Below are 41,874 nucleotides of genomic sequence, written 5' to 3'. Positions count from 1 at the left end.
AAAATTGCACAAAAGTTCAATGAAAAATAATAAGAGGTGTATGATATTTGGTAGAGAAGATTAAAAAAGAATGGTTTTCAAATGTTAAGAGTGATATATTGGCAGGAATCGTTGTGGCATTAGCATTGATTCCTGAAGCGATAGCATTTTCAATAATTGCAGGAGTAGATCCAATGGTTGGTCTATATGCATCATTTTGTATCGCAGTCGTAATTGCATTCGTGGGTGGTCGTCCCGGAATGATATCAGCTGCAACTGGCGCCATGGCATTGGTAATGATTCCGCTGATAAAAGAACATGGAGTAAATTATTTGTTTGCAGCGACCATTTTGACAGGGATCATACAGGTGGTTTTTGGTATGTTTAAAGTATCAAGTATAATGAAGTTTATTCCAAGAGCCGTCATGATCGGTTTTGTAAATGCACTGGCAATATTGATCTTCATGGCACAGGTGCCGCACTTTATTGGGATTTCCGCTTTGACATATGCTTTTGTAGCCATCACACTGGCGATAGTTTATATTTTACCCAGATTTATAAAAGCGATCCCGGCACCACTGATAGCTATTGTTCTGCTAACGGCCGTATCCATATATATGAGGCTTGATTTGGGAAAAGTCGGAGACTTGGGATCTATCACAAAAGCACTGCCCATATTCTCGATGCCCGTGGTTCCATTTACATTCGAGACCATTAGAATAATTTTTCCATATTCCATTGCTCTAGCGATAGTAGGTCTTTTGGAATCCCTGCTGACATCATCCATTGTAGACGATATGACGGAAACGGAAAGCAACAAAGACAAAGAGGCCAAAGGCCAGGGCATTGCAAATATCGTTACAGGTTTTTTTGGGGGCATGGCAGGATGTGCAATGATAGGGCAATCTGTGATCAATGTTAAATCGGGGGGAAGAGGAAGGTTATCAACTCTTGTCGCAGGAATGTTTTTGATGTTCTTGATCATCGTGTTGGGTGATCTCGTAGTTCAAATTCCCATGCCCGTCCTTGTAGGGATCATGATCATGGTATCCATTGGAACGTTTGACTGGTCATCATTTTCATATTTGCAAAAGGCTCCAAAAAGCGATGCGATAGTAATGTTTGCGACTGTACTGATAGTGGTGGTTACCCATGACTTATCCAAAGGTGTTATGGCGGGAGTAGTCTTGAGCGCATTATTTTTTGTTGCAAAAATTTCGAAGATAGAGATAATGAAACAAAATACAAACAAAAACACCCTGTTCAGCATCAACGGTCCGCTGTTTTTTGCATCAGTTGAAGGGTTTGTCGGGTCATTCGACTTCAGCGTCAAGGATACCCATATCATCATCGACTTTTCAAATGCACATATTTGGGATGATTCCGCTGTTGCGGCAATTGACAAGGTTGTACTTAAACATTATGCTAACAATAACAAAGTGACTATCCAAGGTCTTAACACCAGCAGTAAAAAGTTGATAGACAGGTTGGCTGTTTATAATAATCCAAATGCAAAATTATCTTCGCACTAATATAGTATGGGGGATGAGCAAATGTACAGAAAAATCTTGGTGGCTGTAGATGGTTCTGAAAATTCAACTAGAGCTACACTGGAAGCCATAGACATTGCATCGCTGATCGACGGCAGTTCTATAGAGATCCTTTTAGTGATCAATTTTGAACAATCGAAAAATGAAGTTGTGCATTCTCACGGGAAAGAAGAGCTGGAAGTGATCCGACACAAGAAAATTTCGCACATCGAAGAGATCTTGAAAAATAGTCATGTATCATACGAAATCAAGATACTCCATGGGGACCCGGGTGAAATAATTGTGGACCAGGCTGATAAAGGAAAATTCGACCTGGTAGTCGTCGGCAGTCGCGGTCTCAACTTATTGCAGGAAGTGGTATTGGGCAGTGTAAGTCACAAAGTGTCAAAAAAAGTGCACTGCCCGGTACTGATCGTAAAATAAATTACCATCCGATTTTTGGATTCTGTACCATCAGTTGATTTTTAGCATCAAATATTTTTGGTTGATATAACCAATATGCAGTGCTATAATTGAATAGAAAATTGTAAAAAAGAATTTGAACAATACTTCTCCGAGTTGAAGTCCTAAGGAAATGTCTAGGGACGTAGACCGTCAGGGTTTAGTTGGAAACGGCTGGGCCTCCCCATTTGGAAAGGAGATCGATGGTTTTGTTTTTTATGTAAACCTTTCCTGATGGGAAGGTTTTTTTGTTTATCCGCACTTATACTTTTGGGTGCAATAATATATTATAAGGAGATGGATTTATGAAAACAATCAAAAAAATCTTGGCACTTTTATTGGTATGCCTTCTGATGGCGGGAGGTACAGTTGTAGCTTCAGGAGATGGTAGCGGTGGAGGACAGGAAGATCCCTTGGAGTTGGTAACCACCAGTGTTGAAAATGGTGCGGAATCTGTCGCATTGGACACGTCGATAAGATTGGAGTTTAACAAGAATGTTACTTTTGATACGGTTCGCGAATCGAATATCCAGGCATTCTCAGTTAAGGATCAAGACGGCAATGCAGTTGAGATTGAAGTCGTGCTTGCCGAATCGGTTAACAAAGATGAAAGAAATTTTGCAAATATTGAATTTGCAGAGGAATTAAGAGCCGGAATGTCCTACACTTTGATAGTGGATACCGCATTGGAGAGTAAATCCGGTGATAAAATGGCCGAACCTTTGGAAATAACCTTTACGACACAATCAGATTCTGACGATCAATCGGGAGTAGGTGATCAAGAACCAGAAAACCAGGATTCGCAAGAAGACAACCCTTCATTGATCATATTTTTTGTGGGTATTGGAGCGGTAGTTGCCTTTGCCGGATTTAAACTTTACAAGCGACAAAATAATTGACACTGACGCTATGGAGGGATGATACTCTCCATAGCTGTTTTTGGGGGTAAATATATGAGCCGGACAATAGCAAAGAAGTGGTTGGTAAGATCTATAATTCTGCTTCTTCCCATAAGTGCCATGTTTTTGACTTTGTTTGTAGGGAGATATCATATCGGTTTTTTTGACGTACTCTCAATTATCGCTCCATGGAATAGCGGCGACCAATATTCATCGGATCAACTCTGGACTATCATTTTCCAGTTGCGATTGCCAAGAGCGATTGCAGGAGCAATGATCGGAGCTTCATTGGCTGTAAGCGGAGCTGCGTATCAAGGTGTATTTCGAAACCCCTTGGTCAATTCAGGTATTTTGGGTGTGTCAAGCGGTGCAAGTTTTGGCGCATCTTTGGCTATAGTGGTTTTTGGTGGAGGGTATCTCAATTATCTGTTGTCGTTCGTATTCGGCGTGGCTGCAGTACTTCTTGCATATTTGGCAGGAAGAATTTACGGATCTGCACCTACTATTACATTGGTACTGGGTGGTGTGGTCGTATCGAGCTTTTTCAGTGCTTTTACATCCATGTTGAAATATGTTGCCGATCCATACTCTGAACTGCCTGCACTTACATTTTGGACCATGGGAAGCCTCTCATCTATTGGGTACAAGCATTTTTGGGCTTTTATTCCAATAATTGCTGGAGTTGGGATCATATACCTTTCTCGTTGGAAGATAAATATTTTATCCATGGGTGACAAGGAAGCCGCCACGCTGGGTCTGGATGCAAAGTGGTACAAGGTTCTGATAATTGGTGGAGCTACCTTGTCTACAAGCTCGGCTGTATGCATAAGTGGGACAATAGGATGGATCGGATTGATCGTTCCACATATTTGCAGAATGATAGTCGGCAATGACAATACAAAGCTCATTCCATGGAGCATGTCCTTGGGAGCTACATTTTTGATATTAATAGATACTTTGTCCCGATCTATAAGCACATCTGAAATCCCCATAGGAATACTCACTGCGATTTTGGGGACGCCATTTTTTGTTTATCTGCTGAAGAAGACTAAAGGAGGGGGATGGAAATGAACGGGATATTAAGTGTTTGTGACCTTTCTTTTTCGTACCCTGAAAAAGATGTAGTCAAAAATGTCACATTTGATATGGGACAAGGCGATGTGGTATGTTTGATGGGGCCCAACGGTTGCGGGAAAACTACTCTGCTTGACAACATCATGTCTATTCATCAAGCTTCAAAAGGTGAAATATTTTTGATGGAAAAACCGCTGTCAAAATACAATAGGAGAGATGTTGCAAAACACATGGCCTATGTGCCGCAGATTCACCAGGTTGTTTTTCCATATACGGTAGAACAGATCGTTATGATGGGAAGAACGGCTCATGTCGGCCAGCTTGGTGAACCGGGAATAAAGGATATGGAAAATTGCCGAAAAGCAATGGAGATGGTGGGGATCTCAGATTTTGCAAAGAAGCCCTACAACCAGTTGTCCGGCGGTGAAATCAAGCTGGTGCTTTTGGCACGAGCCTTGAGTCAACAGGCAAGGTTACTGGTGATGGATGAACCCACTGCCAATTTGGATTTCAAAAATGAGCTGGTATTTCTTGAAACCATTGTAAAACTTAACATGATGGACAAGCTGTCTATTCTTATTGCCACCCATTCACCGGTTCATGCATTCTACTTTCAGGAAAAAGGATTGAACGTGGAAGTCATAATGATGAGCGAAGGAGCAGTATACTCCAAAGGTAGTCCGGAACATGTGATAACAGAAGAAAATATTTCAAATGTTTACGGAGTAAGATCAAGAATCTTTAAAGAAATGTGTACGGATGGGTCATCAATTCGGAGCATGGCATTACTGGGCACATTGTAACATGACCATTTGAAAGGGGAGGTTTGATTGAACAAGATTTTTAAGATAAGTACACTGGCGCTAATAGCGGCAACGTTGTTTGTTGGTTGCGCACCTGGGAATGAAGGGCGTGAAAACCCAAAGCAGGACGTTGTGGTTGTTGTTGACAGCGTTGAGCGTGAGGTGGAGATACCGGCGGAACTTGATGCCATAGCCACCTTGGATCCGTTTGCAGGCCAGTGTGTAATAATGTATGGATACGGGGACATGATGCCTGCTACAATAAGTGGTGTGAAAAGGGACGTGCTGCTTCAAGAGATGTCTCCGACTTTGATAGATGCAGCTGTTGTTAAGGATAGCGGGGCCATGAATGCAGAAGCGGTCATGGCGCTTGACATAGATTTGATATTTGTCAAAAGTGACATGTATTTTAACGATGCGGAAAAAGACAAGTTGGAAAAAACAAACATTCCATATGTGGTTATAGATTATACAACCATGGAAGAGCAAATGGAGGCTTTTTTACTTATAGGCACTGCACTCGGAGAAGTGGATGAGGCGCAAGAGATGATAGATTGGTATAATGACGCAATCAGTTGGGCTGAGAGCACAGCGGCTAAAGTTCCGCAGGAAGAAAGACCGGCACTTTACCATTCGGTGAACGAATCTTTGAGGACCGATGTAGAAGGAAGTCTCGAAGCTGAATGGATCGGTGTGACAGGAGTAAAAAACGTTTCATTGGAAGATAATCTTTTTCTAAACGAAGGCAAAACGTATACCAATCTTGAGCAGATATATTCATGGGATCCGGACATGATCATATGCAATGAAAGCGGTATAGATGACTTCATACTCTCTGACCCGAAATGGCAGGGATTGCGCGCGGTAAAAGATGGTCGAGTTTATCAGATACCAATCGGGGTTTCGCGGTGGGGACATCCCAGCAGCACGGAGACATCTCTGGGAATATTGTGGCTCACAGATCTTATATATAAAGAAAACATTGGAGATTTTGATTTAAAAGAAAAAGTTGGAAGCTATTACAGAAGATTTTATGATTATGAAATGACTGATGAGATCTATGAAAAAATCCTGTCTGGAGACGGTATTCGAGCTCCGGCACCAAATTAGGGAGGCTTACATATGAATGCTTTGATTTGTATAGATGATACGGATAACCTGGATAGCATAGGCACTGGAGAACTGCTGGAAAAGCTTTGCTTTGAGTTAAAAATCAAGAGCCTGGCCAGTGCAGGTTTTGTATCCCGACACCAATTATATGTTCATGAGGACATTCCATACACTTCACATAATAGCTCCATGTGCGCGAAGCTGGAAACTTCATGGGAATCGTGGGATCAGGTAGTTGGATTTTGTGAAAATTATCTTGAGAGGAATGCTGCCAAGGGTTCTGATCCGGGTTTGTGTTTTGTGCAGACTGACATGATTTCAGATTCGGCTAAACAAGAATTGATTTCATTTGGCAAAAGCGCCAAGGAAACAGTTCTTCATAAGAAAGCCGCCTATGACTTGGCTTCGATATATGGCAAAGAGATCCATCTGTCGGAGCATGGAGGTACCGGAGGAGGAGTTATAGGTGCATTGGCTGGATGTGGACTCAGGTTGTATGGAAGTGACGGCAGATTGAAGGGAAAAATCAAACCAGAAGACTCTCAAGGGATATGGCCAGCTGGAGAAATATGCGAAAAGTACGGATTTAGCCGTTTGATCACAGATGATTATTCAGACATAGATCCAAAAGATCCAGTTGCATTGATTCCCGAGATAAAGCCGATTTTATGGGAACATGAACCTGTAGTGATGGTAGAAGCGTGGAATGACTCGAGAGCGCCTTGGAAAATCATTTCAAAGAACGATCTGAATCGAAAGAGGATAGGAAGATGACGAAGTGGATATTCAAGGATGGCAGGAAAATATACAACGGAGGGCAAAATGATTACCATGCAGTTTCGGAATTGGCGATAAGTTGTGGTCGTTTCTCTGAAGATTACGAAGAGGAACGAATGGCCGAAGAAGATATAAGTTGTTATAACTGCAGATTTAGAAGGTGGATAGCCGACAGCTTCGAATGTATGAAAAATAATAGTTAAAAGTGGATGCCAAAGGATATTAGACTTTGGCATCCACTTTATTGGGGTCTGATTATTTTAAGGAATGTATCAACCACGAAAGAATCAAACTGAGAACCAGAATTTTTTGACAATTCATCCAAGGCTGCCTCCACAGTTTTTGTGGCTTGGTAAGATCGTTTTGCAGTCATGGCTTCAAAGGCATCGGCAACTGATATGATTCTTGAAAACAATGGGATTTCTTCACCTTTCAGACCTTCGGGATAACCGCTTCCGTCCCATCTCTCATGATGGTACAGAACTACTTCGGCAAGGGTTGCGTACTCGTCGACAGATTTTAGAATTTGGTATCCTATTTCCGGATGCCTTTTTATTATTTCGAATTCTTCTTCTGTCAGCCTTTCAGATTTATTTAAAAGTTCGGGAGGCACCATGATCTTCCCAATATCGTGGAGTACACCGGCAGTCTTTATATCTGCAACCTCGTCAGCTCTAAAATCCATTGCTATGGCGATAGCCTCGCAGTATTGGGATACCCTTTCAGTATGGATCTGCTCTTGGTCGTATTTAAAGTTGATGTTTCTAAGCACTGTTTCAATGGTTCTGCTTCGCATGGTTTTTCCGAATTTCATTTTGTCTTTATACATGTTGTTGTCGGCCAGCAGCATGATGTTTTCGAACTTTTCATCTTCTACATTTTTGGTTGCAAAACCTGTGGCCAATGATACGATAAGGGAATCAAGCTTCGCACACGAGGCTTCTGCATTTATGCGTCTTTTCAAATAAGTTGCTCCGGTCTCATTTACTCCGGGCAGTATCACGCAAAATTCATCTCCGCCCATCCTTCCGATAACTGCGCTATCGTCAAAGGTCCTTTTAAGAATATTTGAAACCAGCTTCAATAAATTATCCCCCATTTGATGCCCGTATGCATCGTTGGTCAATTTAAGTCCGTTTACATCCACGACCATGTAGGTCAGTGGAAAGTTTTCTTTTTTGTCCAATTGGGGAATAATATTTTCAATATATCTTCTGTTAAAAAGTCCCGTTAAATGGTCGTGAAAACTCAAAAACTCTATTTCTTTGATTTTTTCCCGCTTGTCGGTGAAATCTCTAAACACAATTACGACACCTGTTATATTTCCGTCCTTGTCTTTTATGGGGGCGGCACTGTCTTCGATGGGGATCTCCTTTTTGTCTTTAGATATCAAAATGGTATGATTGGCCATTTCGATTATGTTTCCCGTTTCCAGAACCTTTTGGGCGGGATTTTCACAAATTTTCCGGGTATTTTCATTTATGATATCAAGAACCAAATCCAGGGGTTTTCCGTATGCCTGGTTTTGAGACCACCCCGTAAGTTTTTCGGCTATGGGGTTCATCACTTTGATATTGCCGTTCTTGTCAGTTGATATGACTCCGTCACCAACGGATAGCAAAGTCGTTTTGAAGAGTTCCTTTTCTTCCAGTATGAGTTGTTCCATTTCCTTTTGTTCGTTTATTATTTCAGTATACACAACTATGCCGCCGGTTTTTCCACTTTTGTCATACCAGGGCCTGCACTCCCACCTGGTCCAGTCAACGGATCCGTCCTCCCTTACGTAGGGATCTTCTTCGGCACTTATAACTTCACCTTTTAAAGCCCTTTGGTGTACCTCCCTCCACTTATGAGGCAAGTCCGGAAATACATCGTAATGATGTCTGCCTATGACATCTTTTTCAGATACTCTGTACCGGTCCAGATATGTCTGGCTGACGTATAGATAATTCAAGTCTTTATCGTGAACGGCCACTGCGCTTCGATTGTGTTCGATGATGTATCTCATCAGATCGTGGGAATGCTCTAAAGCTTCACCGTACTGTTTTTTTTCAGTAATATCGATATGAGTACCCAACATCCACAAGGGTTTTCCGTCTTCTGTCCAGGTGACTACCTTGCCCCTGTCATCTATCCATATGTGGCTACCGTCCTTATGCAAAATTCTATATTCTACCTGATAATAAGAAGATTTTTTATTTAATGTATCGTTGATGGATTTCATTGCAATTTCAAGATCCTGGGGATGAACTAAATTTACCCAGGTGTCAAGATTGGTGGGTTCAAGTTCATTTTTGGAGTATCCCGCTATTTCAGCCCACCTTTCGTTGATGAACAATTGTCCAGTCTGTACATTCCACTCCCATGTCCCGGCATTAGTTCCGCTTATGATGTTTTCCAGTTTCAAATGTTCGCTTTTGATCCTGTTTCTTGATTCCATCAATTCGGTAACGTCTACATGTGTCCCCACAACTATTTTTGCGCTTTCAAGGTCTAGAAATTTACCTCTGGCTCTGATCCAGGACCAAGTGCCGCTAATTTTTTTAAGTCGAAAGTAGGCATCATAAGAAACTATCTGGTCATTTATCAAGAAGTTTTCAAAAGTACGCACAGCTTCGATTCGATCTTCGGGATGCAACAAATCTGTCCAGACAAGACTTAAGTTGTCATCTGTAAGGGGAAAATCATTTGGATCATATCCGAGCATGGTGAAATATTCGGGACTGCACCACTGATAATTGCGGTCAACGTGGTACTCCCATACTCCGATATTCGATATGGAGACAATGGATTCGTATTTTTCCCTGTTTAAATCCAAAGACGGTCTATCATTATTTTTTATCATACGTTCATTCTCTTTCAATACTATTCCTCCAACAGGCGCAAAATTGAACCGCAAAATAAATATTGTCGATTATATACCCCGAAATTTAACATCTAAAGAATGATTTGGTTTAGATGTTTTAATCTGACTTGACATAATAATAACATAAATCAGGGGTTATTTACCTTACTAAAATTGTAAACTTTAAATAAAATATAGCCCAATAGATATCGATCCAGCACTATTAGTACACTTTTGCAACTGTGGAAATGAAGTAAAGGGATGTTTAAGAAAGCTGTTAATTGAAAAAACGTATGGTTAAAAATTGATAAAAGCAAATAGTTTTATAAAACATCTTGACAATTCGGGGGTTTCAGAGTTAAAATAAACACATGAAACCGGTTACGGTACCGGTTGCATATAAATTATAAAAAATAAGCATGAGGTACATAAATCTATGAAATCCAGAATCAACATAACACAAATAGCAAAAATGGCTGGCGTATCAAAAACAACAGTATCTAGAGTATTGAATAATAAACCTGATGTGAAAGCTGAAAGCAGGGAAAAAATCGAGCGAATCATTAAGAAGTATAATTATTACCCTAATGCCTATGCAAAAGCAGTATCAAATAAAAAAAGCAATACAATATGCGCGGTGATTCCTCACGATGCCAGTTACGTATTTTCTAATCCTTATTACTCGGAAATACTTAGAGGCGTATCTCAAATGACAAATGCCAACAATTATCAATTGCTATTGTCTTTTTCTGATGATGGAAAATATGTAGATATTGCCAAAGAACAAAGAGCTGATGGAATAATCTTGATTAGTCCCAGTTGTGAGGATTATGATCAAATAGATGAATTGGTTGATATGGCCATGCCCTTGGTATCTGCTTCAAAAGTACTTAATAGCCAATTCGTTTGTCACATATGCGTTAATGATTCAAAAGGAGCATATTTGGCAACAGAGCATCTCTTGAATCTTGGGCATAAAAAAATTGGATTTATCAATGGACCATATAACTTGGCTAGTAGCCGAGACCGATATGAAGGTTATGCGAGTGCTTTAAAGCAAAAGGGTATTTCTGTCGATGAAACGTTTACTCAAGAGGGCAGAAATTCATTGGAAAGTGGATACGAATCTATGCAAAAACTATTAAAGAATGTAAACTTGACTGCTGTTGTTGTATCTAGTGATTTGATGGCTATTGGTGCCATCAAGGCGGTCAATGAGGCGGGTAAGAAAGTTCCAGATGATATTTCTATCGTTGGGTTTGATGACATTCCTTTTGCACCATATGTCAATCCGCCATTGACAACTATAAATCAAGATGCTTATTTTAAAGGAATGGCTGTAGCAGAAAAGTTGATTCAAATAATAAATAACGAAAATGTTGAATATAGAACAACTATGGATGTTGAATTGAAAATCCGTGAGTCTACAACTAGGTGTAAAGCATAATTTTTTTCCAGCCATTTTCGGAACCGGTTCCATAAATTGCGATTACTGGTTTTGAACTAAAAACAATCCAGCAAAATGAATTAAGGAAAGGAGCAATTGAATGAACGCAAAAGAAAGGGTTTTAACCGCGTACAGACATGAAGAAGCTGATCGCGTGCCAGTAGGAGAAATGCATATTATGTCTACTGTAGCAAGTGAAATTTTGGGGAGAGAAGCAATTACCGGGGAAGGAGGTTGGACAAAAAAGACTGCAATGCAATTGATCAATTCCGGAAATCGAGACGAATATGTTCAAAGGTTATGTCAAGATACTCTGGATGTATTTGTAAACAGCGGAATGGATTTGATTTGTACAGAATTGGATCCACCAAAGGAAAGTGAAGTTGAATATAGGGATATAACCGAAACTAGCTGGACAGAAGTAAACAAAGAGACTGGTTCTTGGGCTAAATTTGTATACAAAGAAGAAACTGACACAGTGCATGAAGTAGACTCATTAGAAAAACAAGGTGAGGAATATGATGCAATTGAGCGTCATGTCGATCATATGGGAAAAAAGGGGTTTAAAATAGATGACAGCTGCTTTGAATCTACTAAGTTCATGGTGGACAAGGTAGGCAATGAGATGTTTCTTATGGCAAAGGTTCCTGATTTAATTCCTTCTTACAGAAGTTTCTATACAAAGTTTATGGAAATCATGTACACAGAGCCGGAATTGGCACATCGATTATGTGATACATATTTGAAGTACTCGATGGAAGTAGTAAAAAAATACGTCGAAATTGGCATGGACTGTGTAATGATAGCAACAGACTGGGCTGGTAGCATAGGACCATTGTTTGCTCCCAATATCATAAGAGAGTACTTGATTCCACAAATTAACGCTATAGGAGATTACTGTCATGAGAACGGAGTCCTAGTGCTAAAACACACAGATGGGAATATTATGCAGTTTGCTGACGACTTCTTTGATATGAACATCGACGGGTACCAGAGTGTAGATCCTGGTGCTGGGATGGACATAGGTTATATTAAAGAGAAATACGGAGATAAGGTTTTGCTTATGGGGAATGTTGACTGTGCTAGAACATTGCCTTATGGAACGACGGAAGAGGTAATTAAAGCAACTAAAGATTGTATAAGTGCCGCATCAAGAGGTGGTGGTCATATCCTATCTAGTTCAAATACTATCGGATATCCAACTAAGGCAAAAAACTTTTTGACAATGGTTGAAACGGTGTACAAATACGGAAAGTATCCCTTGGAGATTTGATTTGTTCATCAAACTCATGTTGGTAGCGAAGTCAAGGCTTCGAATCCAAATATATTAAAGGAGGAAAAAAAGTGGAAAAGGTAAGAAGGTTATTGAGTATTTTGTTGGTAGTAGCAATGTTGTTTTCTCTTGTAGCATGCGGTAATAGTGGAGATAACGGTGATGGAACCGACGGTGAAAATGGTGACAATGGCAACGAAGTAGAACCGGTTGTTTTGAAGTTCAACTCCGTAAAAGCTGCAACCGACCCTGAGAATGATAGATGGGAAGACTTTTTTGATCGAATTTCTACAGAGTCTAGTGGAACAGTGGAGACAGAAATGTATTATAGCGAGTCATTAGGAAAAACAGTGGATATGATTGAAGCAATATCTCAAGGGGCGCCTATTCTTCAAGATTGTGACACAACTCACTTGTCAGATTATGTTCCAGATTTCTCGATCTTCATGCATCCTTATTTGTTTGAAAGTCCAGAGCAAATCAAGCAACTGTGGAAATCGGAAGTTGGACAAAGAATGGTATCAGATTTAGAAGAAGAAGGTTTGCATCTTGTAACCCTGGTTTATTTTGGTACTAGACATTTGATTTCGAATTCTGAAGTAGTGACTCGTGACGATACAAAAGATTTGCTGATCAGATGCGCACCTACAAAGATGTGGAACCAGGTAGCTTTAACACTAGGGGGAAATCCTACAAACACTGCTTGGAGTGAAGTATATAATGCCCTTAGTCAAGGTGTTGCTGACGCTGCCGAATCTCCATTGTCACTGCTTTATACTGCTAAGCTTTATGAGCCATGCAAAAATATTTCCTTAACAGGTCATCTTATTGCAAGTACAGCGATAGTAATGTCTCAAGATGTTTACGAATCATTAGATCCTGCAGCTCAAGCCGCTATCGACAAATTAGGTGCTGAAGAGCCAGATGTAGCAATCCAAGCCGTACAGAGTCTAGAAGGCGACTACAGGGCAAAATTAGAAGCTGAAGGAGTAAAGTTTAACGAAGTTGAAAGAGATGCTTTTGTTGAGTCTTCTAAAAAAGTAAGCAGTGAGTTTCCAGAATGGACTCCAGGCTTGTATGACAGCGTTATGGAAGCATTGAATTAATTAATAATGACGATTTACAGGAGTTTTAAACTCCTGTAAATCGGTTTATAAAACATTGGATTCTCAAACCGGTTTTGATAAGGAGAATTAAAATGAAGAGATTTTTTGAAAATTTTGAATTTGTGGTTGCGAGCATTGCTTTTGTTTTTATGATATTGTTCGTGTCTTTAAACGTTTTTACCCGTTACATCATTGGTTATTCCATGTCTTTTTCCGAGGAAGTTGCATACTTATCCTTTACTTATGTTGTGTTCTTTGGAATATGTATGCTTTTTAAATACCAAGCATTAGTTGCTATCGACGTACTTGTAGAAAGATTTCCGGAGAAAGTTCAGAAGTTTGTTGAAGTTTTTATTTATGCTTTTTTAACTGTGGTCAATGCTATTTTGATTTATTATAGTGTGATTTTAACAGTGCAGGCATGGGGGCGACCGACGGCTTCTTTGAGAATACCGTATTCATTTGTTGATGCTCCAGCAGTTTATGCTTTTACGGTCATGTTCGTATATTCGGTGCGTTTTTTGATCGAAGCTATTAGAAATCTGCGTTCTGATAATATATCAGTTGAGTAGTCTACAGCGACTTAAGTCGAGAAAGGAGTCATCGTGGAATTTGAAGTATATATTCCGATTATAGTCTTGTTCATCTTGTTATTTTTGAAAGTGCCTGTAGCTTTTTCCATGATCGGAGCTACTCTGGTTTATTTTCTTTATGTAGGTACTACTATGCCGACTGCAATGATCGTCCAAAGATTGATTGCTTCGTGTGAGTCATTTACATACCTTGCGATACCTTTTTTTGCAAGTGCGGGAGTTGTATTTAATTATTCAGGTATTACATCTCGATTAATGAATCTGGCCAATTTGATTGTGGGTAGATACACAGGCGGATTGGCTCAGGTAAATGTAGTTTTGAGTGCGATGATGGGTGGTTTATCCGGCTCAGCAAATGCAGATGCTGCGATGCAGTCCAAGATGTTAGTGCCGGAAATGGAAAGACTAGGATATAGTCGCGCTTTTTCATCAGTTGTTACTGCCGCATCTTCATGCATTACTCCAATAATCCCGCCTGGGATCATTTTGATCCTTTATGCCACTGCGTCAAATGTTTCTATCGCAAAAATGTTTATGGCTGGATATATTCCAGGTGCAATTGTAATGGGTTCTTTGATGTTGGTAGTTTATTTGATTTCGAAAAATAGAGGCTATAAGCCTGCAACAGTGGAAAAAGTATCACTTGGAAAATTTGCAAAAAGTTTTGTAGAATCCCTTTGGGCATTGTTTTTGCCATTCGGCATAATCATGGGTTTACGTTTCGGAGTATTCACTCCTACCGAGGCCGGCGCAATAAGCGTACTATATTCTATTTTTGTAGGTGCATTTATTTACAAAGAGCTGAAGTGGAAGGATGCTAAAAATATTTTATTGGAAAGCATTGAGGCTACAGCCGGAGTTATGTTTATTATCGCAGCAGCTAATGCATTTGGAATTTATCTTTCCTGGGAAAGAATCCCAATCTTGGTTTCAGAAGCTTTGATTGCTAATATATCGAGTCCAGTCGTACTCCTTTTGGTGATAAATGTATTGCTATTGATCGTAGGTATGTTTTTTGAGGGTGGAGCGGCTATGATTCTTTTGGCTCCATTACTTGTTCCTGCAGTTCAGGCACTGGGAATTGATTTGGTGCACTTTGGAATAGTTATGTGTCTGAATCTTACTATCGCAGGATTTACACCACCGTTTGGATCAATGATGTATGTGACTTTATCTATTACAGGTGTCCGTGCAACGGACTATATGAGAGAGTCTTTACCTTTTATATTTGTTCTAGTGATATCGTTGCTTTTAGTTACTTTGGTACCTCAAATTACGCTCTTTATACCTAATTGGTTGATGGGATGAAAAATAACTAATAATGGAGGAATATATGAAAGCTTTTTATATAGTGGAACCATTCAAACTGGAAATGCGAGAAATAGATAAACCAAAGTTGAAAAGTTCAGAGGATGTTTTAGTCCAGGTGATGCGCGGGGGGATATGTGGTTCGGATATGCACAATTACCATGGAGTTTCCAGCGGAATTGCTTACCCATTGATTGCAGGTCATGAAATGGCAGGTAAAGTGGTGGAAGTTGGAGAAAATGCTAAAGATTTTGCCCCAGGAGATCATGTAATAATGAATCCGGTTATAGCTTGTGGAGAATGTTACCCATGCTCTATCGGAAGGGAAAATGTATGTGAGAATCTAAAAGCTAGAGGTGCTCACCATGACGGATGTTTTTCAGAATTTATAGTGATAAACAGAAATAGGCTGCACAAAATTTCTAAAGAAATTTCTTGGGATATTGCTGCTTTGGTTGAGCCGTTTACAATTGCAGGTCACTCCACTTCACTTGCAAATGTACATGAAGGAGATGTAGTTTATATAGCTGGAGCGGGGCCCATTGGAATTTGTATCGCCATGGTTTGCAAAATGCTTGGGGCCACAGTCATTATATCTGACTTAGTACAGGAAAGATTAGATTTAGCCAAGATCCAGGGGGCAGATTTTATAGTCAATTCCAACATGAATTCTGTAGAACAAGTATTAATGGACAACGACTTGCATGGTATTACTGTCGCAATAGATGCAGCAGGGGTACCTGAGATTTTCGTTTCGTTCTTTGATTTGGTATTGCCCGCTGGGCGGATCGTTTCTTTAGGATTTTCCGATAAACCGGTTCCTTTCAAGCAAGTCCAAATTACAAAAAAGGAATTGTCGATATTCGGTTCGAGACTCAGTGCGAATCAGTTCCCGAGGGTCATTGAATGGTTTGAAAAAGGCTTGATCGATCCACGACCATTAATAAGCAATATATTTGATTTTGACGATGCAGCTAAAGCAATCGAAGAGGTTGATAAGAATCCTTCGACAAACTGCAAAGTACTGTTGAAGTTTAAAGATTAGTTTTTCATCAATTATATGATATATGAAAGGATCGGATTATGTATTTGAATTTTGAAGGCATGTCGGCAGTTGTCACCGGGGCAGGCGGGGTACTGTGCAGTGAGATGGCAAAAGGATTGGGTGAAAACGGATTTACTGTAGCTCTTTTAGATATAGATTTGGATGCTGCGGAAAGTGTTGCCAAGGGAATCAATGAAAGTGGTGGTAAAGCACAAGCTTTTTACTGTGACGTTCTTGATAAAGAAAGTGTAAAAAAATCAGCATCACTGGTTGAAGAAGCCATTGGACCTATAAGGGTGTTGGTCAATGGAGCAGGCGGGAATAATGAGAGAGGGAATACAACAGAACATATGACTCCTAAAGATTTAGAAAACCCTGACCTCAATGATAAAAATTTGTTCAAGTTGGATCCGGATGGGTTTAGATTTGTTTTGGATTTAAATTTAATGGGAGCTTTTATTCCGACGCAAGCATTTTTACCACAATTATCCAAACATGAAGATGCTTCAGTCATAAACATAGCTTCAATGGCATCTTATCGACCGATGACTCAAGTGCCAGCATACTCGGCAGCAAAAGCAGCTGTGAGTAATTTGACGCAGTTTTTGGCGGTTCACCTAGCACCTGTTAATATTCGAGTTAATGCAATAGCTCCAGGATATTTCTTGACTAAACAAAGCGAGAAGCTTTTGACGAATCCGGATGGAACCCTGACTAGTCGCTCACAAAGAGTCATTAATCATTCCCCATCAGGTCGATATGGTAAACCGAAAGAATTAGTGGGGACGTTATTATATCTTTGTGATAAGGAAATGTCGGGATTTGTGACTGGCGTGGTGATTCCTGTAGACGGAGGCTTCATTGCCTATTCAGGAGTATAGCAAAAAAAGAGATGCAGCTCTTTTTTTTAAGAATGTTTCGGAACCGGTTCCGAAAAGTAAGGCGACAATAGCAGTTTTGAAATATAAAAAAATATATAAGAAAAGGTGATAAAGAATGGAAAAGGAAAAAATCAAAGTAGGGGTCGTAGGATACGGAGTAATCGGACAACGGTTGGCAGATGGTGTGGCAAAACAAGGGGATATGGAATTAGTTGGTATAGCTGATGTGGCTCCTACATTATCAGTGCGTGCGTTGGCTGAAAGAGGAATGCCATATGATCTTTATTGTTCCATTGACGACACAAGTGCGTTGGAAAAAGCGGGAATTCCAATTAAAGGCAAATTAGTAGATTTGCTTGAAAAAGTGGATATTGTTTTGGATGCCACCGGTGCCGGAATTGGCGCGAAAAATAAAGAGCTTTATCAAAAATACAATGTGAAGGCCATTTTTCAAGGAGGCGAAAAAAATGAAGTCGCCGATGTATTTTTTCACGGATATGCTAATTTCGAAAAAGGTGTTGGATCGGATTTTTTAAAGTTGACTTCATGTAATACGACAGGGCTAATCCGGGCTGCAGAATGTATAGATAGCAAGGTTGGTTTAGAAAAATTGGCAATTACAATAATTAGGAGGGTGGCAGATCCTGGGGATTATCACCGAGGATTGACCAATGCATTACAAGTTGACAAGGCGCCCAGTCATCAAGCAGAGGATTTGATGTCGATTATGCCCCACGTAGATGCAACAGGAATATTAGTTCACACTCCTGTAACACATGGACACATTATAACTGTGGTTGCAACACCAAAAGAAGACATAACAAAAGACCAATTACTGGAACTGTTTCAAAATCATCCTAGAATACGTGTAGTCCGATTGGAAGACGGATTTCTCGGCAATGCCTCCTTATTCAGATATGCAAGAGATTTGGGAAATATGCGTGGAGACATGTATGAAATTGCAGTTTGGGAAGAAACAATCGTAAAATCTGGCAAAGACATTATGTTTGCAATAAATATTCCTCAAGAGGCGGTCGTTATTCCAGAGACAATAGATGGTATTCGTGCGGCTCTCAATATGCAAATTACAAGAGAAGAAGGAACCTCTTTAACAAATAAATATCTGGGGATGAAGTAATGAATATTAATAGCCTTGGCACTTTTAATTACGAAAATAAACGAGTGCTGTTAAGACTTGACATCAATTCACCAATCGATTCAGATACTAAAAAAATTGTTAATGAGAATCGAATCGATAAATGCATACCTACTTTGAAATATTTAGTTGAAAGCAACGCAAAAATAGCAATTATTGCTCATCAAGGAGACACTCTGGACTATCAGAACTTGATTTCCATGGAAGAGCATGCATGTAAATTAACAGAAAAGCTTGGTCTTGAAGTTGAATACATTGATGATGTATGTGGACCGGCCGCAATAGAAAAGATAAGAAAGTTGAAGAATGGTCAGGTGATACTACTTGGAAATTTGCGCTATCTCACTGAAGAAGTATCCACCTTCGAAGATTCAGTTAAACTTGAAGCAAAAGAAATGTTGCACACGTACATAATAAGAAACTTGGCACCATTGTTTGATTATTATGTCAATGAAGCTTTCTCTGCAGCACATAGAAATGCCCCATCGATGGTAGCTTTTCAAGAGTTTATGCCGAGTGCAGCAGGAGATTTATTCTTTAAAGAAATTGATGCGCTCAACAAGGTAATGGATCATCCCATACGGCCATGTGTATTTATTTTAGGTGGAGCAAAAATATCTGATGCTTTTGGCATGATGAAACAGGTGCTTGAAAATGGAAATGCTGACCAAATCCTCACCTGTGGTGTTACAGGGCAAGTAATGCTTTTGGCGGCAGGATATGACATTGGAAAAAGCAACATACAGTTTTTAAAAGATAGATCATTAGATGTTTTTGTAAAACCAGCGCAAGAATACTTGGGAAACTATCCAGGTAGAATACTTTATCCATCTGATTTGGCATATGATTCAGAAGGGTTTAGAAAAGAAATATCGGTTGAGAATCTTCCGTTAGAGCTTGGAACTTTGGATATCGGGAGAGAAACAATTAAAAAGTACTGTGAAGTCATTAACAAAGCCGGTATGTTGTTTATGAACGGACCAGCTGGAGTATACGAAGATCCGCGTTTCGAAGATGGGACTAAAGCAATAGCCCATGCAATGGCAATGGCAAAAGGATATAGTGTCATTGGCGGTGGGGATACGGTAACAGCAGTTGCAAAATACGTAGAGCTTGATAAGGTCGACTACGTATGCACAGCTGGTGGTGCAATGGTTAGATACCTCTCCGGAAACAAATTGCCTCTGATGGAAGCTATGGAAAGAAATTCTGGCAAATAGAAGAAAGGATGAGACCATGATATCAAATAAAAGAATTAAAAAATTAGAGATTTTTGCTACAGAGATTCGTTTAGAGACAATGAAGGCTTTTGCGAAACTTGGTTTTGGACATGTAGGAGGGGCTATGAGTATAGTGGATACACTTTCTGTACTTTATGGAGAAATAATGAAAATAGATCCTGCTAATCCGAAATGGCCTGATAGAGATTGGCTTGTCGTATCAAAAGGTCATGCGGGACCCAGTGTTTATTCAGCACTGGCAATAAAAGGATATTTTGACAAGAAAGAATTACTTACATTGAATATGCCTGGAACTAATCTGCCGAGTCATTGTGATCGAAACAAAACAGTCGGAATTGACATGACGACCGGATCGTTGGGGCAGGGAATAAGCACGGCTATAGGCGTAGCTCTTGGGAATAGAATGGATAAAAGAGACAATTATACATATTTGATTTTGGGAGATGGGGAGTGCGATGAGGGGCAAATTTGGGAAGGAGCTTTGTTTGCTGCACACCAGAAGCTGGATAATCTAATTTCATTTGTGGATTATAATAAAAAACAGTTGGACGGAATGACTTGTGAAATCAATGATTTGGGTGACCTTGATGCAAAATTTCATGAATTTGGCTGGCATGCCCAACGAATAGATGGGCATGATATTGCGGCTATCTATGAAGCTATAGATGAAGCAAAGAAAACCAAAGGAAAACCTTCAATGATCGTATTGGACACAATAAAAGGAAAAGGGTGCTGCTTTGTTGAAGAGATGTACTTCAACCATCATATTACGATTAGTCAGGAGCAGAGTAAACGAACTCTTTCAGAACTAGAAAATCGATATACCGATCTCAAGAGAGAATGGGAGGATATGCAATGATCAAGCTGGTAGATTATGTACAAAAAGAAAATATTTTGATGAAGGATGTGTACTGCTCCACTCTAATGGATTTGGCTGAGAAGGATGAAAACGTTGTTGTTTTAGACTCGGATTTAATGAATTCTATAGGAACAGTTCCATTCGCAAAAAAGTATCCTGAAAGAACTTTCAACTGTGGTGTACAGGAAGCTAATATGATTGGTGTTGCAGCTGGTTTGTCAGCTACTGGAAAAATTCCCTATGCCCATACATTTGGTCCTTTTGCATCACGAAGATGTTGTGATCAAGTCTTTATATCTGCATCTTATGCGAAATTAAATGTTCGGATAGTAGGTTCAGATCCTGGAGTCACAGCTGCGTTTAATGGTGGGACACATATGCCTTTTGAAGATGTTGGGATTATGCGAACAATTCCTGAGATGACAATAATAGAGCCAGTGGATTCCATTATGTTGGAAGATATGATTCGCCAGTTGAAAGACGTATATGGGGTATATTATTTACGGCTATTAAGAAAAAATGCAGTGCAAATTTACGAAAAAGGTTCAACGTTTGAGATTGGGAAAGGCGTGCTTCTAAGAGAAGGAACAGATATTACCATTATTTCCACTGGGATTTTAGTTTCCGAGAGTTTAAAGGCCGCAGATGCTTTGGAAAAGGACGGAATACATGCAAGGGTCGTCAACATGTTTACCATCAAACCTATTGACAGAGAAATGATTGTGCGGTGTGCAAAAGAAACTGGGGCAGTAGTGACTGCAGAGAACCACAATATAATAAACGGATTGGGATCGGCAGTAGCAGAAGTATTAATAGAGGAGTGCCCGGTTCCCATGGGTAGGATAGGAGTGAAGGATCTATTTGGGGAAGTAGGGCCCGTAGATTATCTACAAAAGAGATTCGAACTGACGGCTGAGGATATAGTCAAAGAGGTAAAAAAGGTAATAGTGAAGAAATAATGAAAGATAAAGGAGAATCTTGGTATGGAGTATTCTTTAGGATTTGGTAAGAATTCAGTCAATATTTCTTTGGATGAAAAGTATGTGTTAGGTGTACTCAAACCACAGATGATTGAAAGAAAAAAAGAAACACATAAATTGATCAACGACGCTCTTGATAATCCTATTGGGTCAAATAAAATAGAAGAAATTGTAAAACCTGGGGAAAAGATCGTCATCATAACCAGCGACATAACACGCCCAATGCCGAGTTACGAGGTTTTACCCATAATTATAGAGCGGCTTATCAAAAAAGGGATAAAAACAGATGATATTAAGGTTATTTTTGCCCTTGGTAGTCATAGAAAACACACAAGAGACGAAATGATCAAACTTGTTGGGTTGGATGTTTTTTCAAAGGTTGAGTGCATGGATGCGGATGGATCAAGATGTATACATATGGGAGTAACTTCATATGGAACGCCAGTTGATATTTTTGAGGAAGTAGCTACTGCTGATCGTAGGATTTGTTTAGGAAATATCGAATATCACTATTTCGCCGGGTATAGTGGTGGTGCTAAAGCAATCATGCCTGGTGTTTCAAACAGAAAAGCAATTCAGGCTAATCACAGTAAAATGACACATTCATGTGCTAAAACTGGCGAATTGAAAAAGAATCCTGTAAGACTAGACATTGAAGAAGCTATTTCATTTATACCCATCGATTTTATACTAAATGTGATTTTGAACGATAAAAAGCAGATTATCCATTCAGTGGCAGGACATCATATAAAAGCCCACAGAGCAGGTTGCAAATTTTTAGATTCGATTTACCAATGCCGGTTGGATGAACTTGGAGACATAGTAATTGTTTCGCCAGGGGGATACCCTAAGGATATTAACATGTACCAAGCGCAAAAAGCTTTAGATAATGCAAAACATGCTGTAAAAAATGGCGGGGTGATCATCTGGATTGCAAGTTGTGCTGAAGGATTTGGAGAAAAAGTTTTTGAACGTTGGATCGAAGAAGCAACAAGTCCTGAATCAATGGTGAAACGAATCGAAAAGCATTTTGAATTAGGTGGACATAAGGCTGCAGCAATTTCCATGATTCTGGAAAAATGTGAAGTTTTCATGGTTACTGATTTATCGGATGATACGGTTAAAAAAGCTTTTATCAGGCCATTCGATAATATAAACAAGGCACTTGAGGCAGCGCGAGAAAAAATGGGTTCTAAAGCAAAAATCGTATTAATGCCTTTCGGAGGATCAACGTTACCAATTCATACAAAATTAAAATGCAAATGAGAAACGGAGAGAAGAGATGATGGATTATAATAAAAAAGCACTCGAAGCACATTTGGAATGGAACGGAAAAATTGAAGTGGTGAGCAGGGTTCCAGTAAAAACTAAAGATGATTTATCCATTGCTTACACCCCTGGTGTTGCAGAACCTTGTTTGGAAATTAGCAAGAATGTGAACAAGTCCTACGAGTATACTAGAAGAAGCAATTTAGTGGCTGTTATTACTGACGGTACTGCGGTACTGGGATTGGGGGATATCGGTCCCGAGGCTGCCATGCCTGTAATGGAGGGAAAATGCGTTCTTTTCAAAGTTTTTGGTGATGTGGATGCATTTCCACTATGCATAAAATCAAAGGATGTAGACACTATTGTACAGACGGTACAACTCCTTTCCGGAAGTTTTGGCGGTGTAAATTTAGAAGACATTTCTGCCCCGCGATGTTTTGAAATTGAACGTCGTCTTAAAGAAGTATGTGATATACCCATATTTCACGACGATCAGCATGGTACAGCGGTTGTGACGCTTGCAGCTTTAATCAACTCATTGAAGTTAACGGGAAAAGTCAAGGAAGATGTAAAAATAATAATTAATGGTTCGGGTTCTGCAGGGATCGCAATAGCAAAGCTTTTGATTAGTGTTGGTATGCAGAATATAGTTATGTGTGACAGCAAAGGGGCCATACACCTGGGACGTGAAGATTTAAATGATGAAAAACTTGAAATTGCTCAGATAACCAATTCCAAGAGTCAAAAGGGTACTTTATCAGAGGCAATAAAGGGATGCGACATATTTGTCGGTGTTTCTGCGCCAAATGTTCTCACTAAAGATATGATTCGATCAATGGCAGAAGGACCGATCATTTTTGCCATGGCTAATCCAGTTCCGGAAATCATGCCTGAAGATGCTAAAATAGCAGGCGCAGCAATAGTTGGCACAGGGCGATCCGATTTTGAGAATCAAATAAATAACGTGTTGGCCTTCCCAGGAATTTTTAGAGGAGCTCTAGATGTTCGAGCGTCGGACATCAATGATGAAATGAAGGTTGCAGCGGCAATGGCAATAGCCTCATTAGTTGATGATTCGGAATTAAGACCGGAATATGTTTTACCGGCTCCGTTTGATTCGCGAGTAAAAGATGCAGTTGCAAAGGCTGTAGCCAAGGCAGCCAAAGCTTCAGGTGTTGCTCGACTTTAATAATTTAAAACGAAAGGGATTGCCTGTAAGTAGTCCATTTCGTAAAACGATTTTTTAACTTGATATGGGATGATGAATCTGTAATAATAAAGAAAATAATGGATTTGTTTGGAGAAGATAATGAAAAACAAGACCCTGGCCGAAAAGGCGGCACAAGAGTTGTTAAAGTTCATACAGGACAAAAACATGGTCGAAGGTGAAAAATTGCCGAATGAATATGAGTTGTCAAATCAACTGGGTGTAGGCAGGAACACGGTAAGAGAAGCAGTACGGATTCTGGCATCTAGAAATATACTGAAGATCAAGCAGGGAGCAGGAACTTTTATTTCAGACAAACCGGGGATGGTGGAAGATCCTTTGGGATTTTTATTTATGGAAGACCGTCGTAAGCTGGTGTCGGATCTAATGCAAGTGCGTCTCATAGTAGAACCAGCTATAGCGGCTCTGGCAGCGCAGAACGCAACAGAAGAAGATCATCGTCAATTGACCAGGATCTGTCAGGAAATAGAAAATCTTATCTTTGAAGGAAAAGATTTTTCTGAAAAGGATCGTGCTTTTCACAGCAAACTTGCCGAGTCTACCCAGAACCTGGTTATGAAGAATCTAATACCGGTAATTTGCCAGGGAGTTCGTGTTTTTTCTACAACTGTGTCTGCTCAGGAATACAAGCAGACTATAGAGACTCACCGGAAAATCCTTCAGGCAGTGAAAGAAAGACGTGGGGTGGATGCTGAGCAGGCAATGAGCTATCATTTACTGTACAACATACAAAGATTTCAAAAGGAAGAAGATCTCACTTGATTTAGTGAGATCTTTTATTGTTGGCAAACATAGGATGAATATACCGGCGATACATAGAAATACTTGCACAATAACGGACATGTATGTTAAAATAACACTAAAACATGGGATGAATTATAAAGTTTTAAATATATATTTTTCAAAGGAGGATAAAGTTGAACAATTACGATGTATTGATCGTTGGAGGCGGAGTGATAGGAAGTGCAATAGCCCGTGAGTTGTCTCACTATCAGTTAAAGATCGGGGTATTGGAAAAGAATCCGGATGTTTGTCTTGAGATGAGTGGAAGAAATTCCGCCGTCATTCACGGAGGTTTCGCATACGAGGTGGGAACCCAAAAGGCAGCCCTTTGCGTAGAAGGATGTCTTGAATTTGATAAAGTGGCAAAGGAACTGGATGTTCCTTTTAAAAGAACGGGCAAAGTTTTAGTGGGAAATACACCTGAGGATATGGAGAGCTTGAAGCAAACCATGGCTATAGGAGAGATCAACGGAGCAGTGGGGCTGGAATTGATCGACGAAAAAAGACTTAAAGAGTTGGTGCCTACAGTTGAAGGGAAATTTGCTATGTACTCACCTATGAGTGGAATTTTAGATCCATTTCAATACACCATAGGTCTTGCGGAAAATGCAGCTAAAAATGGGGTAAAGTTCAACTTTAACTCTGAAGTGACCGGCATAAATCCAAAAGAGGACGGGTCATATGGTGTTGAAACGAAGTCGGGATCATACACTGCCAAATGGATAATAAATGCAGCAGGCCTTGGAGCCGTTAAAATCTCAGAGATGCTTGGTATTGGTAGATATGAAATGGGAGCGACCCGTGGACATTATATAGTTCTGGACAAAAATGTGGGGCACCTGCTGCCCATGCCCGTTTATCCGGTACCATCGACCAGTTACATGGGTATTCATGTGACGCCCACGGTGGAAGGCAACGTCACTGTAGGACCAGATGCGGACAGAGTCCAGTCTTTGGAAGATTACGGGGTGGAAAAGCGCAACATGGAGTACCTGGTGGAAGATGCTTCTACTTTGTGGCCTCATATTCATAGGACAGATTTTATTCGAAACTATGCAGGCATTCAACCTACGTGGCTAAATAGAGAAGGCATAATGAAGGATTTTGTCATAGAAGCCAGGGAGGAAGTGCCAAATACGGTAAACCTGGTTGGAATTGAATCCCCTGGTCTGACCTCAGCCCTTCCTATTGCAAGAAAAGCGGTTAAGCACTTGGTGGATCGTGAAAAACCAAGTTTAAAGGATTATTTCGATCCCACAAGGGAAAGAGTGCGTCGCTTTTCAGAAGCAACGCCGGAAGAACAACAGGAATTGATTCTTGAAAACCCCGATTATGGGGAAATTATCTGCAGATGTGAGTCCGTGTCAAAGGCTGAGGTGTTGGATGCTATCCATAACCCATTGGGAGTTAATACAATGGTGGGCATTAAATATAGAACGAGATCGATGATGGGCCGCTGCCAGGGGGGGTATTGCCAGATGCGAATCGCTCAATTGCTGCAACAGGAAAAAGGCCTGGATGTAACAGAAGTGCTTTATGCACGGGAAGAATCGGAACTGTTTACAGGGAGGGTGCGATAAAATGAACGAAACTCTAAAGCAAGTGGTCATCGTAGGTGGTGGACCGGCAGGTCTGGCTGCAGCTGTGGCCCTTTACGATATGGGCATAAAGGATCTGTTGATTATAGAGAGGGAAAAAAAACTGGGTGGGATACTTCGCCAGTGCATCCATGACGGATTTGGGATGACTCGATTTAAAGAATCCTTAAGTGGTCCGGAATATGCAGACAGATTTATTCAAGAAGTAAAAAAAAGAAAAATCCCTTATATAACCGAGACTACGGTTCTTGAGATCACAAATGAACATGTGATCCGAGCTGCATCAAAGGAAGGATTGCATACTTGGAAAGCCGATGGGGTCGTACTGTCTATGGGATGTAGGGAACGTACCCGGGGTGCTCTTCAAATACCGGGGGAGCGGCCGGCTGGTGTCTATACTGCAGGAGTGGCCCAGTCATATATCAATCTATATAACACCATGGTCGGAAAAAATGTGGTGATACTGGGTTCCGGCGACATCGGATTGATCATGGCCAGAAGATTGACATTGGAAGGTGCAAAAGTCGAGGGAGTTTTTGAGATCCTTCCGTATCCAAGTGGATTGGAGAGAAACGTGGAGCAATGCCTTAACGACTTTGAAATCCCTCTGCATCTTTCCCGCACCGTAACAAAGATCCATGGTGGCAAGCGATTGGAAGGGGTTACGGTTTCTGAAGTGGATGAAAATATGGAAATGATTCCAGGAACTGAAAAATACTATCCCTGTGACACATTGGTTCTTTCTGTAGGTCTTATACCTGAGAATGAATTATCGAAAATGGCTGGAGTGGAGTTGGATCCAAGGACCAAAGGGCCGGTGGTAGATACCAATTACCAAACGACCATACCGGGCATATTTGCTGCAGGTAATGTACTTCATGTCCACGACCTTGTGGACTACGTATCATTAGAGGCAGAAAGGTTGGTAAAAGGTGTGGTGGCCTATTTGAATTCCGAGGATGAGAAAAAAACATTGATTGATGTAAATTTAGGAGACGGTTTAACATATGTTTTGCCGCAAAAGATCGCTTTGAATCAAGAAGCCGTAATATCTATGCGGGTTAAAAGGCCTCAGGAAAATATCAGGATATTAGTGAGGCAAGAGGGAAAAATCATAAATTCAAAATGTATAGAGGAAGCACTGCCCGCAGAGATGATACAGATTACATTAGATGCGGACTCTCTTTGGTCAAATAAAGCTTTGGAGGTGTCAGTGGGATGATAAAACGCATGACTTGCATTCTTTGCCCAAACGGATGCAAACTGAAAGTTGAAGTTGCAAACAATGAAATAGCTTCTCTTGAAGGAGCGCGTTGTCCGCGAGGAGAAAAATTTGCATATCAAGAATTAAACGATCCGCATCGAAACATAGCCACATCTGTATTGGTAAAAAATGGAGATATACAATTAGTAAGTGTGAGGTTGACTGAGCCTATACCAAAAGATAGGATATTTGATGTCATGAAAGAGATAAAGAAAGTGACATGTACTGCACCCATCGCATCAGGACAAATCATACTGTCAGATGTAGCCGGACTAGGAGTAGATGTTATATCGACAAAAGAAATAATGAATGCGGTAAATTAAGGTTCGATTAAGATGATTGACTAGTAAGAACTAGTATGGTAGTATTTTTCTGTAAATTGGAATCGGCAAATAGCCGAACCGAATGGAGGAGATTCCCATAGTAGTTCTGGAAAAAGCCAAGAAGGAAAACAGCCAGTCAGTAGGCGAATACGTATATAAGACGTTAAAGAAAAACATAATCAATTTAAACATAAAACCCGGTGACAGGATCAGTGAAAAAGAAATCGCTGATATGCTGGAGTTAAGCCGTACCCCGGTGAGGGAAGCTTTCATCAAGCTTTCCCAAGAAGGGGTGTTGTATATCCTGCCTCAAAGAGGGACTTATATTTCCAAAATAGACTTGGATCAAGTCGAGGAGGCACGCTTTATTCGGGGAAGCCTGGAGAAGTCTGTGATGGAAATCGCAGTTCAAGGCCTGGATGAAAATTACATCAAAGACCTGGAAAAAAGTTTGAAGCTGCAGCGAAAATATATCGACAACAAGCAGTATGAAGCATTTTTGGATGAAGACGAAGCTTTTCACAAATTGATCTTTAAGGCATGTAACAAGTCCAGGAGCTGGGAAGTCATAGAACAGGTAAATACCCAATACAAACGGGTAAGGCTCCTTAGTTTTGAACTTTATCATAATCTTGAGACTGTATTTGATCAGCATGTGGCAATTTACGAGTCAATAGTTTCCAAAGATTTTAAAAGCGCGGAACAAGTGGTAGGCAAGCATGTTGAAAAGATATTGACTGACCAAATAGAATTGCAGAAGCGTTACCCGGAGTATTTTAAAACCAAAGATGATTGAAAAACGTGAGAAAATACCGTCTAGCCAAAAACATTGGGAGTCGGTATTTATTTTTATATGATTAATTGTATATGAGCAAGAGTATACAAGAATTGGCTGTCGTAAAAAATGTACACGTTTACGTAAAGCCTATTGACACCAGATATACTAGTATGGTAGTATGGCGTTAATGATGTGCAAGCGTTTGCAAAACAATTTGTTTTGGCGACTGCTAGCATCAAAAAAGAATAAAGTATTCTAATTGAAAAGGGGAGAAAAAAATGAAAAAAACAAGATTTTTGGCACTGTTATTGGTTCTTTTGTTGTCCTTGACTGTTTTCATCGGTTGTGGCGGAGGGGACACTTCCGGCGACGACACTAATGGAGATAACGAAGGTGGCGGAGACGAAGTACAAAGCATCGAATGGAAACTTGGTCACTTGGGCAATGACACACACATTTGGAATTTGACAGCTCTTGAATTTGCTAAATTGGTAGATGAAAAGACTGATGGTCAGATTACCATTAAAGTGTACCCAAATGAGTCTTTAGGTAATGAAATCGATACTATCAACATGATACAAACTCGAGCAGCCGATATGGTTATATCAGGTGAATCCATGCAAAACTGGGCACCTACTGCAGCCATGATGGCCGTACCGTACGCGTTCAACGATGAGGCGCACATGAGAAGTATAGTTGAGGGAGAAATCGGTAGAGAAATAGAAGCAGAGATCACTGAAAAAGTTGGTTTGGTTCCATTGTACTATCATGTACGTGCACCGAGAAACCTGACTTCCAATGAGCCTATCAGCACACCGGCAGACTTGGCAGGATTCAAAATGAGAGTCCCAAATGTACCATTATTTGTAGAAGCTTGGAAAGCAGCAGGAGCAAGCCCACAAGTTATGGCATTTAGTGAAGTGTTTACTGCACTGCAGCAAAACGTCATCAGCGGACAGGAAAATCCTTACGACTTGATCCACTCTGCAAACTTCAATGAAGTACAAAAGTATGTTAACGAAACAGAGCACGTTTACGGTTGGATATACGTACTTGTTGGAGAAGAGCAGTTCAATGAATTGACAGAATCAAATAAAACAGCCGTAATGGAAGCCGCAGCAGAAGCACAAGCTTTCGGAGACGGATTGTTGGAAGAAGAAATCGCAAGATACAAACAAGAACTTCAAGATCGTGGCATGACCATCAACTCGGATGTAGACAAGGAAGCATTCCGTGCGGCTATGGCACCAGCCGTAGAAGAGTTCTTGAATGAAACTCAACTTGATATTTACAATAGAATCGTAGAAGCAGGAAAATAGACCGAAATAAGTGATTTTCATAGGATACCTCACCTTGAGGTATCCTATCCTATTTCAAATCAAGCATACTTTTGCCAAAGGTATGTTATATAAAATCAACATCGAAAGGAGGGCGCAATAGATCTTTACGACAAGTAAAGATTTCATTGTCAAGAAAAATGAAAAAAAATGACATTCTTGAAAAAATTTTAAGAGCAGGCACACTTTTATCTTTTGGGTCGTTGATTGTTACAGTGATGTTGCAAGTCATCACCCGATTTTTGATTCCTGGTGTTACTTTGGTATGGACGGAAGAAGGATCCAGATTTCTGTTTAAAGTTGCAGTGGCATTTGGTGCACCCTTGGCCATGAAGCATGAAGAATTCGTTAACGTGGATATTCTTCTCAACGTGTTGTCCAGGAAAGTACGGAATATTTTTGAGATAATAATACACATCGTAACAATTGGACTTTTTGCCATAGTGTTTAAAGAGTCCATAGCCTTTGTAAAAATTGGGCAAAGCCAGATGTCAGCTACATTGGGATTCCCCATGTCAGTTGCCCACGCCACTATAACCGTAGCCAGTCTGTTTATTTTATTGTACAGCATAGTCAATCTATATCATTACATGCGAGATTTTAAGAAAAGAGGTGGCGCAGCATGACCGCAATTATTTTGTTTGTTTCATTTATCATACTGATATTCTTTGGGCTGCCTGTAGCCTTTTCTTTAGGAACTTCCTCGCTTATATATTTGCTTTTGGAAGACATTCCATTGACGATCATGGCACAAAAAATGTACGCAGGACTGGATTCCTTCACATTGGTCAGTATCCCCGGATTTATTCTTGCGGGAAATCTGATGAACACGGGGGGGATCACCAAGCGGATTATTGATTTTGCAAATTCAATACTGGGTCACATACGAGGCGGATTGTCCCTAGCCAATATCGGAGCGTCCATGCTTTTTGCAGGAATTTCCGGTACGGCCTTGGCTGATACGGCCAGCATCGGCGCCATGCTGATCCCGGCCATGAAAGAAGAAGGATATGAAGCGGATTTTTCTGCAGCAGTTACCGCATCATCTTCAACTGTCGGCCCAATAATTCCCCCTAGTTTGCCCATGATCATAGCTGGAACCCTGACTGGAATTTCTGTCGGAAAATTGTTTTTAGCAGGGGCCTTGCCAGGCATCCTATTAGGGGTTTCCATGATGGTCGTCTCTTATATAATCAGCATCAAGCGTAATCATCCAAAAGGTGAGCGAAAATCCATTGGATTTATCCTTCGTTCATTTAAAGACGCCATCTGGGCAATCGGTCTGACCGCATTGATTTTGGTGGGTATTTTAAGTGGCGTGTTTACTCCTACGGAAGCATCCATCATGGCCGTTGTATATGCGGTAATTGTAGGTTTATTTGTATACAAGGATTTGAAATTAAAGCAGATACCAGGAGCCATCATCGACTCTATTAAAATGTCGGCAGCCATCATGATACTGGTTGGTTTTGCCAACTTGTTTGCCTGGATACTAGCCAGTGAACAGATACCTCAGATGATAGCACAAGGTATTTTATCAATCTCAACAAATCCGATCATAGTTATTTTACTTCTAAACCTGTTGTTGTTGTTTGTTGGAACCTTTATGGAAACCATCGCAGCATTGATCATTTTGTTCCCGGTGTTGTTGCCTGTAGCAGTGAGCGTAGGCATGGATCCGATCCAATTTGGCGTAATGGCCGTATTGAACCTGGTTATCGGACTTACCACTCCACCAGTTGGTGTATGTTTGTTCGTTGCTGGCGGGATCGCAGACGTGGGCTTGGTCAAATTATCAAAAGCTGTAATACCGTTCTTGCTGGTCAGCTTGGCAGTTTTGATGCTGGTTAGTTTCGTGCCGGCCATCAGCATGTTCTTGCCAGGTTTGATCAAATAATTAATAAGCTAAGGAGATTAACGATGAAAATAAAAGCAGTGCAAGTTACTGAACCGAAAAAAATTCAAATCGTAGAAGTAGATAAACCGGAGATCAAAAATCAGGATGAAGTAATGATCCGTGTGAAAGTGGCGGGTATCTGTGGATCTGACGTTCACATCTATCACGGAACCAATCCAATGGCTACTTATCCCCGAATCATAGGACATGAGTTTGCAGGTGAGATCGTAGAGATAGGAAATGATGTAACAAAGGTCTCTGTTGGAGATAGAGTAGTTGGAGAACCGATCTTCTACTGTGGAGAGTGTTATGCATGTAAGAGCGGACGCCCTAATGTATGCGAGAATTTGGAAGTACTGGGCGTGCACCGGGATGGTGGCATGCAGGAATACGTGGTGTTGCCTGAGAGCAAAGTCCACGCCATCGGAAACGACGTGGAGTGGGAAGTGGCTACCATGGTTGAACCCTTTACTATTGCAGCACAAAGCACATGGAGAGGCGATGTTAAAGCCGGAGAAACTGTATTGATAATGGGAGCAGGTCCCATTGGCATGGGGATCCTTCAGTATTCCAAGTATAAGGGTGCCACTTGTATCGTTTCTGATATCGACAATGAACGATTGGAAGAAGCCAAAGCCATGGGTGCAGACTATGTTATAAACCCAATGGAAGTGGATGTTGTAGAAAAAGCGTTGGAACTAACCGGTGGATCAGGGCCAAATGTAACTATCGATTCTGCTTGCACCCTGAGAACTTTCGAGCAGGCGGTGGAGGTGACTTCTCCAGCTGGTCGCGTCGTAGTTCTTGGCTTCAATGTAGAACCGTCTCAAATCCCTCAATTGCTGATAACTAAAAAGGAATTGACGATCGTGGGATCTAGACTGCAGACCTCCAAATTTCCGGAAGTCATCGAATTGTTCAACAAAGGAGTTCTAAATCCGAAAGTATTGGTTACCCATAGCTTTCTTTTCACGGAAGTGGAAAAAGCCATGGCAGTTATAGAAGACAAAAATATCAAGAAAAACAAAGTCATATTGACTTTTTAATTTAAAACTTTATAAAAAGAGAAGGAGGAATTCATCATGCAAATGACATGGAGATGGTATGGCATCAACAACGACGACATCACTCTGGATCACATTCGACAGATACCTGGCGTGACAGGTATAGTCTGGTCTCTTCACGACAAAGTAGCAGGTGAAGTTTGGGAAGAAGAGCGGATCAAGGAAACTATGGATCACATCAAATCAAAAGGATTCAATGGAGAAGTAGTTGAAAGCGTAAATGTCCACGATGACATTAAATTAGGAAATGAAAACAGGGATAAATATATAGATATTTATATCGACACGATCCGAAAACTGGCAAAAGAAGGAGTAAAAGTTATCTGTTACAATTTCATGCCTGTATTTGACTGGACAAGAACAGATCTTTATAAGGAACTGGAAGACGGAAGCAACGCACTCTTTTATGAGAAGGCACTTGTAACGGGTCTTGACCCAAAGGATATCGTCGATAGGATTTTAAAAGGAGCAGCCGGCAAAACCATGCCTGGTTGGGAACCGGAGCGACTATCCAAGCTTGAAGAACTTTTTGACAAATACAAGGATATCGATGAAGAAAAACTTTTCGAAAATTTAAAATATTTCCTTGAGCGAATCATTCCAGTTTGTGAAGAGGTGGACGTAAAGATGGCCATCCATCCGGATGATCCACCATGGCCTATATTTGGACTGCCAAGGATCATTAGAAGCCGTGACCATATTCGAAAATTTCTTGACCTAGTGGATAGCCCATACAATGGATTGACACTTTGCACAGGTTCTTTGGGACCAAACAAAGCTAATGACATTCCATCCATCATTAGAGAGTTCGCCGATAGGATCCACTTTGCTCACATACGAAACGTGCGGATCTACGACAACGGTGATTTTATCGAAGTATCTCACCGGGCACAAGACGGAAACGTGGACATTGTGGAAGTAGTAAAAGCCTATCATGAAATGGACTTCCAGGGATATGTTCGTCCCGATCACGGTCGTCACCTTTGGGGTGAGGAAAAAACCTGTCGTCCGGGATACGGTCTGTATGACCGAGCCTTGGGTATCATGTACATGTGGGGAATTTGGGATACTTTGGACAAGGAAAGGGCAGCAAAATGAAATTGAAACTAAGTGCGTTGAAAGAAAAACAAGCCTGGTTAGATAAAAACATAGCTTTGCCAGCTTCTGACTTGGAGCAAGTTGCAGCGAAAACCATGGAGAATCCAGGTTGGGTCCACTTTGGTGCAGGAAACATTTTTAGAATCTTTCCTGCCAGAGCTCATCAAGTGTTGTTGGATCAAGGGTTGGCAGATACAGGGATAGTTGCTGTGGAGACCTTCGATTTTGAGATCGTTGAGAGAGTCTTCGATGCTTATGACAATTTGACTTTGTCCGTTATCATGAAAGCTGACGGATCTTTGGAAAAAACTGTAGTAGGAAGCATAGTTAAAGCCATGACATCACAAGTAGACAATGGAGATTTTGACAAACTTGCATCCTTCTTCACCAATCCATCACTGCAGATGGCCAGCTTTACCATCACGGAAAAGGGCTATGCCATTAAAGACCATGTGGGAAATTATTTTGGTGCAGTTAAAGCCGATATGGAAGGTGGACCAAAAGCGCCTTTGCACGCAATGAGCGTATTGACGTCTTTACTCAACCAGAGATATCAGGCTGGAAAGCTGCCACTGGCAGTTGTCAGTATGGACAATTGTTCCCACAATGGTGACAAGATCAAAGCAGCAGTAACTGAGATCGCAAAAGTATGGGCAGAAAAAGAGTTTGTCGAGCAAGATTTCCTTGATTACCTGGAAGATCCGACAAAAGTGTCTTTCCCGCTTTCCATGATCGACAAGATCACCCCCCGACCTTCGGAGAAAGTTCAGGAAGTGCTGGAAGAAATTGGACTGGAAGACATGGGTGTTATCATCACTGAGAAAAATTCCTATACTGCGCCCTTTGTTAATGCTGAAGTCAGCGAGTATTTGGTAATTGAAGACCTTTTCCCAAATGGACGACCTCCTTTGGAAAAAGCAGGGATACTTTTCGGAGACAGAGAGACGGTAAACAAAGTAGAAACCATGAAAGTGACCACTTGCCTAAACCCACTTCATACGGCTTTGGCTGTTACGGGATGTCTTTTAGGTTACACCTTGATAGCCGATGAAATGAATGATGAAGAACTGAAAAAACTGGTAATGAAAATCGGATATGACGAAGGACTGCCTGTGGTAATAAACCCGGGTATCATCGATCCGAAAGTGTTTATAGATGAAGTAGTAGGTGAAAGATTCGTCAACCCATACATTCCTGATACACCTCAGCGAATAGCCACAGATACATCCCAAAAGGTAGCAATACGTTTTGGAGAAACAATCAAATCCTATGTGAAGGATCCGGAGTTGGATCCGGCTTCTTTGGTAGGGATTCCTCTTGCTTTGGCTGCCTGGCTTCGATATTTGGTGGGCGTAGACGATAATGGGAATGAAATGCCTTTGTCGTCTGATCCAATGCTGGAGGTGCTTGCGCCTATCCTGCAAAAGGTTAAACTTGGAGATGATTCTGCTGATTTGACAGAGATCCTTAAAAATCAAGAGATTTTTGGTGTGGATTTGTATGAAGTTGGCCTTGGCAACAAGGTGGAGAAGATGTTCCTTCAGATGATTTCAAAGGAAGGCGCTGTCCGAGAGACGTTGAAAGCTTATCTTACATAAAATAAAAAAGAGGACGGTGACATTTTATAAAAAAAGTCACCGTCCTCTTTGTGATATTCGTTGACGGAACCCTAATGACGCTATATAATTAAAATAACGTAAAAATAGAACGGAGTTTCACAATGTGAAACCATAACAAATGGAGGTATATGATATGAACGAAGTATTGAAAAAAATCCAGCAAATAGGGATCGTTCCCGTAGTTAAATTGGACAGGGTCGAAGATGCACTGCCTTTGGCAAAAGCATTGGTGGAAGGTGGACTTCCTTGTGCAGAGGTAACATTTAGAACGGATGCAGCAAAAGATTCCATTAAAGCCATGTCCGATGCATATCCTGAAATGCTCATTGGAGCTGGAACAGTGCTTACCAAGCAGCAAGTGGATGATGCGGTGGAAGCAGGAGCAACTTTTATAGTTAGTCCAGGTCTGAATCCTGAGATCGTGAAATACTGTGTAGACAAAAATATTTTGATCGTACCTGGTTGTTCTAACCCAAGTGATGTGGAGCAAGCCATTTCCTTTGGATTAGATGTTGTAAAATTCTTCCCGGCAGAAGCATCCGGTGGATTGGCAATGATAAAAGCCATGGCAGCTCCTTATGTGAATATGAAATTCATGCCTACAGGCGGTGTTAATGAAAAAAATCTAAAAAGCTATTTGGATTTTCCTAAGATCGTAGCTTGCGGCGGAAGCTGGATGGTCAGTGCAGATTTGATAAACGACGGGAAATTCGACGAGATAAAGAAGATCACTAAAAAAGCAGTGAATGAAATGCTTGGTTTTGAATTGGGACACATCGGGATCAACGGAAACGACGAAGCAGAAGCAGAAAAAATTGCATCCCAATTTGAGCTACTTTTCGGATTTGAAAAGAAGGTAGGAAATAGTTCTGTATTTGCAGCAGATTACATCGAAGTGATGAAAAAGCCTTATCTTGGAGAAAAAGGCCATATCGCAATAAAAACAAACTACATCGATAGAGCTGTTGCGTACCTTGAAACCAACGGATTTGATTTCGATATGAATACAGCTAAATACGATGGCAAAAACAACCTTTTGGCAGTATATTTAAAAGAGACTTTTGGAGGATTTGCCCTTCATCTTGTGCAGAAAAAATAAATCAAAAGAAAAGACATATAGGAGGAATTAATAATGAAAAAAGCAGTAACTTTTGGAGAGATCATGCTTAGATTAGCACCGGAAGGATATTTTCGATTCATTCAAGCGGAAACATTTGGAGCGACCTATGGTGGTGGAGAAGCCAACGTGGCGGTTTCATTGGCCAACTACGGCATCGATGCGAGTTTCGTAACAAAGCTGCCTAAGCACGAAATCGGGCAAGCAGCTGTCAATTCCTTAAGACGATTTGGGGTTGATACCAAATCCATCACAAGAGGAGGAGATCGTGTAGGTATCTACTTCTTGGAGAAAGGTGCCAGCCAACGACCATCTAAAGTCGTGTACGACCGTGCGGGATCTTCCATTGCAACAGCAACAAAAGAAGACTTCAACTGGGATGAGATATTTGAAGGAGTTGAGTGGTTCCACTTTACTGGAATTACACCGGCTTTGGGAGACGATGTGGCAGAGATCTGTATGGAAGCATGCAAAGCGGCAAAGGAAAGAAACATTACCATCAGCTGTGACTTGAACTACAGAAACAAATTGTGGTCAAAAGAAAAAGCTGGTCAGGTAATGGGAGAACTTTGTAAATACGTGGACGTTTGCATCGCCAATGAAGAGGACGCAAGCGACGTGTTTGGCATAAAAGCAGCCAATACTGACATTACCGCAGGAAAAGTGGATCATGAAGGATACAAGGACGTTGCAAAACAACTTGCAGACAGATTTGGATTTGAAAAAGTAGCGATAACCTTGAGAGGATCTATTTCTGCCAGTGACAATAACTGGGCAGCTATGATGTTTGACGGAAATGAATACTACTTCAGCAAGAGCTATAAAATGCACATCGTTGACAGAGTTGGCGGCGGCGACAGCTTTGGAGCAGGTTTGATATACTCTACTATGATGGACTTTGCACCTCAAGACATAATTGAATTTGCTACTGCAGCAAGTTGTTTGAAGCACAGCATCGAAGGTGATTTCAACCAAGTTACAGTAGATGAAGTGAAAAAATTGGCTGGTGGAGATGCATCAGGTCGAGTACAAAGATAATAAAATTTCAGAGAAAAACCGTTTGAGAAATCAGACGGTTTTTGTTTACCACCTAAAGGGATACTATACTGGGTTTTGTATTGTGGAACAGCAGCAAAACATGTATACTTTTTGAGAGGGGTTTATAAATAATATTTCTTTGAATAAATGTCTGGAGGAAGATCAATGAATGAAAAAAATCCAGTCCAGTCAGCTGGACGAATCTTTTCTGTATTGGAAATGCTGGCTTACGATGGTCCCCAAGGAGTGACTGAGATATCTAAGAATTTGGAATTGAATAAAAGTACGGTTCATAGATTGCTAGCATCTCTTATTTCCATGGATTATGTGAGAAAAGAAGAAGATTCAGACAAATATCGCCTCACTTTTAAACTGCTGGCCTTGGGAGAAGCTCTGCGAGAGACAGTGGATATAGTATCTATTGCGAGACCATTTTTACAGCACTTGGCAGAAATAAGTGAAGAGACTGTTCATCTTGTTCAGCGGGAGGGAACCAACATGGTCTACATAGACAAGGTAGAATCCCAAAGCAGTTCTGTACGGATGGTATCTAGGATCGGTGTGGAAAAACCTCTTTACTGTACAGCAGTAGGCAAGGCAATGCTGGCAGAGATGGAGAATGATCAGGTAAAACAAATTTGGGACGACAGCAATATAGAACAATTGACTCCGAAAACCATCGTAGATTTCAATAGGTTTCTCATGGAACTTGAAGAAGTTAGAGACAAAGGATATGCACTGGACAACGAAGAAAATGAAATAGGGGTTCGCTGCATTGGCGCTGCAATTAAAAATTACAAGGGAAAAGCGGAAAATGCTTTCAGCATCTCAGCACCTATAAGCAGGATGAGCGATGAGCGCGTAGAAAAATTAGCAAAAGAAGTGATCCAAATGAAAACACAGCTTACCGAACAATTTGGATATCGAAAATAGGTGGAGGAAAAGATTTTAGAGTTTTAACCCAACGGTTCTTCGCCCATCTCATAATAAGGACGTCGGTGTCCATGAAGAGTCTCATTCAACTCACTTCATTGTTCTATAAGTGAAGAGCATTTGGATAAGGTTATGGAGTTTGAAAAAGAACAGCTTACTCATTTATTTTAGAGCGGGCTGTTCTTTTTGGATCAAATATGCAAATCCCGTTTAGGATATACGACATAGGTTCCGGCAATACAAAACGCAATGATTGCAAACGAAATGAGAACGTAGACAATATCTATTTCACCTTGTATCAGCATGGCGTTGGTATCAAAATATTTAAATGGGGTTATGTATTTTAGAAAATCTAGGTTCTTGCTTAATGCAGAAACAATATTGATCATATACAAAACAAACAAGATGGCCGCTGAAATTTTACCCGAGCTTTTATAACGTTTCAACACGCTGGACAACAACATCCCGACACTTAAGAATATCAGACATAATATAAACATTGCTATCAAATAGAGTGCCAGGAATCGGTAGAAGTCCCTGTCAGGGCTGTACTTCCAGGACGTTATCACAATAGACAAACCTGTAGCAAGCACAAGCAAAAAGCTGTTTAAAATCGCTGCGACAAGTTTTGATGTGATAATTTGTGTTCTAGAGATAGGCAATGTCATGAAAAATTCGGCTGTTTTGTCTCTTTCTTCTTTGGATATGATATTGCTGCCAAGCAAAACAGCATAAACCCCTCCCATTACAAACAGATAGAATGAAATCAGTGAGACAAATCCACCCAAGGTCGTTAAGTTGGCGTTTTCCATTGAAAAGGCCTTCAACATGGCTTCAGGCATCATGTTCAACACATCAGACATTTCCGGATTGTTGTAATAAGCCTTGAATTCCACCATTATCATGGCGATCAAACCAAGCATTACAGCACTCCATATAAGGAGCGATTTTAAATGTGCGCGCATTTCTCTTTTGACAATATGCATGGGAACCTCCTAAAGTGAATGGATATCACGTTTTACGTACAAGGAATAGGTAGTAATGACCGATAGGATGATGATCACGATATTTATAAACATCATTTTGGTGTCCGCCGAGCCCGAATCCAAGATCGAGTTGGGATCAAAATGGTAAAAAGGTGACAAATATCCAAGCAACTCACCACCTACAATGGCTCTGACGGCATTGATGATGTAGGTACCGAACCCCAAACTCAAAGAGAACGTCAGCACGCTACGTACTTTTTTCACCAAAACAGAAATTGCCATACTAAAAGTTAAAAAGAAAAGTTGAAACAAGAGGGTCAGAGCCAACAAAAGCACTACTTTGCCGGCATCATAAGCAGCTTCGGATTTGAATATTTCTATAGCCGAGAATGTCCCGAGCCAGGTGGCGATGTTTGTAACAACAACTGCAACTGTAGCCGCTATGAACTTGGCATGTAATATATTCGTCCGAGAGACGGGTTTTGACATCAAAAAATCAGCGGTAAACTCTCTTTCCTCGACTGATAGGATGGAAAATCCATAGTTGGATGCCTGAATAGCCAGACAAAGTTGGACAAATACGTATGAAAAGGCGAGATAACCAAGCACTGTTGATAGGCCCAAACCCGAACTCATGCCAAATGCCTTCAACATTTCTTCAGGATAATTGGCCATCAATTTTTCAACCAGGGCAGCATCCTTGCCAAAAGTTGGATAAAACGCCATCATCATGTAAATTACGGCAACAATGGATATGACCCATATGATGATTGATTTTATATGCATCTTAAGTTCATATTTTAAAATATTTAGCATTTTTTCACCTACTTGTAGTAATGCATGAAAATTTCTTCAAGAGTTGGTTCTTCAATCAGGACATCTTTCAATGCTTCACTGCTGATGATTTTTATGACAGTGTTTATATCGCCCTTATAGAAAAATTTGAGTTCGTCAGGCTTTTGTATGGTTTGTGTTACACCTTCGATTTTGAATTTATCAAACGATATGGATTTGCCGCGTAAAGTCACTTTTTTGTAGTTGTCTTCTCTAAGGGTTTTTATGTCTTCAGTTTTTATGATACGGCCGTCCTTAATAATGGCGACACGATTGCAAAGTTCCTGAACTTCGGCTAAGATATGTGATGAAAAAAATACAGTAGCGCCTTTTTGGTTTTCTTCTTCTATTATATTGAAAAATTTGTTTTGCATCAAAGGATCCAGACCACTTGTGGGTTCATCCAACACTATCAACTTAGGTGAGTGCAACAAGCCTTGTACGATCCCGACTTTTTTCTTGTTTCCGTAGGAAAGATCCTCTATTCGGCGGGATAGATCCAATTCCATGATTTCGGCTAATTCATACATTCGTTTAGAGGTGTTTTTCTTATAAAAACCCCCGGTGTATTTAAGTAGATCCAGAACTTTCATTTTATCGTAGTAAAATACCTCTGAAGGCAAATATCCTACTTCTTGACGAATTTCAGGACCATCAGTGACGCAATCTTTGCCGAAAATTTTTGCAGAGCCGCTTGTTGCAAAAATTAGCCCCATCAAAGTACGGATGGTTGTTGATTTCCCCGCACCGTTAGGTCCGATAAAACCGAATATTTCACCTTCCTGTACTTCCAAATCGACATCGACTATCCCTCGTGCCTTTCCGTAAAACTTTGTCAGCTTTTTGGTTTCAATAATATTCATAAGAGCCTCCAAATCGTTTTTATAAAGATAAATATCCATTCACGATTACATCTATAAAAACATTATAACCCAAATATTGTCTTTACTTCAAAATTATTTAATTTTGAGCATTTGTGGGGATTAAAAGATTTCATAGGTGTTTGGCATTAAGTATTCTGATGTGGTTCATGGATGAAAGTTTTATATAACGATGCTACGTAAATATGGGAAAGACAAATCGGTTCGAAACAAATGTAAGGCTCGCTGTTATAGATCTGAGGTTATGGATGAGACCAAGGAAGTAATGAGACGTAGCGGAATGAGAATTATATTGTATCATTCAGGTATGCCTATAATGCATATGTATTGAAAGATAAAGAAATGAGAAAATATTTGCATAATTCCTATAATAATAGTTTTAGAAAACTATTATTATGGCATACGGACTTAGTGTTTGAATATCTTTTTAATAGTCATCAGTATTTCAGATATTATATTA

General features: G+C 40.4%; 40 protein-coding genes and 1 riboswitch. Of the genes, 36 read left to right on the top strand and 4 right to left on the bottom strand.

The window, feature by feature from the left end; genetic code table 11:
• Positions 1-47 precede the first annotated feature (47 nt).
• The 8 genes from IWB18_RS09235 (at position 48) to IWB18_RS09200 (ending at position 6,836) form a co-directional block, all read left to right on the top strand.
• Positions 48-1,511 (top strand): SulP family inorganic anion transporter, encoded by a 1,464-nt coding sequence (locus IWB18_RS09235; RefSeq protein WP_195683336.1) that lies wholly within the window; start codon positions 48-50, stop codon positions 1,509-1,511.
• Positions 1,512-1,532: 21 nt separating this feature from the next.
• Positions 1,533-1,952 carry a universal stress protein gene (locus tag IWB18_RS09230; RefSeq protein WP_195683335.1) on the top strand — a complete coding sequence of 140 codons (420 nt, stop codon included), beginning with the start codon at positions 1,533-1,535 and terminating at the stop codon, positions 1,950-1,952.
• A 116-nt stretch (positions 1,953-2,068) separates the two neighbouring features.
• Positions 2,069-2,185, top strand: a riboswitch (molybdenum cofactor riboswitch).
• A 90-nt stretch (positions 2,186-2,275) separates the two neighbouring features.
• Complete coding sequence (locus IWB18_RS09225) at positions 2,276-2,869, top strand: Ig-like domain-containing protein (RefSeq protein WP_195683334.1); 594 nt, start codon at positions 2,276-2,278, stop codon at positions 2,867-2,869.
• A gap of 54 nt (positions 2,870-2,923) precedes the next feature.
• On the top strand, positions 2,924-3,940 hold the full coding sequence (locus IWB18_RS09220; RefSeq protein WP_195683333.1) for a FecCD family ABC transporter permease: 1,017 nt from the start codon (positions 2,924-2,926) through the stop codon (positions 3,938-3,940).
• Positions 3,937-4,746, top strand: a complete 810-nt coding sequence (locus tag IWB18_RS09215) for an ABC transporter ATP-binding protein (protein WP_195683332.1) — start codon at positions 3,937-3,939, stop codon at positions 4,744-4,746. The genes IWB18_RS09220 and IWB18_RS09215 overlap by 4 nt, the downstream gene beginning before the upstream one ends.
• Positions 4,747-4,773: 27 nt before the next feature.
• Complete coding sequence (locus tag IWB18_RS09210) at positions 4,774-5,856, top strand: ABC transporter substrate-binding protein (protein ID WP_195683331.1); 1,083 nt, start codon at positions 4,774-4,776, stop codon at positions 5,854-5,856.
• A 12-nt stretch (positions 5,857-5,868) separates the two neighbouring features.
• The gene (locus tag IWB18_RS09205; protein ID WP_195683330.1) at positions 5,869-6,630 is read left to right on the top strand and encodes a hypothetical protein; all 762 of its coding nucleotides are present in this window, start codon (positions 5,869-5,871) and stop codon (positions 6,628-6,630) included.
• Positions 6,627-6,836: a hypothetical protein gene (locus IWB18_RS09200; protein WP_195683329.1), complete on the top strand. Its 210-nt coding sequence runs from the start codon at positions 6,627-6,629 to the stop codon at positions 6,834-6,836. The genes IWB18_RS09205 and IWB18_RS09200 overlap by 4 nt, the downstream gene beginning before the upstream one ends.
• A gap of 38 nt (positions 6,837-6,874) precedes the next feature.
• On the opposite strand, the gene IWB18_RS09195 is transcribed toward IWB18_RS09200, so the two are convergent.
• A complete protein-coding gene (locus IWB18_RS09195; protein WP_195683328.1) occupies positions 6,875-9,496 on the bottom strand; it encodes a PAS domain-containing protein in 2,622 nt (873 codons plus the stop codon).
• Between the two features lie 418 nt (positions 9,497-9,914).
• On the opposite strand from IWB18_RS09195, the gene IWB18_RS09190 reads away from it, so the two are divergent.
• The 27 genes from IWB18_RS09190 (at position 9,915) to IWB18_RS09060 (ending at position 38,713) form a co-directional block, all read left to right on the top strand.
• On the top strand, positions 9,915-10,925 hold the full coding sequence (locus tag IWB18_RS09190; RefSeq protein WP_195683327.1) for a LacI family DNA-binding transcriptional regulator: 1,011 nt from the start codon (positions 9,915-9,917) through the stop codon (positions 10,923-10,925).
• A 100-nt stretch (positions 10,926-11,025) separates the two neighbouring features.
• Positions 11,026-12,198 (top strand): uroporphyrinogen decarboxylase family protein, encoded by a 1,173-nt coding sequence (locus tag IWB18_RS09185; RefSeq protein ID WP_195683326.1) that lies wholly within the window; start codon positions 11,026-11,028, stop codon positions 12,196-12,198.
• Between the two features lie 71 nt (positions 12,199-12,269).
• Positions 12,270-13,304, top strand: coding sequence for a TRAP transporter substrate-binding protein DctP (gene dctP / locus IWB18_RS09180; protein WP_195683325.1), 1,035 nt, complete (start codon positions 12,270-12,272; stop codon positions 13,302-13,304).
• Positions 13,305-13,396: 92 nt separating this feature from the next.
• Positions 13,397-13,876 carry a TRAP transporter small permease gene (locus IWB18_RS09175; protein WP_195683324.1) on the top strand — a complete coding sequence of 160 codons (480 nt, stop codon included), beginning with the start codon at positions 13,397-13,399 and terminating at the stop codon, positions 13,874-13,876.
• Positions 13,877-13,909: 33 nt separating this feature from the next.
• Positions 13,910-15,205, top strand: coding sequence for a TRAP transporter large permease (locus tag IWB18_RS09170; protein WP_195683323.1), 1,296 nt, complete (start codon positions 13,910-13,912; stop codon positions 15,203-15,205).
• 25 nt (positions 15,206-15,230) lie between these two features.
• On the top strand, positions 15,231-16,250 hold the full coding sequence (locus tag IWB18_RS09165; RefSeq protein WP_195683322.1) for a zinc-binding alcohol dehydrogenase family protein: 1,020 nt from the start codon (positions 15,231-15,233) through the stop codon (positions 16,248-16,250).
• A 38-nt stretch (positions 16,251-16,288) separates the two neighbouring features.
• Positions 16,289-17,131 carry an SDR family oxidoreductase gene (locus tag IWB18_RS09160; protein WP_195683321.1) on the top strand — a complete coding sequence of 281 codons (843 nt, stop codon included), beginning with the start codon at positions 16,289-16,291 and terminating at the stop codon, positions 17,129-17,131.
• A 115-nt stretch (positions 17,132-17,246) separates the two neighbouring features.
• A complete protein-coding gene (locus IWB18_RS09155; RefSeq protein WP_195683320.1) occupies positions 17,247-18,269 on the top strand; it encodes a type II glyceraldehyde-3-phosphate dehydrogenase in 1,023 nt (340 codons plus the stop codon).
• Positions 18,269-19,507 (top strand): phosphoglycerate kinase, encoded by a 1,239-nt coding sequence (locus IWB18_RS09150; RefSeq protein WP_195683319.1) that lies wholly within the window; start codon positions 18,269-18,271, stop codon positions 19,505-19,507. Before IWB18_RS09155 ends, IWB18_RS09150 begins: the two co-directional genes overlap by 1 nt.
• A 16-nt stretch (positions 19,508-19,523) precedes the next feature.
• Positions 19,524-20,387, top strand: a complete 864-nt coding sequence (locus tag IWB18_RS09145) for a transketolase (protein ID WP_195683318.1) — start codon at positions 19,524-19,526, stop codon at positions 20,385-20,387.
• Positions 20,384-21,346 (top strand): transketolase family protein, encoded by a 963-nt coding sequence (locus IWB18_RS09140; protein WP_195683317.1) that lies wholly within the window; start codon positions 20,384-20,386, stop codon positions 21,344-21,346. Before IWB18_RS09145 ends, IWB18_RS09140 begins: the two co-directional genes overlap by 4 nt.
• Before the next feature lie 24 nt (positions 21,347-21,370).
• Positions 21,371-22,633: a nickel-dependent lactate racemase family protein gene (locus IWB18_RS09135; RefSeq protein ID WP_195683316.1), complete on the top strand. Its 1,263-nt coding sequence runs from the start codon at positions 21,371-21,373 to the stop codon at positions 22,631-22,633.
• A gap of 19 nt (positions 22,634-22,652) precedes the next feature.
• Positions 22,653-23,825 carry an NAD(P)-dependent malic enzyme gene (locus tag IWB18_RS09130; RefSeq protein WP_195683315.1) on the top strand — a complete coding sequence of 391 codons (1,173 nt, stop codon included), beginning with the start codon at positions 22,653-22,655 and terminating at the stop codon, positions 23,823-23,825.
• Between the two features lie 120 nt (positions 23,826-23,945).
• Positions 23,946-24,626: a FadR/GntR family transcriptional regulator gene (locus IWB18_RS09125; RefSeq protein ID WP_195683314.1), complete on the top strand. Its 681-nt coding sequence runs from the start codon at positions 23,946-23,948 to the stop codon at positions 24,624-24,626.
• A gap of 155 nt (positions 24,627-24,781) precedes the next feature.
• The gene (locus IWB18_RS09120; RefSeq protein ID WP_195683313.1) at positions 24,782-26,227 is read left to right on the top strand and encodes an NAD(P)/FAD-dependent oxidoreductase; all 1,446 of its coding nucleotides are present in this window, start codon (positions 24,782-24,784) and stop codon (positions 26,225-26,227) included.
• Position 26,228: 1 nt separating this feature from the next.
• A complete protein-coding gene (locus tag IWB18_RS09115) occupies positions 26,229-27,467 on the top strand; it encodes an NAD(P)/FAD-dependent oxidoreductase (RefSeq protein ID WP_195683312.1) in 1,239 nt (412 codons plus the stop codon).
• A gap of 8 nt (positions 27,468-27,475) precedes the next feature.
• Positions 27,476-27,832: a DUF1667 domain-containing protein gene (locus IWB18_RS09110; RefSeq protein WP_408626612.1), complete on the top strand. Its 357-nt coding sequence runs from the start codon at positions 27,476-27,478 to the stop codon at positions 27,830-27,832.
• A gap of 82 nt (positions 27,833-27,914) precedes the next feature.
• Complete coding sequence (locus IWB18_RS09105) at positions 27,915-28,628, top strand: GntR family transcriptional regulator (protein ID WP_195683310.1); 714 nt, start codon at positions 27,915-27,917, stop codon at positions 28,626-28,628.
• Between the two features lie 260 nt (positions 28,629-28,888).
• Positions 28,889-29,929, top strand: a complete 1,041-nt coding sequence (locus IWB18_RS09100) for a TRAP transporter substrate-binding protein (RefSeq protein WP_195683309.1) — start codon at positions 28,889-28,891, stop codon at positions 29,927-29,929.
• Positions 29,930-30,087: 158 nt separating this feature from the next.
• Complete coding sequence (locus IWB18_RS09095) at positions 30,088-30,573, top strand: TRAP transporter small permease (RefSeq protein WP_195683308.1); 486 nt, start codon at positions 30,088-30,090, stop codon at positions 30,571-30,573.
• The gene (locus IWB18_RS09090; protein ID WP_195683307.1) at positions 30,570-31,844 is read left to right on the top strand and encodes a TRAP transporter large permease; all 1,275 of its coding nucleotides are present in this window, start codon (positions 30,570-30,572) and stop codon (positions 31,842-31,844) included. The genes IWB18_RS09095 and IWB18_RS09090 overlap by 4 nt, the downstream gene beginning before the upstream one ends.
• Before the next feature lie 23 nt (positions 31,845-31,867).
• On the top strand, positions 31,868-32,890 hold the full coding sequence (locus IWB18_RS09085; RefSeq protein WP_207740798.1) for a zinc-binding alcohol dehydrogenase family protein: 1,023 nt from the start codon (positions 31,868-31,870) through the stop codon (positions 32,888-32,890).
• Positions 32,891-32,926: 36 nt separating this feature from the next.
• Positions 32,927-34,006 carry a mannonate dehydratase gene (uxuA, locus tag IWB18_RS09080; RefSeq protein WP_195683306.1) on the top strand — a complete coding sequence of 360 codons (1,080 nt, stop codon included), beginning with the start codon at positions 32,927-32,929 and terminating at the stop codon, positions 34,004-34,006.
• Complete coding sequence (locus IWB18_RS09075; protein ID WP_195683305.1) at positions 34,003-35,604, top strand: mannitol dehydrogenase family protein; 1,602 nt, start codon at positions 34,003-34,005, stop codon at positions 35,602-35,604. Before uxuA ends, IWB18_RS09075 begins: the two co-directional genes overlap by 4 nt.
• A 154-nt stretch (positions 35,605-35,758) precedes the next feature.
• Positions 35,759-36,724: a bifunctional 4-hydroxy-2-oxoglutarate aldolase/2-dehydro-3-deoxy-phosphogluconate aldolase gene (locus IWB18_RS09070; protein ID WP_195683304.1), complete on the top strand. Its 966-nt coding sequence runs from the start codon at positions 35,759-35,761 to the stop codon at positions 36,722-36,724.
• Positions 36,725-36,757: 33 nt separating this feature from the next.
• Positions 36,758-37,780 carry a PfkB family carbohydrate kinase gene (locus IWB18_RS09065; protein ID WP_207740797.1) on the top strand — a complete coding sequence of 341 codons (1,023 nt, stop codon included), beginning with the start codon at positions 36,758-36,760 and terminating at the stop codon, positions 37,778-37,780.
• 165 nt (positions 37,781-37,945) lie between these two features.
• Positions 37,946-38,713, top strand: coding sequence for an IclR family transcriptional regulator (locus IWB18_RS09060; RefSeq protein ID WP_195683303.1), 768 nt, complete (start codon positions 37,946-37,948; stop codon positions 38,711-38,713).
• A gap of 191 nt (positions 38,714-38,904) precedes the next feature.
• On the opposite strand, the gene IWB18_RS09055 is transcribed toward IWB18_RS09060, so the two are convergent.
• Genes IWB18_RS09055 through IWB18_RS09045 form a run of 3 tightly spaced genes read right to left on the bottom strand, consistent with a single transcriptional unit; the run spans position 38,905 to position 41,396 of the window.
• Positions 38,905-39,699 carry an ABC transporter permease subunit gene (locus IWB18_RS09055; RefSeq protein WP_195683302.1) on the bottom strand — a complete coding sequence of 265 codons (795 nt, stop codon included), beginning with the start codon at positions 39,697-39,699 and terminating at the stop codon, positions 38,905-38,907.
• A gap of 9 nt (positions 39,700-39,708) precedes the next feature.
• Positions 39,709-40,515, bottom strand: coding sequence for an ABC transporter permease subunit (locus IWB18_RS09050; RefSeq protein ID WP_195683301.1), 807 nt, complete (start codon positions 40,513-40,515; stop codon positions 39,709-39,711).
• Between the two features lie 8 nt (positions 40,516-40,523).
• Complete coding sequence (locus IWB18_RS09045; protein ID WP_195683300.1) at positions 40,524-41,396, bottom strand: ABC transporter ATP-binding protein; 873 nt, start codon at positions 41,394-41,396, stop codon at positions 40,524-40,526.
• A 190-nt stretch (positions 41,397-41,586) separates the two neighbouring features.
• Here IWB18_RS09045 and IWB18_RS12760 point away from each other — a divergent pair, with 190 nt between their 5' ends.
• Positions 41,587-41,745: a nitrous oxide-stimulated promoter family protein gene (locus IWB18_RS12760; RefSeq protein ID WP_195683299.1), complete on the top strand. Its 159-nt coding sequence runs from the start codon at positions 41,587-41,589 to the stop codon at positions 41,743-41,745.
• The last annotated feature ends 129 nt before the right edge of the window (positions 41,746-41,874 follow it).

This window comes from Alkalibacter mobilis (genome assembly GCF_015594845.1).
Classification (GTDB): Bacteria; Bacillota; Clostridia; order Eubacteriales; family Alkalibacteraceae; genus Alkalibacter; species Alkalibacter mobilis.
Note: the sequence above shows the minus strand (reverse complement) of the source record. Positions and strands in the feature narration are given on the sequence as shown.

Bases quoted from the DNA above. Each gene is read 5' to 3' on its own strand.
- IWB18_RS09230 (WP_195683335.1), top strand. From the start codon at position 1,533: ATGTACAGAAAAATCTTGGTGGCTGTAGATGGTTCTGAAAATTCAACT.
- IWB18_RS09225 (WP_195683334.1), top strand. From the start codon at position 2,276: ATGAAAACAATCAAAAAAATCTTGGCACTTTTATTGGTATGCCTTCTG.
- IWB18_RS09220 (WP_195683333.1), top strand. From the start codon at position 2,924: ATGAGCCGGACAATAGCAAAGAAGTGGTTGGTAAGATCTATAATTCTG.
- IWB18_RS09215 (WP_195683332.1), top strand. From the start codon at position 3,937: ATGAACGGGATATTAAGTGTTTGTGACCTTTCTTTTTCGTACCCTGAA.
- IWB18_RS09205 (WP_195683330.1), top strand. From the start codon at position 5,869: ATGAATGCTTTGATTTGTATAGATGATACGGATAACCTGGATAGCATA.
- IWB18_RS09200 (WP_195683329.1), top strand. From the start codon at position 6,627: ATGACGAAGTGGATATTCAAGGATGGCAGGAAAATATACAACGGAGGG.
- IWB18_RS09190 (WP_195683327.1), top strand. From the start codon at position 9,915: ATGAAATCCAGAATCAACATAACACAAATAGCAAAAATGGCTGGCGTA.
- IWB18_RS09185 (WP_195683326.1), top strand. From the start codon at position 11,026: ATGAACGCAAAAGAAAGGGTTTTAACCGCGTACAGACATGAAGAAGCT.
- IWB18_RS09175 (WP_195683324.1), top strand. From the start codon at position 13,397: ATGAAGAGATTTTTTGAAAATTTTGAATTTGTGGTTGCGAGCATTGCT.
- IWB18_RS09165 (WP_195683322.1), top strand. From the start codon at position 15,231: ATGAAAGCTTTTTATATAGTGGAACCATTCAAACTGGAAATGCGAGAA.
- IWB18_RS09160 (WP_195683321.1), top strand. From the start codon at position 16,289: ATGTATTTGAATTTTGAAGGCATGTCGGCAGTTGTCACCGGGGCAGGC.
- IWB18_RS09155 (WP_195683320.1), top strand. From the start codon at position 17,247: ATGGAAAAGGAAAAAATCAAAGTAGGGGTCGTAGGATACGGAGTAATC.
- IWB18_RS09150 (WP_195683319.1), top strand. From the start codon at position 18,269: ATGAATATTAATAGCCTTGGCACTTTTAATTACGAAAATAAACGAGTG.
- IWB18_RS09145 (WP_195683318.1), top strand. From the start codon at position 19,524: ATGATATCAAATAAAAGAATTAAAAAATTAGAGATTTTTGCTACAGAG.
- IWB18_RS09140 (WP_195683317.1), top strand. From the start codon at position 20,384: ATGATCAAGCTGGTAGATTATGTACAAAAAGAAAATATTTTGATGAAG.
- IWB18_RS09135 (WP_195683316.1), top strand. From the start codon at position 21,371: ATGGAGTATTCTTTAGGATTTGGTAAGAATTCAGTCAATATTTCTTTG.
- IWB18_RS09130 (WP_195683315.1), top strand. From the start codon at position 22,653: ATGGATTATAATAAAAAAGCACTCGAAGCACATTTGGAATGGAACGGA.
- IWB18_RS09125 (WP_195683314.1), top strand. From the start codon at position 23,946: ATGAAAAACAAGACCCTGGCCGAAAAGGCGGCACAAGAGTTGTTAAAG.
- IWB18_RS09115 (WP_195683312.1), top strand. From the start codon at position 26,229: ATGAACGAAACTCTAAAGCAAGTGGTCATCGTAGGTGGTGGACCGGCA.
- IWB18_RS09110 (WP_408626612.1), top strand. From the start codon at position 27,476: ATGACTTGCATTCTTTGCCCAAACGGATGCAAACTGAAAGTTGAAGTT.
- IWB18_RS09105 (WP_195683310.1), top strand. From the start codon at position 27,915: ATGGAGGAGATTCCCATAGTAGTTCTGGAAAAAGCCAAGAAGGAAAAC.
- IWB18_RS09100 (WP_195683309.1), top strand. From the start codon at position 28,889: ATGAAAAAAACAAGATTTTTGGCACTGTTATTGGTTCTTTTGTTGTCC.
- IWB18_RS09095 (WP_195683308.1), top strand. From the start codon at position 30,088: ATGAAAAAAAATGACATTCTTGAAAAAATTTTAAGAGCAGGCACACTT.
- IWB18_RS09090 (WP_195683307.1), top strand. From the start codon at position 30,570: ATGACCGCAATTATTTTGTTTGTTTCATTTATCATACTGATATTCTTT.
- IWB18_RS09085 (WP_207740798.1), top strand. From the start codon at position 31,868: ATGAAAATAAAAGCAGTGCAAGTTACTGAACCGAAAAAAATTCAAATC.
- uxuA (WP_195683306.1), top strand. From the start codon at position 32,927: ATGCAAATGACATGGAGATGGTATGGCATCAACAACGACGACATCACT.
- IWB18_RS09075 (WP_195683305.1), top strand. From the start codon at position 34,003: ATGAAATTGAAACTAAGTGCGTTGAAAGAAAAACAAGCCTGGTTAGAT.
- IWB18_RS09070 (WP_195683304.1), top strand. From the start codon at position 35,759: ATGAACGAAGTATTGAAAAAAATCCAGCAAATAGGGATCGTTCCCGTA.
- IWB18_RS09065 (WP_207740797.1), top strand. From the start codon at position 36,758: ATGAAAAAAGCAGTAACTTTTGGAGAGATCATGCTTAGATTAGCACCG.
- IWB18_RS09060 (WP_195683303.1), top strand. From the start codon at position 37,946: ATGAATGAAAAAAATCCAGTCCAGTCAGCTGGACGAATCTTTTCTGTA.
- IWB18_RS09055 (WP_195683302.1), bottom strand. From the start codon at position 39,699: ATGCATATTGTCAAAAGAGAAATGCGCGCACATTTAAAATCGCTCCTT.
- IWB18_RS09050 (WP_195683301.1), bottom strand. From the start codon at position 40,515: ATGCTAAATATTTTAAAATATGAACTTAAGATGCATATAAAATCAATC.
- IWB18_RS09045 (WP_195683300.1), bottom strand. From the start codon at position 41,396: ATGAATATTATTGAAACCAAAAAGCTGACAAAGTTTTACGGAAAGGCA.
- IWB18_RS12760 (WP_195683299.1), top strand. From the start codon at position 41,587: ATGCTACGTAAATATGGGAAAGACAAATCGGTTCGAAACAAATGTAAG.